This is a genomic window from Moraxella nasovis (assembly GCF_022701215.1).
Classification (GTDB): Bacteria; Pseudomonadota; Gammaproteobacteria; order Pseudomonadales; family Moraxellaceae; genus Moraxella; species Moraxella nasovis.
Genome location: NZ_CP089976.1, coordinates 1267768 through 1325438, shown reverse-complemented (window position 1 = coordinate 1325438; position 57671 = coordinate 1267768). Strand labels below are relative to the sequence as shown.

The following is a 57671-nucleotide window of genomic DNA, read 5'->3' as shown; positions in this document are numbered from 1 at the left end:
AGAAGATCAAAAGCACTTTCATTTTTTAACCAAAATATTAAACAAAAAATCTACTGGCGTCAAAGGACAATGTGTTGGTGCTCAGGGACTTCAGTCGATTATTGCCTTTGCTCAAAATCAGCTCATCAATCAAGGTTATGTTACTAGCCATACATTAATCGGACCACAGGATTTAAGTGCAGGTAGGCTTGTACTTAGCATTAAACCTGGGCGTGTGGCAAACATATATCGAACCCCCGATGATATTAATATCAATGTGCATAATGCTTTAACTCTTAAAAACGGAGATGTACTAAGCCTACGAGAGCTTGAGCATGGTGTCCAAAATCTACGCTTACCCCATAATGTCAAAGCTAAGATTGGCATTGAACCAAGCAACCATGGCAACTTACAGACTGTCGATGATGTTGGTTATAGTGATTTGGTGATCAGTCGCACACGCACCAATAAAATCGGTATTCAGGCAATAGTCAATAACTTTGGAAATCATAGTACAGGCACACATCAGGGTGGTATCGTGCTTAATATTGCAGAGCCTTTATGGAGCAATGATAATCTTTATTTGCAATACATGCACACGCTAGATGGCATTAATGATACTGCCACCAAATCCAATCATCAAAATTTTTACGCCAGTTATCGCTATCCTTTTAGGAATTGGCAGCTACAGCTAAGCTATCAATATGGTCGCCATACCCAACTACTAAATGGATTTAATCATAATCCGATTTATAAAGGTAAAACCGCTAGAAAGCAGGCACAAATCAGTCGCAATCTATACCGTAACAGCGACACCAAAATTACAGGCTATAGCATCATCAGTCATAAAGATAGTCAATATTATATTGATGATCTGGAAATTTTAGTGCAGCGACGCAAAAATAGCAGTTATGAGTTAGGTGTTGATATTGAAAAATTCTTTGATAATCAAGCAAAATTAAATCTCAACATTGGCTTTAATAAAGGTGTTGGCGCCTTTCATGCCATACCATCTCCTGAACGTTATTATCGTGATGTGGATAGTCGCCCGTTGATTTGGCAAGCATCAGGTAATTATCATTTGCCTATTAACACCAAGTACCATCAATGGGGTTTGAATACCCGTTTTGCCGCTCAATATAGCAGCGATAAACTACCTACCGCTGAGCAATTTACCATTGGTGATAGATATGCCGTGCGTGGTTTTGATGGTACGCGCCTACTATCAGGCGATAAGGGCATGGTGTTGGGTCAGGAGGTATATTATAGGTTGCCCACCAAGAATCCACACCAAATTTATTTTGCAATTGATAAGGGTTGGGTAAGTGCAGATGGTGTAAAAGACCGCAGTTATTATCAAGCCACAGGTTCTGTGCTGGGTTATCGCTTTGGCACCAAGCATTTAAACTTTGATGGCTATGCCGGCATACCCATCAGTGGCGAACACCTATCTAAAAACGCCAGTGTTGGTGTACAACTAGCATGGATGTATTAATTTAAATAAGGATATGACATGAATAGTCGTTTGTATAAGCTTATATTTAGCAAAGCCCAAGGCATGTATGTAGCAGTTTGTGAATTTGCAAAAAGCTGTGGTAGTACATCATCTAAACCCAACAGCCAAACAGAGAAAAAGTCTGACTATAAGCTCCTACCCATCAAAGAGCTTAGTGCATTAAGTCTTGGTGTTTACACAGCACTCGCCCCAAGCATTGCTTACGCCCAAAGTCATATTACACCATATACTGATGGCAATATCAATCATCGCCCCACCTTACTACAATCCGTGAATGGCATACCAATTGTCAATATTCGCACCATTAATGACAAAGGGGTCTCACGCAATGAATTTGGGCGATTTGACATTGATGATAAAGGCGTGGTATTAAACAATGCCCGCTTTGGTATCAATACCCAAATAGCAGGTGAAATCGATGGTAACTTCTGGCTGTTAAGTGGTGAGGCTGCCACCATCATCAATGAGGTTTACAGTCCAAATCCTACCCAATTGGACGGCAAGATAGAAGTGGCTGGCCGCACTGCCAATGTGATTATAGCCAATCCCAATGGCTTAAGCATCAATGGTGGCGGTTTTATCAATGCTGGCAATACTTTATTGGGTGCTGGAAGTTTGCAATATAATAATCAGGGTAATCCTGATAGTATCAACATTGATACAGGCAAAATAGAGGTTGGTAAAGCAGGCGTTCATTATGACTACAGCCATTCAAACAGCCCTTATTTTGCCCAGCTGTTTGCTAAAGCTGTAGAGGTTCAAGGTGCTATTACAGGTGCTAATGGACATTATGTGCAAGTGATTGCAGGCAGTAATGATATTGGACTAAATACAGCGGGCGTTGTTAATGCCATTAAGCCAGCTGATACACAAACAAAGATTGAAGGTAATAAAACCGCCATTGATATTGGCAGCTTGGGGCAGATTTATGCCAGTGGCATCCATCTTATCAGCACTGATAAGGGTGTAGGTGTGTCGACAGCTGGTCATTTAAAGGCCAATCAGTACATGACTCTATCTGCCGATGGTAAGATCAGTCAGGCGGGTCAATTAACCACAACCGACAAAGACTCACAGATCTATGTGCATAGTCATAGTAATTACATTGTAAATACAGGTGAAATACAATCTGCCCAGCAAGCAGTCTTGGCGGCAGGCGGTAGCATTGATAATCAAGGTGTCATTTTGGGAGATGGCAGCACCCAGCTTGTTGCCAAAGGTGATGTCAGTTTTGATAAACTGCATTATGAAAATACAGCCACCAACCTATCCATCAGTGCTGATGGTCGCATCACAAGCCAAGAACCTGTGCATATTAGCACCGCTGGTACGGTGGACATGAAGGCAGGCAAAAGCCTATCGCTCAATCAAGCATACATCCAAAGTGATAGCGATAAAGAAACTGGCATTCGTCTAGCCTCCAGTCAGCTTGAAATTACACAATCAAAGCTTGTCAGCACGGATAGCAAAGCGGTCATTGCTGGCACAACTACTGACATTGACAATAGCACCATCAACGCCAAAACCAATGAGATTATCGGCAGTAGTTTGGTACTTGGTAATAGCCACATCCAAGGCGTACAGCAAAACATCTTTACTGCCGACACAGCAGCACTTAGCAATAACAGGATTGACGGTGATAATACACTGATCACAGCAAGTAAAACCCTTGATTCTAAAAACAATCAAGTGACTGCCACAGACAGTGTTAATATCGTCTCGGGAGAAAAGACCGCCCTATCAGCTGATGACATTAAGACAAATCACCTCACTGCCATAAGTCAGGAGGGTGAGCTGCAAATCGCCAATAGCACCATCAACGCCAGTGGCACCATTTATGCGCAAAGTAAAAAACTTACCACCGAAAGTAGTGAGCTACAAGGTGATAATATCAGCTTGCATAGCGTAGATGCTAACCATATCAGCAAAACCATCATCAATGCAAATACACACCTTGCCATCAGCAGTCGTGAAAATCAGGTCATACTCGAAGATGCTGACATCAAGGCACAAGGCTTAGCTTCTGTCTATGCCAATCAGGATGTTCGTCTTGGCACAAGCACGCTACAAGCTGGCAGCATTGCTCTACACAGTCAGGCAGGCGGTGTAGATTGGCAAAATGCTACTTTAACCACTCATAAAAGTGATGTTCTTGCTCATAATCCACAATTAGCAGCAGCCAATGGTGTGCTTGCCATTAAAAGCCATGATGACATCACAGTCGAGGCAGGCAAAACCATTACTGCCATTGGCGGTGTAGAGCTTGCAAGTCAGGGTGGTTTAACTTTAGCATCACAATCAGGTGATAAAGGACGCGGGACTGAAAGCAAAGTAACCATCACCACTGAGGGTGTGGTGCATCTTAAGGGTGCTGGTGTTGATATTGGCGGCAGTCAAATTCAAGCTGGTAGTGGTATTAAAGCCACTGCGACCCAAGGCAATCTATATATTGGTGCTATTAGCAATTCGGTATCAGGCATTAAAGATGATGACCGTATTAAATTACTTGAGGGTGAGATCGAAACACTTCAAAATCAAATTGACACACTAAATCGTGATATGGTCTATCAACAGGCATTGGCAAGTCACAAAGAGGCAACTGACAAACTGGGTGATTTGGAAGATAAAAATGCACAAAGCCCTGTCGCTGACTATGAAGAGCAAAAAGAAGCGCTGAATCAGCAGCTTGCTAAGAGCATACAAGACGAACTGGTTCGCCGTCAAGAGCTGAATATCAAATTCAAGCCTGATGAACTGGCTCAAGAAATTACCAAGCTTAATAAATCTCTTAAGATTGCCAATACCGAATTTACAGGTGTAGAAAATGCAGGGGCAAGCCTTACCACTAGCGATGGCGACATTCGCCTAATCAGTGCTGGTGGTATTGCTGTGCAAATGGCAAATTTACAAGCGGATAATGGCAAAGTACAGATGGCAGCCCTTGGCTCCCAAGGGCAAACACGGCAAGTGATCGATGAGGCAAGTCGCACCGCCCTATTTCTTCCGCTACTTGGCAAGAAAACTGACAATACAGATACACAAACAGCCAACGCCATCATTGACAAGCTTGTCTTTGATGAGGCTGCTTTTGATAGCGATACCAAACTTGACGAGCATAAAGCCAAGCTCAAAAGCACCTATGCAGCCGCCTTAGGTGGTGACACTGATAAATTGACGGGGTTTAAGCGGTTATTGTCACAAATACCACCTGTCCAAAACATCGATATTGCTATTAGCATTGAGGGTTTGCACGATGTCTATGAGCGTGGTGAATTTGAAGATGATGCTTATGCATTGCATAAAAATTATCAGCCAAGCACCATCACGGCCAAAGATGGTATTGTCATCCAAGCCATTAGCAATCCCCAAGCAGGCACTGTTTCGGCACAGCCAGCATCAGACAGTAACATCTTACTGATAGGCGGCACTTATCAAGCAGGCGATGCTGGCATTACCATCCAAAGTGCTGGCAGTACCATTCTACAAGCTGGTCAAGACAGTATCTATGATAGAGAAACCAACACTTTCAAGAAAAAAAGCTGGGGTGGTGCCAAAAAGAAAATTACTGTCACAACTACCACAGAGCAAATCGCCGATAGCGAGGCAGTCAAGCTAAACGCCAATGCCATCTCAGTGCAGGCGAATGATAATCTATATGCCTATGCTACTGAATTTAATGCACCAGCAGGTCAAATTCAGCTTAAGGCTGGCGAAGCTTTGGGTCTTTATGCTGTACAGGAAGTGGATGTCAAAGAAGTGGAGTCTAAAACGACTTCTAGCTTTGCTGGCATCAAATATAGAAAAGTCAATACCAAAGACAGCAAGCAAATCATCAGCGAGCTGCCAACCAGCCTGATTGCTAACTATAGTCAAAGTGAGTCAGGAGGCAATACCCAGCTACAAGGCACTCGCTTTGCCAATCTACAAGGGGCGAGCGTCACGGCGGGTGTGGGTGATAAAGCAGTGGCTGATGCTAGGATCATCCTAGACACCATCAGCACAACCGTCAGCGTCAGTCAATCTCGCCAATTTGAAAACCTAGTCTGGCAGTCCATTTCAGAGTCGGGTTATATCAATGAAGATGCCAAGCTACCCTCATTCATTGGCGTTACCCCCACTCTCAATGCCACAGGCGGTCTGGCTGTACAAGTACCCATCAACAAAGATGACCTAGCCGATAAAGATCATCTGGTCAATGTCCTGACACGACTAAGCCACAACCCAGGCTTTGACTACCTAAGTGACATCATCCAGCGTGATGATGTGGATTTCACCGCCATCAGACTTGCCCAGGAAGAATGGGATTACAAACAAGAAGGACTCTCCCCAGCAGGAGCAGCGCTACTGGCGATTGCTTTATCGATGGCAACGGCTGGTGGCGGTGTGTCTGTGCTAAGCTCGATGGGCGTATCTGTCACAGCAGGTTCTGCGACAGCAGCAATGGCAAATGCTGCCTTCACCTCCTTAGTCACCCAAGCAGGTACCACCCTAGTCAATAACAAAGGCGATGTCAATAAAACACTCAAAGACCTAGGTAAATCACAAACTGCCAAAAACATGGCAAGAGCCGTGCTGACAGCTGGGGCAACTGCCAGTCTGGACAAATTCTTAGCTCAGACTCTGCAAGTAGATACCTCGACCACTGCCACCATCGGTGATAAATTCACTCGTGCCTTTGTACAAGGTGCAGGTCATGCTCTGACGGATAGCTTAATCTATGGCGAAAGCCTAGAAGAGTCCCTAAAAAGACATCTGACCAATCAACTGGTGGATGCCGCAGCAGCTGGTATTTATACTCATGGTGTCAAACCACTGGACTTCAATGATACAGAGTTTATCACTAATGTCGCTCATAAACTTGCCGCAGGCTTAACAGGCTGCCTCTCCGCCAAAGCCAAAGACCAGTCTTGCGAGGCGGCGGCTGTCGGTGCTATCATAGGCGAGATGGTGGGTGATTGGATGACTAATAAACATGAAGTTACCCTACCTGATGGTGAAAAAGCCCTTATCCTAAGTGATGAAGATAAACAAAAAATCCTAAACACCGCAAAACTTGCCGCAGGTGGCTTCGCCCTACTGTATGACTTTGATGTGGATACCGCAGCAAATGAAGCTGGGGTGGCGGCGAGGTGGAATGCTCTGTCTGAAAGTTTATTGTCGGATTTTGTTGATAAGTTTAAGAAATGCAAGAGCAATAGTAGTTGTGAACAATCTATTGTTAATCAATATATTAAGCATTCCCAAAAATATGATGATCTTATGATCAAAGAGTGCTCATTAAATGCCAATGGTAGTGCATGTGCTAATTTAATTAGATTGTCATTAAATTATAATGGGGATTCTTCTCCTTTAAAGTCATTGATAAGTGAGACTTATAACAATGAAATAATAAAAAACAATCTAAGTAACGACATGATAAGAAGCAGAAATGTGGTTTTACAACAAATATTTAGCAATCAAAATGTGTTCAATAATATCAACACTATAGAAAGCAGAGCTGATTTTTTTGATGTTATGTCAAAACATTTTCCGCAAACTAGATGGTTTGCTGGTGCTAGCGATGTATCAAGAAGATGTTTAACTGGCTTAGGTGCTTCAGGGTGTTATATTTTTGGAACAATTCCCTTGCATTCAAATATCACATTTTTAACAGGCTCCTCTTTTTCTTGGCGTACCAGCGGGACTGACTGGCGACGAGAGGCTGGGCAAGCATTGATGGCTGATGGATATAATGATTTTAAAAAGCTATGGGATGGCAAAGTAACCAATTATAGACAATGGGATATTAACCGCTTAGTTCAAGAACAAACAATACTACAACCTATACACGAGAAACATATTGGTGGCTCAGTAATATTTACATTGCCACCCAGTCTGATAGGAACTGGATCTGGCAAAGTGGATATGCTAAATCTACAAGACAGGATACGCTATGGTTGTTCAATGATGGGCTATAGTTATATCAATGGGGTATGCCGATGAGTACGAGAGATGGAGAAGTTTTAGATACCAAATTGTCTCATTTGGGCAATAAACTGCTACATTGTTCAAAAGATTTTGGCGGATATTTTGTCAGCACAGCCATTGTATTTTTATTTTCATGGCTAATCTTTGTTATCAATATTGTTATTTTTCCAAGCTATTTTGAAGAGCATCGATATGCTTTGATATTTCTTGGTTTCTTTTTGGTATTTGTATGTTCTGCAATTACAATTGATTTTATTATTCAAATAAAACTCAATCTAGTTTTTATATTATTTTTGACGATACTTTTTTTCTCTAGAAAATTTATTTTTTATGACCTATCACATGGCAAGCAATTCTATGAATTTTCTAGAGGTTTTATTGTAGGCAATTTGTTTCATTCTTTAATACCGATTGTACTTTTCCCATTTTTTGTAGGCTACTTGGGAAAATATTTAAATGATTGTAAAAGAATTTTTTACTGTTTTGTCGCAATAACCCTCTTGTTCATCTTGGAATATACACTTGATTATCTAAATATAGAACTTAAAGCCACTCATCAAAGTAGGTATCAATACTTATTAAACTTTGCATCATACATATTGGCAATGTTGATGTTTTTGTTTTATAAAAATAATATAAAAGGTAAAAATAATAATTTTGTACATCCTGTGCTCAGAAAATATATAAAATTATTATTGTTTATTTGTGGGTGTGTTATATTTGTATTGTTTATATTGTTTGCATAATAGCCCATAGGCTGGGTTAGCGATAGCGTAACCCAGCATTTTGAGATAACTATTGAATTTTCAGGTATTTCAAGAAAGCCTAACGATCTCTATTGCAATCTTGCTACCGCCCTCACAGGATGACTACCTCATCATCGCCCCTTATCTTGGTTGTGATTAACCAGTTCTTTAACGGCATTTTTGACCGTACCAGCTGGCAGTTTTTTGGCGTATTGCTCATACGCTTTCATGGTTTCTTTGTTCATGTTCTCAAGCTGTGCTTTAGACTTGGGTGTTGGTGGCTTTGGCTTGTAGGGCTTACCATCACGGCTACCCTTGTGGATTTTCCACTGCTTTTTGTTGCTTTTTGATTTAAAGCGGCTAACATTACGGCTGGCGGTGGCTTCAATGCCTTTTCCGCTACTTGGCAAGAAAACTGACAATACAGATACACAAACAGCCAACGCCATCATTGACAAGCTTGTCTTTGATGAGGCTGCTTTTGATAGCGATACCAAACTTGACGAGCATAAAGCCAAGCTCAAAAGCACCTATGCAGCCGCCTTAGGTGGTGACACTGATAAATTGACGGGGTTTAAGCGGTTATTGTCACAAATACCACCTGTCCAAAACATCGATATTGCTATTAGCATTGAGGGTTTGCACGATGTCTATGAGCGTGGTGAATTTGAAGATGATGCTTATGCATTGCATAAAAATTATCAGCCAAGCACCATCACGGCCAAAGATGGTATTGTCATCCAAGCCATTAGCAATCCCCAAGCAGGCACTGTTTCGGCACAGCCAGCATCAGACAGTAACATCTTACTGATAGGCGGCACTTATCAAGCAGGCGATGCTGGCATTACCATCCAAAGTGCTGGCAGTACCATTCTACAAGCTGGTCAAGACAGTATCTATGATAGAGAAACCAACACTTTCAAGAAAAAAAGCTGGGGTGGTGCCAAAAAGAAAATTACTGTCACAACTACCACAGAGCAAATCGCCGATAGCGAGGCAGTCAAGCTAAACGCCAATGCCATCTCAGTGCAGGCGAATGATAATCTATATGCCTATGCTACTGAATTTAATGCACCAGCAGGTCAAATTCAGCTTAAGGCTGGCGAAGCTTTGGGTCTTTATGCTGTACAGGAAGTGGATGTCAAAGAAGTGGAGTCTAAAACGACTTCTAGCTTTGCTGGCATCAAATATAGAAAAGTCAATACCAAAGACAGCAAGCAAATCATCAGCGAGCTGCCAACCAGCCTGATTGCTAACTATAGTCAAAGTGAGTCAGGAGGCAATACCCAGCTACAAGGCACTCGCTTTGCCAATCTACAAGGGGCGAGCGTCACGGCGGGTGTGGGTGATAAAGCAGTGGCTGATGCTAGGATCATCCTAGACACCATCAGCACAACCGTCAGCGTCAGTCAATCTCGCCAATTTGAAAACCTAGTCTGGCAGTCCATTTCAGAGTCGGGTTATATCAATGAAGATGCCAAGCTACCCTCATTCATTGGCGTTACCCCCACTCTCAATGCCACAGGCGGTCTGGCTGTACAAGTACCCATCAACAAAGATGACCTAGCCGATAAAGATCATCTGGTCAATGTCCTGACACGACTAAGCCACAACCCAGGCTTTGACTACCTAAGTGACATCATCCAGCGTGATGATGTGGATTTCACCGCCATCAGACTTGCCCAGGAAGAATGGGATTACAAACAAGAAGGACTCTCCCCAGCAGGAGCAGCGCTACTGGCGATTGCTTTATCGATGGCAACGGCTGGTGGCGGTGTGTCTGTGCTAAGCTCGATGGGCGTATCTGTCACAGCAGGTTCTGCGACAGCAGCAATGGCAAATGCTGCCTTCACCTCCTTAGTCACCCAAGCAGGTACCACCCTAGTCAATAACAAAGGCGATGTCAATAAAACACTCAAAGACCTAGGTAAATCACAAACTGCCAAAAACATGGCAAGAGCCGTGCTGACAGCTGGGGCAACTGCCAGTCTGGACAAATTCTTAGCTCAGACTCTGCAAGTAGATACCTCGACCACTGCCACCATCGGTGATAAATTCACTCGTGCCTTTGTACAAGGTGCAGGTCATGCTCTGACGGATAGCTTAATCTATGGCGAAAGCCTAGAAGAGTCCCTAAAAAGACATCTGACCAATCAACTGGTGGATGCCGCAGCAGCTGGTATTTATACTCATGGTGTTAAACCACTGGACTTCAATGATACAGAGTTTATCACTAATGTCGCTCATAAACTTGCCGCAGGCTTAACAGGCTGCCTCTCCGCCAAAGCAAAAGACGAATCTTGCGAATCTGCCGCCATCGGTGCTATCATCGGTGAAATGGTGGGTGATTGGATGATTGATGATGACATCCAAGCTAAAATCAACTCAGGAGACATCAGCCCAGGCACACCAGATTATAATAAAATCCTAAACACCGCCAAACTTGCCGCAGGCAGCTTCGCCCTACTCTATGATTTTGATGTGGATACCGCAGCGAATGAAGCTGGGGTGGCGGTGGAGAATAATAGCATTGTGGGTCTAGCACCAGGAGAGATTGGAGAGCTAGTCAGAGAGTTTGAAAAAGCAAAGAGTAGTGTAGATATTAGACCGCAAGAACGAAACCTGCTGGAGTTAATGCAAGATGCGTACAGTAAAGGCAATATAGAACTTACTCAAAGATATTTGGATAATCTTGATAATTCTTTAGCAACCTGGGCAAATCAAGCCACTGATACTGAAATGCAAAAGGTGCGCAAATCAGTCGCAGCTGTTGTATATGCCATCAATATGATGGTCGTTCCAACCCATGTTGTTGAAATTATACCCGTTGGAAAAATCACTAAAGTTAATAGAATTTTGCCAAAAACATCTAGCAAAGTTGGAGATATAGAGGTAGGAAAACCAACATCTCAAGTCAAAATGATTGACTACTCTTTAATATCAACAGGAAGAACTACGCCTAGAAATTTGACTGAGCAATTAGCAATGGAGGAGGTGAGGGGCAATCCAAAGGGTAGAAAGTTACCTATCAAAATGTCAGACGCAAAAAATGGTTTATATGCCAAAGATGGATGGGTCAAAAAAGCCCAGAATGTTAATGGTGTAGAAATACATTACGTCGAAAATGTTAATACTGGTCTAAAAATAGATTTTAAGTTTAAGGATTAAGAATATGAGTTTTTTCAAAAATCTTGATAATTTGCTAAAAGATGTTAAAAATAACAATATTGTTGATGAGTGGTATTTGTGTGACTTTATAGATAAAAACATAAAAATATTAAATCCTCAACAGTCATTCGATATTTTAAAATTGTATGTGCCTTACATAATAAATATGCATTCTTTTGATTATGAAATTTTAAATATATTGTTTGCATTAAAAAATCAAGCAAATACCAATGAAAAATTTTATACAGAAGATCAAAAAAATATCATTTTAGACATCTATCGTCAAGATGTTGAAGTAGACAGAATTAGAGAGATTTTTTACTAAATCAACCAAGACAAAATAGCTCGTAGGCTGAGTTGAGGAAGTGAAACCTAGCATTTTTATCGCCAATCTTTGAATTTGCTAGTTTCTTAGGTAAATACCAACAACCTCTCTCACAAACTTGCCGCAGGCTTAACAGGCTGCCTCTCCGCCAAAGCCAAAGACCAGTCTTGCGAGGCGGCGGCTGTCGGTGCTATCATCGGTGAGATGGTGGGTGATTGGATGATTGATGATGACATCCAAGATAAAATCAACTCAGGAGAAATCAGCCCAGGATCTGATGAATACAACAAAATCCTAAACACCGCCCGCCTCACCGCAGGCTCTGTAGCTCTGCTGTATGGGTTTGATGTGGATACGGCAGTAGGCAGTGCCGGGGAGGCGGTGGAGAATAATGCTTTATTAAAACCTGTTGACATAGAAAGCTTTCACCTACAATACACTAAATTTTGCTCCCCTGAACCTTCTGCGGCTTGTAATTCAATCATACATCAATGGAAATATATCAGCTATGAACATGCTGGCATGACTTCTCAAGAAATAGCCGAGTGGGAAAAAGGCGTTACAAAAATTATTGAGCATTATAATCGCCAGTGTAAAGATAATGCCTGTCGTAATCATTTGAGATCTCAAAAATATCGGTATATGATTGAATATGCGGGTACTCCTGAGTATTTATATCAATTGGAAAGCTCGCTTATTACTTATACTCATGGAGCAATGGCTGCTGTAACTGTTGCAGGTCATCAAATTGCAGGTTCTGCTGTAGAAGCTTATAATGCGGTTTCGAGACAGTCGGTTAGGGGTGGTAATCACGCAAGTGTTAAAACCACTGGGCACGCTACAACTGCGAAATCAAATAATGCAAGCTCTCCAAAATTATCATCACCAAACCCGATTCATATAAAAGGTTTAAGGTCTGCATATGAGGATGTGATATCTGGTAAAGGAACTCCTAATCTTGATAGAAATGGCATACAAAAAATTTATCAAGGAAGGGAGAATCCAAATTGGAAAGGTGCAACTGAATGGTTGGTTCCAAACTCTGAGGGTAGGCATCATAGAATATTAAAAATGCCCAATGGAAGGATGGGATATGTTATTGATCATAACTACAATAATATACGACCTTTCCCTGCTCCTTGGTATCCTGATGGTGGAGTGTTGACCAAACCAGTGAGATAGATATGTACTTAAAATTACTTAGTAATAAATCTGAATTTAAAACTCCTATCAGAAACATACAAATTAATGGCAACACACTATTAATAGAAATTGAAAAAACTACAGTTAATATTGATTACTTAAACAGTGATTTTTATAAACTTGAAATCGTTGGTAGTGTTAGTTATTTCTCACTATTTATTTATGATTATTATTTTAATAATAATTGCTTTTATATTACCGATTATAGTTTCCAAGATGAGTTCACTTGGCTTGAGATACTCTGGATAAAAAACATTATTAATAGTAATATTAACAAACTCCATTGGGTATACATGTCTAATGCATATAAGCAAAAATGGCTCAGATTTTCCTATCTTTATTCCTTGAATAAAGATATTCCACTCCAAAAGAGTATTGTTGTAGATTGTCAATATATAAATAATCAATGGGATTTTTTATGTTCATTAAGTGAGGCCTTTTTGGGGGTTGGTGGTTATCTGGGTTCTGATTTAGATGGGTTTTTTGATATTATTTCAGGGGGTTATTATAAGCATATAGATTTTTCCAAAATAGAATTACAATGGTTAAATTTTAACAAGATCAACATTGATAGAGATTTGATTATTGATATAATATTGCATATGGAGAACTATGGCGTGAAAAATATATTTAGTCCAATCGACCAGGCTAGTGATAGTGGTGCAAGTCATTGAATATATTATTTTCCAATCGCAACCTGAGAAGCCCGTAGGCTGGGTTAGCGACAGCGTAACCCAGCATTTATGGCATAACCCATTGAATTGTTTGATTTTGATTTGCTAAACCCTTAAAGGCTAACCCTACCTCCAAACCCAAAAAAGAGATACGCCATGACTCACACCAACCACGCATCTTACAGCATTGCATCCTTACCAACACGATTGGCACTAGCCGTCTCTTTGACTTTATGCTGTTCAGCTTATGCCAATACCCCTGAACAGATCGCCCATCAGTACAGTAGGGTGTGCACAGCGCACCACCAATCTAAACCATTTCACTGGCGTATTGCACCCCTACCCACTTCAAACTCTCATTACCCCTGATGGATATCCACATTCTAGTTAATGCAATAGCCGATGACAGACATACTCATATGTGTCAGCATAAAGCACATGTCACACCCATGCACCAGCAAAGCAAGGGTCTGTAGTTTGTGCTAAGACATAAACCTACCCAACCAATCCCAACCCCGCCACCATCTTTTTTGATGGTGGTTTTTTATTCTTGATCAAGCGGTTTAGGGATACATGTCTCTTAGCTTGGGATCTTCATTGATATATGCCTGCACTCTAAAGCAGACATCCCGATAGCCGTGCCAGTAGTAATTTGCATCTTGTTTTTCATACATGTACCGATCCCAGATGTCATCCATCCAGGGAGTAAAGGCTGCTCGTGCAGTCAGCTTAAGTGGATGCTCTATACCTTGTTTTAGCTGTTCACAGACAGCTGCGTCAAATAAGTAGCTCATGGTTTGGTGTTTATACTCACCGTGTTTACAAATATCTTTGAGTGCCAACACAAACAAAGCTTGTATTCTAGCACCTGTAGCACCAACCACATTGCTAAGATGAATATTGGTAGTGTACACCTGGGCATGCTTGTGACTAAACTGCTTGATGATCAATACATCACCAGCAGTACTGTCATTTCGAATAAAAAATACCTTTTGAACTGCATCAAACCCCGCTTCCGGCTCAAAACAAAACTCCACAATAGACTGGACGGTATCAAAACGGCTCATGTCTTGGTTTTTGATTGGATAAGGCTGTTTTTCATCAAACATTAGCCATTCGGCATCACATCCTAGATAGTCCGCCAGTTGTTTAAGCTGTATAAAAGTTGGCTCAAGATCACCATCAAACCAACGAATCACTTCATCAGCTCTTTCATAACCCAAATCATAAGCGATACGCGCAGGCGATAGCTGTCGTACCATTGGCACCTTGCTCAATTCAAATAAGGCTGTGTTTAATCGTTCTTGAACCGCACTCAATCGCCTGGTTTTATGATGGCGAGCAACAATCTCATCTAGCTTTTGCATGATGTCTGCATAGCTGTCATTGGGTGTGGAGAATGAGTTGACCAAGCGATAGTTCATTTCAAGATTTAAAGAACGACCATGAAACTGTGCTTGCTCCAGCAGCTTTTGTTTAAGGTCAGGCGGGATGCGCAAATTAACTTGGATATCTCCAGCCATAATGAGTAACTCCGTGGGTAATGCGATTTGGTTGTTATTCGGTATTATATAGAAAAATCATGGGTTTTTTAATTGGCAAGGGATACATTGTGCACTTTTTGGTCGATTATTTGGTATAATATGGTATATTTAACATTTATAATAGTATATAATGGTACATAAAGTATTTGGCTTTAAATTTATTTGTGATTATTTTAATGCTAAACTTAATTTTATTTTATAAGGATGGTGTAAAATGCCTGCTCAACACAGAAATCATATTTCTCAAACCAATGTGAAACTACCCAACGATCTTAAAGAATGGGCTAGACAGCAAGCGTCACAGGATTTTCAGTCGCTCTCAGGCTTTATCTCCAAACTTATCAATGAAGAGAAAAAACGTCGCGAGACCACAAAAACAGTTTGTGACACCCAGCTGGGTGCATCAATACAACACTTGTCTTTATAAACCAAGACACGCTTTTTTGCGTGTCTTTTTTACTGATTTTACCAACTAAAACAATATTAAGGAGTGGATAATGCACTGGCCTTAGCTAATACAGATGCCAATAATAATACGATTGCAATGAAAAAGCACTATCAACGCCAATTGATAGTGCTTCGATAAAGATGTCGTTAACCAAACCCGACATCTTATTATCCCTGCTGGTACTTGATTTGTCAAGTGCTATAGGGCTTTGCAATCCTCAAAAAAGAATTTTAATTATAAAATATATTGAGGATTTCTCATGAACATAGATAATAAAACCATCCGTGCTGCACTAAAGCAAATCGATCAGGGCGTAAGCAACCGAGCCATCGCTCGCCATCTAAGCATCTCACCCACCACAGTCGCCAAAATACGCAAGCTCAATCAAAACTGCATGCTTGGTATTGATGAAATACTAGCAACAAACGATGTTGAAATGCGAAGGCTTTTGGGCTTGGTCAAGGTATATAACCCACACAAAATCAAATCCATCAAAACACATCCTGATTGGGCATACATTGATAAAGAGATGTCGCGCCCTGACATGACACTTGAATTGCTTTGGCAAGAGTTCAGGGAGACACATCCTGACGGCATTGGCTATTCACAGTTTTGTGAACAATATCGTAAATACAAGAAAACCTCCCGCCCGAGTAAGCGACAGATCTATAAGGCTGGCGAAATGGTGCAAGTGGACTTCTGTGGTCGCAAAGTGCCTATTTATAATGAGCGCACAGGCACAGTAATTGTTGAAGCTGAGATTTTTGTTGCCATACTGCCTGCATCTGGGTATATCTATTGTACCGCCGTCTCATCTCAAAAGGCACAAGACTGGCAGCTATGCCATATCCGTATGTTTGAGTATTTTGGTGGTGTGCCACTCAAGCTGGTCACAGACAACTTAAAATCTGCAGTGATTAGCCACAATTCAACAGATATTCAAATCAATCCCTCATATAGCGAACTTGCAGATCACTATGACATTATTATTACACCCTCACGACCTCGCAAGCCAAAAGACAAATCAATGGCAGAACTGGCGGTGCGAATTGTTCAGATGGGTATTTTGGCTAAATTAAGAAATCATCGGTTTTTTAGTTTGGATGAACTAAACCATACACTCTCACAAGAGCTTTGCAAATTAAATACCAAAACAACAAAACGCTACCCAGAGAGTCGATATGTTTGTTTTAGCAAGACTGATGAGCAGTTTTTAAATCCGTTGCCTGCCAAGGCGTATGAAATATGCCAATGGTTCTATAATCTTAAAGTTACCGAGTTTTATATGATTACTTTAGAACATGCCAGCTATTCTGTCCCATATCAGTTTATAGGTCAGCGTGTAGATGTCAAACTCACAGATAACAAAGTATTGGTGTATCTACACCGCGAACTCATCGCTGAACATCAACACATTACCACAGGTAATAGCATTTTACATGAGCATATGCCAAGAAATCATCAGCTGCAAGATGAAATGCAGCCAGATAAATTACTGGCTTGGGCACAAAATATTGGCAAACAAACCGCTCATATGGTTCAAAAGATTATGCAAAACAAATCCGGCTATGCCAATAATCTTAAAAAGCTCAATCAGTTAAAGCGATATTTGCTTGAGCATAAAGTGCCGAATATGCAGATAGAGCAAGGTTTTGACTATGCGCAAAGACTCAATATCTGTGCAGTTGACCGCATCATTTCGGTATTTAAAAATAAAATTTACCAAAAGACAGAGCATCTAATCATGCCAAGCATGGAAGATTTGGATGTTGTATTCACCTCAAACCAACCGCACGAAAACATTCGTGGCTCAAATTATTACGCCAATGAAATCAACCAAATTGCAAGCTAGGAGATTAAACATGACAATTAATACCATTATCCTAAAACTCAAACAACTAAAACTTAGCCATGCTGCCAACTATTATGAGGTGCATTATCTGGCACCAAGCAATCCACAGATAAGCACAACAAAGCTGATTGAAGGTATGCTTGAACATGAAATCAATGGTCGGCACAATAATCACATCAATAAATTGATTAAAAACGCCAAGTTTCGCTATAGCAAAGCTAGAGTTGAAGATATAGATTATAATAGTAGGCGTCTCAGTCCAGACAGTCTCTCGCCAGTTTTAGAATGCGAATGGATAGATAGGCATCGAAGTGTCATTATTACGGGTGCGACAGGAACTGGTAAGACTTGGCTGGCTTGTGCGCTCGGCAATTACGCTTGTCGCAACTTAAGAAAAGTGATGTTTGTTCAAGCTGCTGATTTATACGAAGATATTATCTTATCAATAGCCGATGGCAGTATCGCCAAGGTTAAGCAAAAATACTGCAAGGTGGATTTGTTAATCATTGATGACTTTGGCATTGGTGAATTACTACCGCAGATATGTCCTGTGTTGCTTGATATTATTGATAAGCAATCCAGCGTTGGCGGTTTGCTGATTACTAGCCAATACCCTGTCGCAGCTTGGCATGGACTATTTCCTGAAGCAACCATTGCTGACGCTGTGCTTGATCGCATCATTCACCGAGCATACCCGCTTGCACTGGCAGGCGAATCTATGCGGAAGAAATTAGCGCACACAATAAATTAACACTACAATAATCATCGAGACTCAGCTAAAATGACCAGCATTCACCGGAATGACTGGTCATTTTAAATTGGAATTGGTGTCCATTTTAGACTGGAATAGGTGGTCAGGAGGGTATGGATTTTGCAGGTTTTTAACGTAAAATTCTTTGCAAATGCTAAAGCCTACTGTTACAAACATCAAATTCATGGCATAATATTACACTAAACTTAACACAAATCATTCATCAAATGCATAAGGCAAGATATGGCAACTGGCATCATCATGGCGGACGTCGAAGGATGCACACTAAATTCCAAAGACGTACAATTCTTGCAAAACGACGAACTTGGTGGCATCATTTTATTTGCACGCAATGTCGATACGCCAAACAGTGTCCGAGCACTCACAGATAGTATTCGTGCTATCAATCCAAACTTAGTTATCGCCGCTGATCAAGAAGGCGGAAGAGTGGCACGTTTTCGCCGTGGTTTTTCGCCCTTACCAGCAATGGGGGAGCTTGGTAAACGATATGACCAAAACCCCAAATCTGCCCTAAGTCTGGCTTATGATGTTGGCTATCTAATGGCATGCGAAGTGCTTGCAGTTGGTGTCGATTTTAGCTTTGCACCTGTGCTAGACATTGATGGCGTAAGTGCTGTGATTGGCGATAGAGCATTTCATAAGCAAACAGACATAATTATCGCGTTATCAGCACAGCTTATGGCAGGCATGCATAAAGCGGGCATGGCAACCACAGGCAAACACTTTCCAGGTCATGGCTCAGTTGCACCAGATTCTCATGTTGCTTGTGCTGTAGATGACAGAAGTTTTGATGAGATTTGGGCAGTTGATGGTGTGCCTTTTATGAAAAACCTTGCCATGCTTGACGCTATTATGCCTGCTCACGTGATTTTTAGTAAAGTAGATGACAAACCTGCAGGGTTCTCATCAGTATGGCTACAAGACATCTTAAGACAAAAACTAGGTTTTAATGGCGTCATTTTCTCAGATGATTTATCTATGAAAGCTGCTCATGTGGCAGGGGGCGTGGAGCAACGTGTTCAAGCTGCCATTCATGCTGGCTGCGACATGGCTCTTGTGTGTAACAGTCGAGATGACGCCCTAAAAGCTATCGCATTTGCCAAAACCCTGCCAAGCCTATCACAGTCACGCTTTAGTCGCATGAAAGCAAAAATCCCGAAGTGGCGTGGCGACTTACACAGCACCTGCTTACAGTTTGATGGCTGGCTTGATGCCAAAAACCGTGTCGCGGCGGCATTTTTTGATAATTACCCTATTACCAAAAAAGACCCCACCGAGTATCGCCTTTTAACCTAACAATTTTTTTGGAATTATCATGAATCAAATCAGCGAATGGGTGCTTATCACCATGGATAAGCTTGGGCTTTTTGGTGTAGCTTTGATGATGTTTTTGGAAAATGTCTTTCCGCCTATTCCAAGCGAATTGATTATGCCAGCTGCAGGTTTTGCTGCCGCCATGGGGAGAATGGACCTTATCGCTGTTATCATTGCAGGTACATTAGGCTCTTTAATCGGAGCATTGCCTTTATATTATCTAGGTACGATTTTTAACGAAAAACGCCTATTGATATTAACCGAACGCTACGGCAAATATCTACTTATCACCCCAAATGACGTCATCAACGCTCAATCTTGGTTTAATAAATACGGCAAAGCAGTGGTTTTTTTTGGTCGTATGATTCCTGCCATTCGCTCGTTAATCTCCATTCCTGCTGGTATGAATCGCATGCCTATGTTGCCATTTTTGGTACTGACCGCCATCGGGTCGGCAATTTGGACCACCATTTTAGCCTATTCAGGCTATGTCCTTGGAGCAAATTACGAAGCAGTTGAAGCTTTTATCGCACCCATCAGTAAAGCGGTCGTATTAATCGTACTAAGCATTGCAGCCATCATCATTGCATTAAGAATTAAAAGCGTCTTTTTTGACCAAAAAGGCAAACATTAGTCATTAACAACTGCATAGACCGCCAAATTCCAAGCGTCTTTGATGCTTATAATCATTGCAGACACAGTACTAATCTAAGGCAAGTGCAAAAGTGTGGTTTGACTTATCGCTTTTTGCTTTTTTCTATGCAAAAAAAACACCCTAAAGCAGATTTAGGGTGTTTTTTTATTGATTGGCATGATGATTATCGCATGGTAACAAACTCTTCTGAACCTGTGGGGTGAATGGCGACTGTATCATCAAAATCACGCTTGGTTGCCCCCATCTTCATTGCCACGGCAAAACCTTGAATCATCTCGTCCACACCAAAACCAATGCCATGCAGACCGATGACTTTTTCATCATCACCCACACACACCAATTTCATATGGCATTTTTTTCTGTGGCTAGTAATACCACTATACATTGGCGTAAAAGTTGATGAATAAATCTTCACATCTTGCTTACCATATTGCTTTATCGCCTGCTCTTCACTTAGTCCAATCGTACCAATTGGTGGGTGGCTAAACATCACCGTTGGAATCAGCTGATAATCCAAATGCTCATTAGGCTTGTTATTAAACAATCTTTCAGACAATCGACGACCTGCTGCCACTGCCACAGGGGTCAGCTCAACACCACCTTCAATGATATCACCCACCGCATAAATGCCCTCTATATTGGTATTTTGGAATTTATCAACAATAACTTGTCCTTTATTGTTTAATTTAACGCCTGATTTTTCAATATCAATCTTATCGGTGGCAGGCACTCGTCCTGTCGCCCAAATCAGACATTCTACCTCCAATGTCTTGCCATCTTTAAAAGTAACAGTCAAATCATTTGATGATTTTGTAATTTGGACAGGCTCGCTATTTGTGTGCAGTGTGATATTCTGCTCTTGCATGGCATCTAGCAGTACATCAACAATGCCATTGTCAAAGTTTTTGAGTGGTCGCTCGCCTCGCACACAAAGATGAGTCTGCACACCAAAGGCATTCATCACGCCTGCCAATTCCACACCAATATAACCGCCACCGACAATAGCGACAGATTTTGGCAAGGTGGTGAGTTCAAAAAACCCATCAGAATCAATCCCAAGCTCCGCTCCGTCTATGTCTGGGCGATGTGGTCTGCCACCTGTGGCTATCAAAATGTGGTCTGCGGTAATAATCTGTGTCTTACCATCTTCATCAGTAACTTCTACCGAATTTTTATCAAGGAATTTACCAAAACCATGAATGACCTCCACGCCATTTTTATCAAAACCTTGATAATACCGTGAATGAATAAACTTGATATACGCTTCACGATTTTCAACCAATTTTTTGAAATCAAAGTGATTTAGCGTCAAATCAAAACCATAATCTTTTGCAAACTCATGGATTGTCTCAGCAATGCTCGCCCCATGCCACAGCACCTTTTTTGGCACACAACCCACATTGACACAAGTACCACCCACATGGCGTGCCTCAATGATGGCACATTTTTTGCCGTACATGGCAGCACGGTTAATAGATGCGATACCGCCACTACCGCCACCGATGGCGATATAATCAAAATGTCTGGTCATACTAACTCCAACAATAATTACTAATCAATAATAAAAAAACTAATACACATTGTACCACAAAAAACAAAACCGCCAAAATTAGGCAGTTTTGTTTTATTAAAGATAAAGATTGGGTTTTGCGATTTTTGTCAATCAGAACAGCACACGCACACGAAGTGTTTCGGGTACAGCACGCAGTCGCTTCATTGCCTGAGCAGAATCATTATCGTCCACGTCCATCATCAAATAACCCACATCATCACGAGTCATCAAAGATTGAGCCATGATGTTAATCCCTGCATCGGCAAATGATGCGTTAATTTGTGATAGCACACCAGGGACGTTGCGGTGAATATGTAGCAAGCGATGTGTGCCTTCGGTAAAAGGAATAGACACGTTCGGAAAATTCACCGCACTTGTGGTGTCGCCTTGGTCGGAATATTTGACGAATTTTTCAGCAACTTCTAGACCGATATTCGCTTGGGCTTCTTGGGTTGAGCCACCGACATGGGGGGTTAAAATCACATTATCAAAAGCTCTAAGCGGTGAGCTGAACTCTTCATCTGCCGATTTTGGCTCTTTGGGGAACACGTCTATCGCCGCACCTAAGAGCTTACCACTTGACAAAGCATCCGCCAAATCTTCAATCACCACACAGCCACCACGAGCCGCATTGATAAAAAACGCCCCATTTTTCATTTGATTAAATTCTTGCTTGGTCATCATGCCACGAGTGCTGGGCAAATCAGGCACGTGTAGGGTGACCACATCAGCTTTGGCGAGCAGTTCATCAAGACTACCAACCTGCATGGCATTACCCAAAGGCAATTTGGTCATCACGTCATGATAAATTACTTTCATACCCAGACTCTCAGCCAGCACCGACAACTGCGAACCGATAGAGCCATAACCTACGATACCCATCGTTTTGCCACGCACTTCATAGCTATTCTTGGCAGACTTATTCCAACCGCCCCGATGCACGACTGCATTTTTTTCAGGAATGCCACGCATGAGCATGATAGTCTCAGCGAGCACCAACTCCGCCACCGAGCGAGTATTAGAATAAGGGGCATTAAACACAGGAATACCCAGCCTTAATGCCGTCTGTAAATCCACTTGGTTTGTACCAATGCAAAAACAACCAATGGCGATGAGCTTGTCGGCAGATTCCAATACCTTGGCGGTCAGCTGAGTGCGTGAACGAATCCCCACAAAATGAGCATCTTTGATTTTTTCAATCAATTCATCTTCATCAAGGGCGGTTTTGATGTATTCTATGTTCGTATATCCTGCTTCGTTAAGCACTTTTAGGGCATTGTCATGCACCCCTTCTAATAATAAGAAGCGGATTTTGTCTTTATTTAATGATAAAGTCATACGGTTATCCTTATTGGGTTTGGCAATTAAACGTTATTTATACACTCTTTAGCAGTTTTTTGCAATGTTCCAGCCAGTGTTTTTACAAGAAATACTTTCATATTAATATGAATAAAATTCAAATACAAAAAAGCCCGCCATTAAGACGAGCTTTTTAGGTTAATCAAACACAATTATTTAGAGTCTTGGTTTAGCTCTTCAGCGAACGCTGCAGCAAAGTTATCCTCTACTGTTTGGGTGGCATTGTCATCACCTAAGTTTAAAATCTCATCTAATGCTACCACTTCTTCGTCGGCTTGCTGAGCTTTACGCTTACGGTTTTTGTGGTAAGCAAGACCTGTGCCTGCTGGAATCAGACGACCCACAACCACGTTTTCTTTAAGACCAGACAAATCGTCCACCTTGCCCATCGTAGCAGCAGCGGTAAGAACACGAGTGGTCTCTTGGAATGATGCTGCCGAAATGAAGCTTTCGGTTGCCAAAGACGCCTTAGTAATACCAAGCAATTGACGCTCATACTTCACTGGGAACTTATCATTTGCGGTCAGCTCTTCGTTTAGCATACGAACTTTGGTGTATTCTGCTTGATCGCCTGTAAAGTAGCTTGAATCACCACCATCGACAATCTCAACTTTACGCAACATTTGACGAACGATAACCTCAATGTGCTTATCGTTAATCTTAACGCCTTGCAAGCGATACACTTCTTGAACTTCGTTCACGATATAGTTTGCCAGTGCCGTCTCGCCTTTTAGACGTAAGATGTCATGCGGGTTAGCAGGACCGTCAGCGATAATCTCGCCACGCTCTACCGTCTCGCCTTCAAAGACGTTGATTTGACGCCATTTTGGAATCAACTCTTCATGCACATTGCCATCTTCATCGGTGATGATAAAGCGGTTTTTGCCCTTGGTTTCTTTACCAAATGACACAACGCCCGTTATCTCAGCCAAGATTGCGTGATCTTTTGGCTTACGTGCTTCAAACAAGTCAGCAACTCGTGGCAAACCACCTGTAATATCTTTAGTACCTGATGTGGCTTGCGGCACACGCCCTAATACCGAACCTGCTGCTACCTGCTCACCTTCTGATACACGAATGATGGTCTCAGCAGGTAGGAAATACACCACTTCTTTACCTTCTTCGGTATCTAAGATAATAGCAGGACGTAAGTCTTTTGATAGGCTTGGGCGGTCTTTACTTGCCAAAATTTCAAACGAACTCATACCTGTGGTTTCATCGACTTTCACTGTGGCGGTCATGCCATCGGTGATGTCGCTAAAACGTGCTGTACCTGCAAATTCAGTGATGATTGGGTGGGTATGCGGATCCCATTTAGCAATCACATCGCCTGCATTAACCTCTGCCCCATCGCGCACCAATACATTAGAACCATAAGGCACTTTATAGCGTTCACGCTCACGGCCTTGGGCATCTGCCACCCCAATCTCAGCTGAGCGAGAAACGATAACAAGATGCCCATCAACATGCTCTACTGTCTTCATGTTATGGAAACGAACTGTACCGGCATTACCCACAGAAACACTATTATCCACCGAAGTAGCACTTGCTGCACCACCAACGTGGAAAGTACGCATGGTCAGCTGTGTACCCGGTTCACCGATAGACTGAGCTGCCATGACACCAACTGATTCGCCAATATTCACCAAATGACCACGAGCCAAATCACGACCATAGCACTTAGCACACACACCATGAGATGCTTCGCAAGTGATCACAGAACGCACATACACTTCATCAATGGCATTTTTATCTAAAGCTTCAACCAAGCGTTCATCAATCAGATCGCCTTTAGCAACAACAATCTGACCATCAGCATTAATGACGTCTTTAGCTGCCACACGACCAAGTACACGATCGCCTAAACGCTCTACGATTTCACCACCATCAATCACAGGTGTGATCAGCTGTCCTGACTCTGTGCCACAGTCATCAATGGTAATTACCAAGTCCTGTGCGACATCAACAAGGCGACGAGTTAGGTAACCTGAGTTCGCCGTTTTTAGGGCGGTATCAGCAAGACCCTTACGGGCACCGTGCGTTGAGATAAAGTACTGCAGTACGCTTAGACCTTCACGGAAATTTGCCTTAATCGGTGTTTCAATGATAGAGCCGTCTGGTTTTGCCATCAAGCCACGCATACCAGCAAGCTGACGAATCTGAGTAGCACTACCACGAGCTCCAGAGTCTGCCATCATATAGATTGAATTAAACGATTTTTCAATCTCTTTTTCGCCATCAGCGTTAATGACGTCATCAGTTGATAGGTTCTCCATCATCGCATTGGCAATCTTATCAGACGTACGAGACCAAATATCAACTACTTTATTATAACGCTCACCCGCGGTAACAAAGCCTTGTTCAAATTGCTGTTCAATCTCACGCACTTCGGCATCGGCTGCATCCACGATTTGCTTTTTATTTGGTGGAATCACCATGTCTTCCATACCGATTGAGATGCCAGATAGGGTCGCTTGGGCGAAACCTAAATACATCAAATGGTCAGCAAACATCACCGAATCTTTCACACCAAGCTTACGATAGCAAGAGTTGAGCAGTTTTGAGATGTTTTTCTTAGTCATCTCAGTATTACACTCACTAAACGCCATACCCTCTGGCATAATGTCCCAGATGAGCAGACGGCCTGCGACAGTGTCTTTGATTTCAGTATGTGTGGTTTTTTCGCCTGTTTTTTCGTCCAAAATGGTCTCGGTCACACGCACTTTAATTTTGGCATTGACAGATAAATCATCAGAGCCAATCGCACGCAAGGCTTCATTAACCGTACTAAAGACCATGTTTTCGCCACGGGCTCCGACATGACTACGGCTGATGTAGTACAGCCCCAATACCACGTCTTGTGATGGTACGATAATCGGCTCACCGTTCGCAGGCGACAGAATGTTATTAGTTGACATCATCAAAGCACGAGCTTCAAGCTGAGCCTCTAGGGTCAATGGTACGTGTACCGCCATTTGGTCGCCATCAAAGTCTGCGTTAAACGCCGCACACACCAATGGGTGTAGCTGAATTGCCTTACCTTCAATCAATACTGGCTCAAAAGCTTGCAGACCTAGACGGTGAAGTGTTGGAGCACGGTTTAGTAGCACTGGGTGTTCACGAATTACGCTAGCAAGCATATCCCAAACCGCAGGCTCTTCACGCTCTACCATCTTCTTAGCCGCTTTAATCGTGCTTGCAATGTTGTTTTGTAGCAATTTAGCGTAAGTAAATGGCTTAAATAACTCTAATGCCATTTTCTTTGGCAGACCGCATTGGTGTAGACGCAGTGTAGGACCTACAACAATCACCGAACGACCCGAGTAGTCCACACGCTTACCCAGTAGGTTTTGGCGGAAACGACCCTGTTTACCCTTAATCATGTCTGCCAAGGATTTTAGGGGGCGTTTATTAGAGCCAGTAATCGCACGTCCACGGCGACCGTTATCAAGCAATGCGTCCACCGCTTCTTGGAGCATACGTTTTTCGTTACGCACAATGATGTCAGGAGCGTTTAATTCCAAAAGACGTTTTAGGCGGTTGTTACGGTTGATGACACGGCGATATAAATCGTTCAAATCAGACGTGGCAAAACGACCGCCTTCAAGTGGCACAAGCGGACGCAAATCAGGTGGCAATACAGGCAGAACCGTCATCACCATCCATTCAGGCTTGTTACCAGAATCACGGAACGCTTCTAATAATTGCAAGCGTTTTGCCATTTTCTTGAGCTTGGTTTCAGAGCCCGTTTGCGGAATTGCTTCACGCAACATATCAATCTCATTATCAACATCGATGTCTTTTAATAAATCTTGAACCGCTTCAGCACCCATTTTGGCGGTAAATTCATCACCATACTGTTCTAATGCGTTAAAATATTCTTCATCATCTAGTAATTGATATTTTTCAAGACCTGTTAAGCCTGCATCTGTTACGATGTAGCTTTCAAAATAAAGCACGCGCTCAATATCACGCAGCGTGATGTCAAGCAAAAGACCGATACGGCTTGGCAGTGATTTTAAGAACCAAATATGAGCTACAGGACTTGCCAGCTCAATATGCCCCATGCGTTCACGACGCACTTTAGCAGCGGTAACTTCCACGCCACATTTTTCGCAAATAATACCTTGAAATTTACGGCGTTTGTATTTGCCGCATAAGCACTCAAAATCTTTAACAGGGCCAAAGATTTTGGCACAAAATAAGCCATCACGTTCAGGCTTGAATGTGCGATAATTAATCGTCTCAGGCTTTTTAACCTCACCATAAGACCACGAACGTACCGTATCAGGTGACGCTAATGAAATCTGAATGCTGTCAAATTCCTTCATGCCGTTTTCGGCAGGGCCTCTTGTGATGTCTAATAAGTCTTTCAAAAGAATTCTCCGTTGTATTCGTCATAAGTTGTGCTTGGGCAGCTTTATCCACCCAAGCCGTAAGCCACAGCCTTACCGATTATTTTTTTTCTTTTAAATCGATGTTAATACCCAGCGAGCGAATTTCTTTGGTTAGTACATTAAACGATTCTGGCATACCAGGATTCATATACTGCTCACCGTCCACGATGTTCTTATACATACGAGTACGACCTTCCACATCATCCGACTTCACCGTCAGCATTTCTTGCAAGGTATAAGTTGCACCGTAAGCTTCTAATGCCCACACTTCCATCTCGCCAAAACGCTGACCACCAAACTGTGCTTTACCGCCAAGTGGTTGCTGGGTGACAAGGCTGTATGACCCTGTTGAACGAGCGTGCATCTTATCATCAACTAGGTGGTTTAATTTAAGCATATACATATAGCCGACAGTAACAGGGCGATCGAACTGCTTACCTGTGCGTCCATCATATAACGTCTGCTGACCTGATTTATCAAGCCCTGCCAATTCAAGCAATGCTTTGATTTGGGTTTCTTTGGCACCGTCAAATACAGCTGTACCCATTGGTACGCCTTGACGCAAGTTATTTGCAAGTGTGATTACATCGTCATCACTCAAGCTGTCTAAATCAACTTGCTCACCGCCTACTTGGTTGTAAATCTTATCCAAGAATTCACGCAATTCAGTCACTGCTGCTTGTGCACGGAGCATGGTATTAATCTTATCGCCCAGCCCTCGAGCTGCCATACCAAGGTGCGTCTCTAGAATCTGACCAATATTCATACGAGATGGTACACCTAGCGGGTTTAGCACCACATCAACTGGGTTGCCATTTTCGTCATAAGGCATATCCTCAACTGGCATAATGCGTGATACCACACCTTTGTTACCATGGCGACCTGCCATCTTATCACCTGGCTGGATACGACGTTTCACCGCCAAATATACTTTGACGATTTTTTGAACGCCATGTGCCAAGTCATCGCCTTGAGTAAGCTTGCGTTTCTTATCAGCAAACTTGTTGTCAATCTCTTTACGCTTTTCAGCCAAGTAATCAGCAATCTGACCTAGTAGCTCTGACACTTCTTCTTCTGCAGGCTGAATGTCAAGCAATGAATCAAGTGCAATATCTTGCATCTGTTCTGCTGTCAGCACAGTACCTGCCTTAAAGCCAGCACCGCCACTTACCTTCTTACCAACCAGCAAGCTGATAATACGGTCACGTGCAGCCGCTTCAAAGATATTTAAACCCTCTCTTAAGTCTTTACGGTAGTCATCTAGCATTGCTTGCTCGATAGCTTTGGCACGGCTATCTTTTTCAAGCCCATCACGGGTAAAGACCTGCACGTCAATAACTGTACCCTTTGTAGATGAAGGCACACGAAGTGACGTATCTTTTACATCAGCAGCTTTTTCACCAAAGATGGCACGAAGCAGCTTTTCTTCTGGAGTTAATTGGCTTTCGCCTTTTGGGGTAACTTTACCCACCAAAATATCCCCTGCGTCTACTTCTGCACCGATATAAACGATACCTGCTTCATCCAGGTTAGCAAGGGCAGCCTCACCGACGTTTGGAATATCGCCTGTGATTTCCTCAGGTCCAAGCTTGGTATCACGAGCCACACAAGTTAGCTCTTGAATGTGAATGGTGGTAAAGCGGTCTTCTTGCACCACACGTTCAGATAGCAAAATAGAGTCTTCAAAGTTATAACCATTCCACGGCATAAACGCCACACGCATATTTTGACCAAGTGCCAATTCACCCAAGTCAGTAGATGGGCCGTCTGCCAAGATATCGCCACGAGCAATTTTATCACCAGCATTCACGATAGCACGTTGGTTAATACAAGTATTTTGGTTTGAACGTGTATATTTGATAAGGTTATAAATATCAATACCCGCCTCACCTGCAACGACTTCACTTTCATCAACACGCACGATGATACGACTGGCGTCAACTTCTTCAATAACACCACCACGCTTGGCGACCACACACACCCCGCTATCTCTAGCAACGTGGCGTTCCATACCTGTACCAACAAGCGGCTTATCACTGCGTAACGTCGGCACAGCTTGTCGTTGCATGTTTGCACCCATCAAAGCACGGTTAGCATCGTCATGTTCCAAAAATGGAATTAAGCTTGCTGCCACAGACACAACTTGACGTGGTGATACGTCCATATGGGTGACTTTATCCACACCCATACGCACCGATTCGCCTTGGTAACGCACCATCACCATCTCTTCTGTCAGCTCACCTTGATCATTCATCGGGGAATCTGCCTGAGCGATTACCGCACCTACTTCCTCAATGGCTGACATATATTCGATATCGTCAGTTACCTTGCCATCAATCACGCGGCGATATGGCGTTTCTAAGAAGCCAAAATTATTGGTTTTAGCAAATACTGCCAATGAGTTAATCAAACCAATGTTTGGACCTTCTGGTGTCTCAATCGGACACACGCGACCATAGTGGGTGTTATGTACATCTCGCACCTCAAAGCCTGCACGCTCACGAGTCAAACCACCAGGGCCAAGTGCAGAAACACGACGTTTATGCGTAATTTCTGACAGTGGATTGTTCTGATCCATAAACTGTGAAAGCTGGCTTGAACCAAAGAATTCTTTGATTGCTGCTGCCACAGGTTTTGAGTTAATCAGATCTTGTGGAGATACACTGTCTGTTTCAGCTGTCGTTAGACGCTCTTTTACTGCACGCTCTACACGAGCTAGACCAATACGGAACTGGTTCTCGGTCATCTCGCCCACCGAACGGATACGACGGTTACCCAAATGGTCAATATCGTCAACTTCACCACGACCGTTACGAATCTCAAACAACTCTTTTACCACATCGATGATGTCTTGCTTAGATAAAACACCCTGCTCACGCTGTACATCAATATCATCTGTCTCAACGAACTCACGACCTAAGCGGCGATTAAACTTCATACGACCGACATTTGATAAATCATAACGCTCTTGGCTAAAGAACATGCTCTCAAATAGCTTTTCTGCCGTATCAAGCGTTGGCGGCTCACCTGGACGCATGACTTTATAAATTTCAATCAAAGCTTCTTCACGTGTTTTAACGGTGTCGGCACGCAAAGTATCTGCAATGTAGGCACCATGATCAATGTCATTGGTGAACAAAATTTTAAAGCTTTCGATGTTTTTATCTGCTAGTTTTACCAAAAGCTCATGGTCAATTAACGTATTGGCACGAGCAATCACTTCATCGTGGTATAAAATATCTTCTGCCAGAATATGTTCATATAAATACTCATCAGGCACTGCAAGTTTCGTCATACCAGATGCGACGATTTCTTTAATGCGGCGAGCATTAATACGCTTGCCTTGCTCAACCAATACTTTACCATCAGGCGATACGATGTCAAATTGAGCCATCTCACCTTGTAAACGCTCAGGCACAAGCTCTACTTCAAAAGAATCTGCACCTTTAAACACTTCAATACTATCAAAGAAAGTATCTAAAATCTCTTGGTCATCCATGCCGATGGCACGTAAAATAATGGTTGCAAGTAACTTACGGCGACGGTCAATACGTGCATATACCAAGTCTTTTACGTCAAACTCAAAATCAAGCCATGAACCACGATATGGGATAATGCGAGCGTTATACAGCACTTTACCACTTGAATGCGACTTGCCTTTGTCATGGTCAAAGAACACACCAGGTGAACGATGTAGCTGAGATACAATGACACGCTCAGTACCGTTAATAATAAACGTACCGTTGTCTGTCATTAATGGGATTTCACCCATATATACTCTTTGCTCACGCACATCCTTAATAGTTGCTTTATTATCTTTATCTTTAACCACTAAACGAATTTTTACACGAAGTGGTGCAGCGAATGTTGAGCCACGCATAATACATTCACGTTCATCAAATTCAGGCTCACCAAGCTGATACTCAACAAATTGAAGTTCAGCATGCCCAGAATGACTGGTGATTGGGAATATAGACGAGAATGCTGCTTGCAAACCGACATTAGCGCGAGCTTTAGGTTGTTTATGTTCTTGTAAAAACTGCTCGTAAGAATCTACTTGGATTGCCAATAAATATGGCACGTCCATGACGTCTGGTAATTTGGAAAAACTTTTACGAATACGTTTTTTTTCAGTATAAGAGTATGCCATTAAGATTCCTTACGTTAAATTGGAAAACAATTTGTCTGCTGATTTGCCAACAAATACTCATTTTTCCGACTGATTAAAACTTACAATATGCCATGCGAGCCGAATTGGAACCAATTCAGGCGGGAACTCGCCCCCTTTGCAGTGATACATCGATAAAATGGATAATTTTCAGCACGATGTCCCTATTACATCATGTAAAAAACCAATGCATGACAAAAGGCCAAACACCAAAGGTATCTAGCTTAGTGAGCATTGGCGAATATCAAGTCTGTCTGCATAGGGAAAATTTGTCCTTTTTGAAGTGTGTTTGTCCGCCCGTGCAGGCAAATCACAAAAGGTCAAGTAATTAATTATAACAAAAAAAACCAATAATGCAATAGCACTACTGGTTTTTTTATGATAATTTCTTTAAAACTATGCCAAGCTTAAAAAGCCTGCATAGCTATTAATAAGAAAATTATTTAAGCTCAACGCCTGCGCCAGCTTCTTCAAGCTTTTTCTTAAGCTCTTCAGCTTCAGCTTTTGATGCAGCTTCTTTAACAGTTTGTGGAGCACCTTCAACTAGGTCTTTGGCTTCTTTTAGACCTAGACCAGTTACTTCACGCACAACTTTAATTACTGCAACTTTCTTGTCGCCAGCACTGGTTAGAACTACGTCAAATTCGTCTTTCTCTTCAGCTGCTGCTGCTTCACCGCCAGCTGCTGGGGCTGCTGCTAGTGCTGCTGCAGATACACCGAATTTTTCTTCCATCGCAGAGATAAGCTCAACGATTTCCATTACTGATTTTTCCGCGATTGCGTCTAAGATTTGTTCGTTAGTTAGTGACATAGCAATTATTCCTATTAGTCAGATTAAATAAATGAGTTAAAGCGTAATTAAGCTGCTTCTGCTTCTAGCTTATCACGAAAGGCAGCAAGCGTACGGGCAAGTTTGCCAGCAGCAGCTTCTTTCATTGTACCCATCAAGCGTGCAATAGCTTCGTCGTAAGTCGGTAGCGTTGCAAGTCTATCGATAGATTTTGGATCAATGAATTCGCCTTCAAAAGCCGCACCTTTAATTTCAAACTTGTTGTTGGTTTTTGCAAACTCTTTGAACAAGCGTGCCGCAGCACCTGGGTGTTCGTTAGAAAATGCAATTAGAGTAGGACCAACAAATACATCGTTCATGCAAGCATAGTCAGTGTTTTCTAGGGCACGACGTAATAAAGTATTACGCACAATACGCACATCAACACCAGCTGCACGAGCTTGTTTACGAAGTTCAGTCATTTGACCTACTGTTACACCGCGAGAATCGGCAACAACAGCAGAAAGGGCAACTTTGGCAGCTTCACTCACTTCAGCAACAATTGCTTGTTTGTCTTGAAGATTTAGTGCCATGGGTTGTCTCCATATTTACCATTAACATGGTAAGCAAATTTTACAAATGTCTAAGACATTTGCACCAAATACGGCGACCAATAGTCTTACCGTCTGCGTAGGCTTATAATTTTACTTATAATTTATATCCATTCTTGAGAACAATAATGAATACCTACGGTCTTAGACAGCACAACCCGCTGTGCTGAACTAATAATTTTATCGTCAAGAGCCTTACAATCGGGCAAGCCTATGACGAAAATGCTATTATAAGCGAAAAATAATTTAAATCAACCTTTAAAGTCTATAAATCATTTAACGCTTATAAAATTACTAAAAATTACTTATTAGCACGGTGCGGTACTGGATCGATTGAAATACCAGGACCCATGGTGCTAGATAGTGTAATTTTCTTAATATAGATACCTTTAGATGTTGCAGGTTTTGCTTTTTTCAAGTCATTCAATAACGCAGTTGCGTTTTGTTCGATTTGCTCACCAGTAAAACCAATTTGACCGATTGAAGCATGAATGATACCTGCTTTATCTACACGGTACTGAGCCTGACCCGCTTTGGTATTTTTTACAGCAGTTGCTACGTCTGCAGTTACTGTACCAACTTTAGGGTTTGGCATAAGACCACGTGGACCTAAGATAGTACCTAGCTGACCAACCACACGCATAGCGTCTGGTGATGCAATAACCACATCAAAGTCCATGTTGCCAGCTTTAATGCTGTCAGCTAAGTCTTCAAAACCAACAACGTCAGCACCTGCTTCTTTAGCAGCTTCTGCAGTAGCACCTTGAGCAAATACCGCAACACGTTTAGTTTTACCAGTACCAGCTGGTAGATTGGTAGCACCACGAACAACTTGGTCTGATTTACGTGGATCAACACCTAGGTTGATAGCGATGTCAATTGATTCTTTGAATTTTGCCGCTGGCAAATCATTTAAGATTGCAACCGCTTCTTCAATGGTGTATAGTTTATCGCTGTCAATTTTTTCATTGATGAGCTTTTGACGCTTAGTTAGCTTAGCCATTATACACCCTCCACATTAAGACCCATTGAGCGTGCTGTACCTGCGATGGTACGTACTGCAGCTTCAAGATCAGCAGCGGTTAGGTCCGCTTCTTTAGTTTTTACAATTTCTTCAAGTTGGGCGCGTGTTACTGTACCAACTTTATCTTTATTCGGTACACTAGAGCCTTTGGCAATACCTGCTGCTTTACGCAGTAGCACAGCCGCAGGTGGCGACTTCATCACAAACGTGAATGATTTGTCATTAAATACCGTAATTACAACAGGAATTGGCAGGCCTGGTTCAATATTTGCTGATGCAGCATTAAACTCTTTACAAAATGCCATAATGTTCACACCTTTTTGACCTAGAGCAGGTCCAATCGGTGGTGAAGGGTTCGCTTTGCCAGCAGGCACTTGTAGCTTGATGTAGCCATCAATCTTCTTTGCCATGAGATTTCTCCAATAATGGGTGATAACGCTAATATCATTAGCTCCCCGTGATAGTGATAAATAAACAAAATCGTTTATTTCGTCAAAAAGCCCTAGATTAAACTAGAGCTAATTTTTAATTATACAATAATTAATTTAATTTTTCAACTTTTGTAAACTCTAATTCAACATCAGTTGGGCGATTAAAGACACTGACAGTCAGATAAAGCTTAGACTTATCATAGTCAACTTTCTTCACAACGCCTTTAAAGTCGGTAAACGGTCCATCAATCACAAGCACTTCTTCACCTGGCTCAAACATTGTCTTCGGACGCGGTGCCTCATTGCCTTTTTGGATGCGATTTAAAATGCGGTCAGCTTCTACTTTGGTGATTGGTGCAGGATTTTCTGGCGTACCACCGATAAATCCTGTAATATTGGGGCAGTCTTTAACAATGTGCCATGTATCTTCGGTCATGTCCATATTGATGAGTACATAACCAGGGAATAACTTATGCTCAACCGTGCGTTTTTTACCGTCACGCATTTCAATAACTTCTTCGGTTGGTACAAGTACATCACCAAATTGTTCTGCAAACTCACTACGTTTAATTCGTTCAACCAATGAACGTTGAACTTGCTTTTCATAGCCTGAAAATGCTTGGATAATATACCAACGCATAACCGAACCCCTAAATTAGTTTAAAACAAAACCCAATAGATAATTAAAGGCGTTATCTAAAAGCCATACGATAAAGCCAACAATAGCCATAGCCAAAAGCACCTGCCAGGTATAACGCACGGTCTCATTTTTTGTCGGCCATGTTACTCGTCGTAATTCAATACCAGCATCCTTTAACAACACTTTAAAAGCGTGACCTTGGTGAGTAAAGACAAGACAACAAATCGCAAATACAATCAAAGCTACTGTAATACCGATTTGCACCCAAACATCATTCGCTGCTACCCAATAACGTGGTAGGTACTGCGTGACTAATGTTGCACCAATTAATGCAACAATTGCCAAAATCCACAAGAGAACGTCTTTTGCCGAACGTGTTTTTGCCACCTCAACAACATTTTCTTTGGAGATGGTGGTTGGGCGCTTTGAATGATCAGCAGCTTGGGTGTTAAGATAATTCTTATTATCGCTCATGAAGGACTTGCCTTGGAGTGACCAATTTATAAATATAAAAGGATAACATAGAAGAAATGTGGCAGGCGATGAGGGACTCGAACCCCCAACCCTCGGTTTTGGAGACCGATGCTCTACCAATTGAGCCAATCGCCTAAGGTGTTAAGGTCTGCTATTATAGCAAAAATTTTTATAATTGCAAGCAATTTTATCCCAGATTAAACAAAAAAAAGCAGACCTAAGTCTGCTTTTTTTGACAATTTGCTAATTAGTTCTTAACATTAGCAACAACACCAGCACCTACAGTACGGCCACCTTCACGGATAGCGAAGCGTAGACCTTTGTCCATAGCGATTGGGTGGATAAGTTCAACACTCATCTCAACGTTATCACCAGGCATTACCATTTCAGTACCTTCTTGTAGAGTGATAGCACCAGTTACGTCAGTGGTACGGAAGTAGAACTGTGGACGATAGCCATTTAAAAATGGCGTGTGACGACCACCTTCTTCTTTTGATAGTACATACACTTCAGCGTCGAAGTTGGTGTGTGGAGTGATTGAACCAGGTTTTGCTAGTACTTGACCACGTTGTACGTCTTCACGCTTAGTACCACGAAGTAGCACGCCACAGTTTTCGCCTGCACGACCTTCGTCTAGTAGTTTACGGAACATTTCAACACCAGTACAAGTCGTTTTTGCGGTTGGTTTGATACCAACGATTTCAATCTCTTCACCAACTTTGATGACACCTGACTCTACACGGCCTGTTACAACGGTACCACGACCAGAGATTGAGAATACGTCTTCGATTGGCATTAAGAATGGCTTATCGATGTCACGCTCAGGCTCAGGGATATAAGTGTCTAGTGTGTCTAATAGTTCTAGAACTGCTGGCTCACCGTATTTGCCGTCAGAACCGTTTAGGGCTTCTAGAGCAGAACCTTTGATGATAGGCGTGTCATCACCTGGGAAGTCGTAGTCAGATAGAAGTTCACGCACTTCCATTTCAACTAGCTCAAGAAGTTCTTCGTCATCTACCATATCGCACTTGTTCATAAATACCATGATGTATGGTACACCAACCTGACGAGATAGCAAGATGTGCTCACGAGTTTGTGGCATTGGGCCGTCAGTTGCTGATACAACTAGAATAGCACCGTCCATTTGAGCTGCACCTGTGATCATGTTTTTAACATAGTCAGCGTGTCCTGGGCAGTCTACGTGTGCATAGTGACGATTGGCAGTGTCATATTCAATGTGAGATGTGTTAATGGTAATACCACGTGCTTTTTCTTCAGGAGCTGAGTCAATAGCAGCGTAGTCTTTTGCTTCACCGCCGTGGTGCTTAGCAGCAACAGTTGCGATAGCAGCAGTTAGAGTGGTTTTACCGTGGTCAACGTGACCGATGGTGCCTACGTTTACGTGCGGCTTGTTACGTTCAAACTTGGCTTTGGCCATGAGTGTATCCTCTTGTTGTGAAGCTCTCGCTTGACGAGAAGCTTGTGGGTGTTAAACTGACAGACAAGCGTCCATTTTGTCAAACGCTGAAATTTGCCATATCTAGCTAATTATAACACAAAAAAACATATTTAAAGAACACTATTTTACCTAATCATGATTTTTAGTCAATTTATTAAGGCTGTATTGATGCTACATTCTTTTAGGGGCTGTACTAGATTAACCTTAAATCCCACACCATTTCCTAAGCACTTTAAGCTGATTAAAGCTAAGCCATAGTTAAATCTAAACTTCCGTCTTTGATAAAAAGATGAATGTTTTTCTTATCAATGCCGTTGTATTTGCGTAGTGTACGCTTAGCTTGCGACCAGAAGTTTTCTTGTACCTTGATGTAATTATGAGCGTTTTCTTTGTCAGCAAACTCTTTTGAGTGGTTTATTCTAAAATGCTTAAAACACTGACATCTAAGGCATTATAGCTTTTATAACTATCTGTATAAACAATACTATCAGGCTTGATTTTACTACTGATAATGGGCATAAGTGTGTTTGTTTTAATATCTTTAACAACTACGGTATAAACTTTACCATTTGCCTTAAAAGACCAAAGACAGTGGTTTTACCGCCAGCACCACGACAGCGCTTGCCTTTACGAATACCACCAAAATAGCTTTCACTAGCTCTATTTTACCATCAAAGCGTGTTTGAGCTTCTAGGCTAAGATGATATTGTATCAAAGTTAAGATTTTATGATAAATAACGCTGCTTAAATTATGCTTAAATGCCAAGTAAATCTGCTGCACTTCTGGCAGTTATTTGAAGTACAAAAAATTCAAGTAACTAACTTGCTTTTTTTGCTGTGTTACAACGAGTTATCTTCATAATACTAGTAAACACAGGTGTTATTCTGGTGCAGTCCTTTCTTTTTTCTTATAGCTTCTTTTTTATGATTGGCTCATATAAAAAGATAATATACCACAGACAGCACAACCTATGCTGACAATCTTATAAATACATAAAGAGATTTTAATCGCAATCTTGGCGTAAATTTTACAGTTTTTGCGTATTTTATGCGAAAAATGCGTAAAACAACAAGTTTAATTTTAACAAGAATTTACTGCTAATAAATCAAAACCCCTTGAAACTAATGCATTTCAAGGGATTAAATATGGAGCTCTTACCGAGAGTTGAACTCGGGACCTCTCCCTTACCAAGGGAGTGCTCTACCTCTGAGCTATAAGAGCATATGGAGCGGGTGGCGGGAATCGAACCCGCACCATCAGCTTGGAAGGCTGAGGTTCTACCACTAAACCACACCCGCAGTGTGTCTGATAGAAAAATGGTGGTGGGGGAAGGATTCGAACCTTCGAAGCTTTCGCGACAGAGTTACAGTCTGTTGGGTTTGACCGCTCCCCAACCCCACCTGATTTGATACGGCATATCTTTTAATGGTCTTTTAAAAGATTAAGCCCAAGAGATGGGCTTTACCGAATGAGTTCTTAGGAATGGTGCCGGCTGCCGGAGTCGAACTGGCGACCTACTGATTACAAGTCAGTTGCTCTACCAACTGAGCTAAGCCGGCGGTGTGTTCCTAAGTGGTGCGTATAATAACATATTTTCTAAGCGGTGCAAGCACTTTTTTAATAAATTTTTAAATATTTATGTAACTTATTGTTTTTACTGGATTATTTTATTTGATGAAATATATCATTTCCAGCGATCATTCATCAACTAAAGCAGAGCAACTCTTTATATTCTGCTTTATCTTCTCGGCTATCACCCTAGTGAGCAGCCTCCCAGTTCTCACCCACACCGATTTCAGCGACCAATGGCACAGCAAAATCCACATTCCAACCTAAGTCCTTGGCAGTCTTTGATAAGGCAGTTTGCATGGCATTTTTAATTAGGTTGCCAATCTCGTCTGCCTTGTCTTCATCTACTTCAAACACAAGCTCATCATGCACTTGTAGTAGTAGCTTAGCATGTTCTTTTGGCAATACCTTATCAACTGCAATCATAGCAAGCTTAATAATCTCAGCTGCCGACCCTTGTAGTGGCGCATTAATAACCGCTCGCTCAGCACCTTGGCGAATCATTGCGTTTTTGGCATGAATGTCTGGTGCGTACAATTTTCTGCCCAAAATCGTCTGCACATAACCCAAAGATTTAGCTTGCTCTTTGGTCTTCTCCATATATTCACCGATCGCAGGATAGCGGGCAAAGTACTGCTTGATATAGTCATTGGCAACCTCTCGACCTACACCAAGCTGCTTGGCTAAGCCAAAAGCACTCATGCCATATAACAGCCCAAAATTCACCGCCTTCGCTGAACGTCTTGCGGTTGGTGTTACTTCTGCCAACTGCTTACCCATAATCTCAGCTGCAGTTGCTGTATGGATATCTAAATTGTGATTAAAGGCATAAATCAGCCCTTCGTCCTGACTAAAATGTGCCATCAGCCTAAGCTCAATCTGAGAATAATCTGCTGCTAAAATCACCCGACCTTTTGGAGCGATGAATGCCTCACGAATACGGCGACCTGTTGGAGTGCGGATAGGGATATTTTGTAAATTTGGCTCAGATGATGACAAGCGACCTGTACTCGTCAATGCCTGATGGTAGCTGGTATGCACACGCCCTTTTTTATCTGCAACCCTAGCTAAGGCATCTGTATAGGTGCTTTTTAGTTTCGATAGACTACGGTGTTCTAGCACCGTATCCACAAGCGGATGATCGATTTTAGACAACACGCTTTCAGAAGTAGAATATTGCCCTGTCTTGGTTTTTTTACCCCCCATGATGCCAAGCTTGTCAAATAAAATCTCTCCAAGCTGTTTAGGGCTTGCCACATTAAAGGCTTCATCTGCCAAGCTGTGTGCCTGTTTTTCAAGCTTAATAATTTGCTCATCAAATTCTGCAGACAACTTCTCTAAAAACGGCACATCAATCAGCACACCCTCACGCTCCATCTGTGCTAGAATCTGAGCGGTGGGAATTTCTAATCGGTGTAATAGCTCATACGCTGTATCGTCCTGTGCTAAATAGCGACTAAACACACTAAATAATCGGTGCGTGATATCAGCATCCTCGGCAGCGTAGTGACTTGCAACATTTAAAGACACCCGATCAAAGCTTACTTGCTTAGCCCCCTTGCCTGCAACCTCTTCAAATGTAGTGGTTTTTACACCCAAATAATAGCTTGCCAACTCGTCCATATTATGGCGAGTTGCGACAGTGTTAATCACGTAGCTTGCCAGCATGGTATCCATGTGCCAATTTTTAATATCAATACCATATTTAGCAAAAATATGAGCATCATACTTTATGTGCTGACCGATTTTACCAATCTGTGGGTTAGCCAAAATAGGCTGTAACAGTCGAAGTACTTCATCACGATCAAGCTGACCTTTTAATACAACACCAAAATCATCGGTATGCCCAACAGGAATGTAATACCCTGTAAAATCAGCCAAACTCACCGAGATACCGACAAGCTCTGCCACTTGCCAATTTACGCTGGTCGTCTCAGTATCGATGGCAAAATATGCGGCTTGATTTAGCTGTTGTAATAACGCCTTAAAATCAGACATGGTGGTGATGGTCTGATAATTCACAGGGCTATCTGGCAGTGATTGCACGATTGGGATATCGGTAGTGCTATTTTCTTTATGAGAACTATCATAAGAGCCATCAATAGACTGCCCTATAAAATCTTGGGTGGGCGACTTAGTAACTTCGTCGTTTGTCAACATCCGAGCCATTTGCTCTTTTTCTTTTTTAAATTCAAGTTCATCAAAAAGTTCATATAAAGCTTGAGCACGGCTTTTTTGGGCGGCTAATGAACAATCTAAACGAATATCATCAAAGCCAATCGGCAAGTTTAGGTTCGTTACGATGGTAGCAAGCGTTCTGTTGAGTGGAATGTCAGCTTGATGCTCAGTTAGATTCTTGCCAACCACGCCTTTGATTTGGTCTAAATTTGCTAAAATACCATCAATATCGCCATATTGTGTTAGTAATTTTGCTGCTGTTTTTGCTCCCACTTTTGGAATGCCTGCAATACCATCTGATGCATCACCCATCAGCGTTAAGTAGTCAATAATTTGGCTTGGCGATACACCAAACTTCTCTATCACGCCTGCTGTGTCTGTAACCACACTTTTAAAGCTATCTTCTAAAATAACGCAATCATTGACAAGCTGTGCCATGTCTTTATCGCCTGTGCTAATAACCACAGGGTGTCCCTGTTGGCAAGCTGTATAAGCAAGCGTACCAATAATATCATCTGCCTCAAAGCCATCAAGCACCACAAGTGCAATACCGCTTAACTCAATCATGCGGTGTATATATGGAATCTGCACACGCAAATCATCATCCATCGGTGGGCGGTGAGCTTTATAGTCGGTAGATAATTCATGACGAAAAGTCGGCGCTTTCGTGTCAAAAGCGACAGCAATGTGCGTGGGATTATAACGAGTCATTAGACGGTTTAGGGCATTTAACACGCCACGAATGGCATTGGTTGGCAAACCCTTAGAATTTGATAAAGGTGGCAATCCATGAAAGCAGCGAAATAGGTAATACGAACCATCAACCAGTACGACAGGCACACTTTGTTTATCAATGTGATCGGTGGGAAGTTTGGTGAGATTTGGAATTGGCTTATTCATGGTACTTACTATAAAGATAAATTTAACATGATTATAGCAAATATAGGGGGATTTATCTTATGATTTTTAACGACATTATATCGCAAATCATGCTAAAAGTTTCTTTAAAAATACAGCTTTATTAACAAAACATTACAAATAAACCACAAATAATTCTGAAATAATCAACTAATTAAGCTATAATTAACTGATTTTGCCTATTAATTGTGCCAATTAACAAATAATTGAGCAAATAACGCTCGATATTGGCACGTTTTTAAGCAGTTTAATAGTTCATAAGATAAAATTTAGGAGTTTGTATGGCAGTAATCTCTATGACCAGACCTTCATGGCGTGGCATTTTTGCCGGTCTTTTAATGGGTCTTGTTGTGATCATTGCGATGGCAGCATTGGCACTGGTTCTTGGTTCTTTCTTGTCGTTAGATCTACAAGGTGCAGGCATTACAGCAGGTATTTATACCATTATCACAGCATTATTAAGTGCTTTTGTGGCAGGTTATTTTGCCGTTAAAGCATCTGCCCCTGAATCCATCTTAGGTGATGGCACTGCCATTCACCCAAAAGATGCAACACTAACAGGTGTATTAACAGCAGCGGTTATCATCGTAGCAACGAGCTACTTTGCCATGAGTGGTGCGACTAGCATCGTGCGTGGTGCAGGTAATGCAGTAGGTAGCATAGCAAGCGGTGCAGGCAGTGCAGTAAGCAGCGTAACAGGTGCTGCGGCATCTGCTGCAGGTACAGGTGCTGCAGCCTCTGGCCTATTGGCAAACAGCGAAATTGCTAATAAAGCACGCACAGCTTACGAAAGCGTGAAAGGCGATGTTAGCCGTGAAGACATCGAAGCCATTCTAGCAAAAAACCTAGACGGTATCGACCAAGCTCAAATCAGTGCAACCGCTACTGTAGTTCAAAACCTACTAAAAGACACCAAAGAAGAAGTGCAATCACTTGATTTTACAAGCATTGACACTTGGAAAAACCTAGACGAACATGCAAAAGCACGCATGGCTCACATTGAAGGCGTACTAGCAAGCGATGAGTTCATCAACCGTCTACAAGCTCAAGGCTTAAGCCGTGCTCAAGCTGAACAAGTGCGTACCGAAGCCACTCAAACTTACCAAGAGTACAAAGCAAAAACTGAGAAAACCATCGAAGAAACTCGTCAAGACATCGAACAAGGTCTAGCACAAGCTGAAGATCATGCTCGTAAAGCAGCATTATACGGCGGTCTATTCTGGCTAATCAGTGCACTACTAACGTTCATCGCAAGTATTGCAGGTGCTCGTTCTGCTGCTGCTAACTACCGCAGACTGCGTTAATCTAGCTGAGCCAACTAAAATAAAAAGCACTCTTTTTTGAGTGCTTTTTTATGCCAAAAATTCGCCTTTTTCATCTCAAAGCCTTATAATATGTCAAATTTTAAACGTAATCACAACTATGACCGACCTACAAAACCAAATTAACAAACGCCGCACATTCGCCATCATTAGTCACCCTGATGCTGGTAAAACAACCATGACTGAAAAATTGCTACTGTGGGGGCAGGTAATCCAAACGGCAGGCGAAGTAAAATCTCGCAAAACCGACAAACACGCCACATCCGACTGGATGAGTATGGAGCAAGAACGTGGCATCTCCATTACTACATCCGTCATGCAGTTTCCATATGCCGACCATATGGTAAACTTACTTGACACCCCAGGTCATGCTGACTTCTCTGAAGATACTTATCGCACGCTGACTGCTGTGGATTCTGCCCTGATGGTAATTGATGGTGCTAAAGGCGTAGAAGAACGTACGATTAAACTGATGGAAGTGTGTCGTATGCGTGATACGCCCATCATCTCTTTTGTGAACAAACTAGACCGAGAGATTAAAGACCCCTTAGAGCTGTTAGACGAAATCGAGAAAGTGCTTAATATTCAATGCATTCCGTTTACTTTGCCGATTGGCATGGGTCAAGATTTTGCTGGTGTGTATCATCTAGTAGATAATAAAACCTACCTATATAAAAAAGGGCATGGTACAGAAATCGTCGAGATTGAGAGTCGTGACGGCTATGACTATCCAGACATTCGCCAAAAAATTGGTGAGCTTGCCTTTAAACAGTTTGAAGAAAGCCTAGAATTGGTACAAATGGCTCATGAAGACTGGGACGAAAGTGAGTTTTTAGCAGGCAGACAAACGCCTGTACTGTTTGGTACAGCACTTGGCAACTTTGGTGTTAATATGATTTTAGATATCTTAACCCAATACGCACCGCCACCCAAAGATCACACAGCAATAGAACGCACCGTCAAGGCAGACGAGCCTGAATTTTCAGGGTTTGTATTTAAGATCCAAGCCAACATGGATCCACGACACCGAGATCGCATTGCCTTTATGCGTGTATGCAGTGGTAAATACGAAAAAGGCATGAAAATGAACCACGTTCGTATCGGCAAAGAGGTGCGAATTTCAGATGCCTTAACCTTCTTAGCAGGTGATCGTGAAGCCCTAGAAGAGGCGTATGCAGGCGATATCATTGGCTTACATAACCATGGTACCATTCAGATTGGTGATAGTTTTACAAGTGGCGAAACCTTAAATTTTACAGGCATTCCCCACTTTGCCCCTGAATTATTTCGCCGTGTGGTGCTAAAAGATCCACTAAAATCTAAAGCACTACAAAAAGGTCTACAGCAACTGTCTGAAGAAGGGGCAACTCAAGTATTTATGCCCCAAATTAATAACGATTTAATCTTAGGAGCGGTAGGCGTGCTTCAGTTTGAAGTGGTGGCTCATCGCCTAAAAGAAGAATATAAAGTACAATGCACCTTTGAGCCTGTGAGTATTGCCACCGTACGATGGGTGCATTGTGATGATAAAGTGGCATTTGAGAAATTTAAGAAAAAAGCCCACGATCAGCTGTCAGTAGATGGCGGTGGCTATCTGACTTATCTTGCTCCAAGCCGTGTCAATTTACAGCTTATGCAAGAAAGATATCCTGAAGTAGAGTTTAGATCGACCCGAGAGCATTGATTTTAGATGATTTAAAATCAAGATAATCTACGCAAAACTTGATTATGCCAAGCACAATTCATCAAAAATAATGCGATGAATTTCGTCTTGTGTGTCGGCATTGGGGGTAATCACATCAATCCCAAAATCCGCCATATATGCCTGATAGAAGCCGTCCGACATGGTAAAACGTGTGCCAAGCAATCCTACTTTGGTGATGCCATGCGTGCTTAGTTGTAGGGCTGTGGCTTGCAATAAATGCAAAAATGGAATGCTGATGGCAGACTGTATCTTATGGGCGACTTTGTGCATGGTATTGGTGGCAAGTAGTATGCCGTCTGCCCCTGCCTGCTCTAAGGTTTTGGCATCGTAAGCAAGCAGCTGCCCATGGTCTGCCAATCGTCAAGTCGCTGCAAATTGGCAATCGTCTCAAAATCCACACTCAGTACAAGCAGGCGTGCTGAATGATTTGCCCCTAGGGATTGTGGACTAAGTCATTGATTTGGTTATAATAAATGGCGGTGCTTTGGTGGCTCATACCGCCTAGGATTGCTAGGGTTTTCATGGGCATTTATCAAGATAAAAATGCATTTTATCAATAAAAGCCCCAAAGGTAAATTTATTTATCCAGCAGTTGTCGTAGCAGAGTGATTTCTTTGTCTTTTTGAGCAAGCAGCTCGTCCTTGTGGGCGATGATGAGTTCTAGTTTTTCTATTTGTATGGTTGTCTCGCCATAATAGCGGTTGGCATAATTTGTATTATTATCACCCAATAAAAAATTTATGTCTTTATGCTCTTTTAATAATTCACTGGCATCTATGTTAAATTCTTGGGCAATTTTAAACAAATGTTCAATGGTAACCCTACTTTCACCACGCTCTAATTTGGCATAACCATTTTTAGACATTTGTAATTTTTCCGCCATTTGTTCTTGAGTAAGATGATGTTCTTTTCTAAGGTTGGCAAGATTTTTGGTGATGTCCATAAAGTCCCTTTTTTGTGGGTAGGATGATGAAAAAGTGGGTGTAAAAAGTCGGATTTGTTGGTGGATTCTACATAATAATCATTTATTATAAATGATGTATTTTAAAATTACAAACGTTAACATTTTTAATGTTTGGTGGTGTCTTATTGTTTTTGATTGGATTGCAAAATCTTTGCTTTCCTAAGCTAAAAAACAACCAAAGCAAATATTTATTTATAGGAGTGAGTATTATGGCAGTAAAATCAGTCGCTTATGGCGAATATCTTGTTTCGCAACATGAAAACGGCAGTATTAGTGTATTAAAAGAATATGACAATGTCATTGCAAGTTTGCGAGCCATTTCACAAGAAGTTGGTTTTGATTATGATGACAACTGGACGACAAGACAGTTTGGTAGCAAACTTATCAAAGAATATGGCGAAGACGGCATTGCACAATTTGGCGAATATTGCGTGCGTATATTAGATAATGGCAGTGTTGCTAGTTTTAGAGTGTATGCCAACACCAAAGAGGCATTAAGAGAAATTGCCGATAAAATCGGTCTTGATTATGATGAAAACTGGAATACCAGACAATTTGGCTCAAAATTAATCGCCACTTTGTCGTAATTTATTTGTAATAGAGAGCTTATAATGACAAGGCAAATTTCAACAGCAACAGTAACTGGAAAAAGTCAAAATCGTACCGCACTGGGCATGATGCACGCTTATCTAAAAAAGTACCCGAATACAACGCTTTCTGAACTAAGAGCAAAATTTTACAAACAAAATGTCTGCCCAGATACGGGTATGGATGAACTTTTTTTGACCCATCAAGAGATCGAACAAGGCAAAAATGGACCGAGAAGTAAATGGTATATTGCAGAAAGCGCTTGCTTTGTGGGAGATGGCGAATGGCTTGTTTTGGGTGATGGTCAAAAAGTTGGTTTTAATAAAATGTGGACAGGTGAAAGCTTAGCGATTTTACAACAAGAAATGTTGCAATATCAAATTTTTGGTCAAGTGGATAAATCCTGCAAAGGCAAGAATGGCTTTGATATTACTTACGAATACGAATCACAATCCAAAGTAGAAACGTCAGCAGGTATGCCAATTTGGGTGTGGATTATTGGGGCGGCTATCCTACTAGCCCTAGCTGCTTATTTTTTTATGAACTAATTTTTTAAACTAATCTAACGAGGTAAATATGGCACTAACAAGCAAAAATCTTGCCCCTTTTATTGCAACATCTGTGATTGCAGATGGTGGCGAATATGACGAAATTGCCAAAAGCTGTGTCGCACAATTAGCAACCGAACTAGGACTTGGCGATTTGGATGCAGTCGTTGCCGAAGAGATCAAACACATTGACATGCTAGACGATGATGCGTTTGATGAATATCTTGCCACATCTGCCGAAAATATTACCGACAAAGAAGCAGTATTGCTAGTTTGTCTTGATGTTTTGGCTTCTGATTTAGTCATTAGTATTGATGAAATGGCAAATTATTTTTCATTTGCCGACATTTTGGACGTATCAGAAGATAGAGCAAGTGAAATTTTTAATGATTTTGTTGATGAAGTTGACGATTTGGTCATTGAATACGAAGAAGACGAAAATTGATCTAAAATTTAGGAGAAAATTATGGCAACTTTGAAAAAAACTGCTGATGGCAAAGTAGATAAACGCACCAAAGAATACAAAGAATTGGTAGAGCGTGCCAAAAAAGCACGTCAAGCCAAAGCACGAGCCGCCAAAACAACTGCCAAAAAAACAACTACCAAGAGGACAACGACTAAAACAACCGCAAGTAACTCTACTACCAAAAAAACCACCGCATCAAGCATTAAAAGACGTGCTGACGGCAAAGTGGACTTGCGCACCAAAGAAGGTAGGGCGATGGCTGAGAAAATGGCAAAAGCTCGTGCTGCAAAAGAAAAGTCAACGGGCGGTATTGGTCGGCTGCTCAAAAAACTACTAAAATAATTTTTTTTGGTATGAGTAAGAAATTATTAAAAGGCACAGGTTTTTCTTTTTCATGGAAACGATTGGTTGGCTTAACAGGGTTGAGGCTAAAAATTGCCAATAAACTTGGCGTGCCAACCACTCGTGGCGGGTGGGAAAGAAAGCTTGGACGGGCTATTTTAAAATTGATTTTTGGTAGGTAATTTTTTTAATTTTTAGGGGCTGACGTAGATTAGCAACCATGCTATACGACAAAAATGAAGATAACTCGTTGTAAACTACTAAAAAAGTTCAGTTAAAGCTACTTGAATTTTTTATCGCCCAAGTTACTGCTAGAACAGCCAGTGATTTACTTGAAATTCACCCAAACTTAAGCAGCGTTATTTTACCATAAAATCTTAACTTTGATACAATACCATCTTAACCTAGAAGCTCAAACACGCTTTGATGGTAAAATAGAGCTTGATGAAAGTTATTTTGGTGGTGTTCGTAAAGGCAAGCGTTGTCGTGGAGTAAAACCGCTGTATTTGGTCTTTTAAAGAGAAATAGTAGGGTTTATACCATAGTTGTAAAAGATACCGAACAAACAACGCTCATACCCATCATCACTAATAAAATCAAGCCTGATAGTATTGTTTATACGGATAGTTATAAAAGCTATAATGCCTTAGATGTGAGTGTTTTAAGCATTTTAGAATAAACCATTCAAAAGAGTTTACAAACAAAAAAACAGAGCCAATCACATCAAAGTACAAGAAAACTTCTGGTCTCAAGCTAAGCGTATTTTGAGAAAATACAACGGTATTGGCAAGAAAAACATTCATCTTTTTATCAAAGACGGAAGTTTAGATTTAACTATGGTTTAGCTTTAATCAGCTTAAAGTGCTTAGGAAGTGGTGTGGGATTTAAGGTTAATCTAGTACAGCCCCTTTAATAATATAATTGGTTTGATAATTTGTAAAACCCTTAGTTAAATCTAAGGGTTTTTCGTAAATTAAATTACCCAAATACTTTATCTGCTGCTTGCTTAAAGCGGGTAGCCGTACCATCAACATCCGTCAGCTTGTCAAGCCCAAATAGCCCAATGCGAAAGCTCTGATAATCGCTTGGCTCACCCACTTGCAATGGTGTGCCTGCTGCAATTTGTAAACCCTGCTCGGCGAATGCTACTCCCTTATGTACTGCCTCACTGGGTGCATGGCACACCACCACACCAAAAGCCTGATAGTTTGGATCGGCGACGCTTTGTATACCCTTATCCTGAAGAATAGCTAAAATCTGCTGACCAAGCTGTTTTTGGGCAGATCTTAGGGCGTCATAACCAACCGCCTTAGCCTCAAATAACGCATCTCTTAGCTGCTTTAGCCCATCTGTAGGCATCGTAGCATAATAAGCATGCCCACCCTCTTCATAAGCACGCATAATGTTTAGCCACGCCTGTAAATCTAAAGCAAAACTTGATGGCTTACTGTCTGCCAGTCTTGTTACCGCCAAGTCATTCATCAGCACAAGAGCGGCACAAGGCGTGCTAGATAACCCTTTTTGGGGAGCACTAATCAGCACATCAATGCCAAGCTTTTTCATATCAAGCCACATACAGCCTGATGCAATACTATCAATCACCAATAACCCACCAACCTCATGCACCGCACAGGCAAGCTGCTCAATGTACTCATCGCTTAGCATCATGCCAGACGCTGTCTCGACGTGTGGAGCAAAGACCACCTTAGGGCGATGCTTTCTGATAAAGTCAGATACTTCTTTGATATCGGCAGGGGCAAACGTTGGTTCTTCGCTTGCATTTTGTGCTTGTTTAGCACAAAAAACTTGGCTTGATTTAGCCAAATCTATGGCATCTAAAATCTGCGTCCAGCGATAGCTAAACCACCCATTTCGCACAATGACGCAATCTTTGTCACGCCCAAAAGCCCGTGCGACCGCTTCCATGCCAGATGTGCCAGACCCTGGGATGATTGCCACTGCGTCAGCGTGATACAGTGATTTTAGCTCACTTGATAAATCTCGCATGACCTGACCAAATACCGCAGACATATGATTTAAGGCTCGATCAGTATACACCACCGAATACTCTAGCAATCCACCAGAATCAACATCACGTCTTAGGGCTGTCATCACTTACTCCTTGTTGTAGGCTTAATAAATTACATCACCAATCTACAAAACTTAAGCCAAAAAATCAACAAAAATATACGCTTCCACAAAAGTCTTATGTCATTTTTTCTTTTTTATCAACGTGTTAATTAATGTATTAACGTTTATATGCGTAAATTTCTCTCATTTTGCCTCTATTTTCATGCAAAAACGATAAATAAAAATCCGCTCAGACTCACCTACTGGACTTTTATTTATTATGCAATGAAAAACTCTAAATGCTAGGTTTATTGCGATATGCTTCATTTAAGGATGTGGTAACAAGCTCTAAGCTGTTAGGATCATTCTGTAATGCCAGATCACGAATCATCTTAGATGGTGCGTGCGTAAGAGCTTGCGTTAGTTCATGGGCAAACTGCTCTAATACGTCAGTTATATTCTCTCCACCATCAATCTTACTCATCGCTTTTGTGAGTAGGCGTGCTTGGTGAGCTTTCGCAATTTGGCGATAGGCAATAATCTGGTTACGAGCCAGTTGCACTTGTAACTGCTGTTCAATGCCTGCAACAAGCTGGCTGGCTAAAATTTCCGCCTCAACTGCAGCCTGCTTACGTTCTTGTAGATTACCTGCAATGACGTGTTGCAAATCATCGACAGAATACAGATACACATCATCTAGCGAACCGACAGCAGGTGCGATATCTCGTGGCACTGCCAAGTCCACCATCAACATTGGCTTATTACGCCGTACTTTTAGGGCATATTTTGCCATCTCAAGCGTAATCAGCGTATCCATACTGCCACTGCAGCTGCTGACCACATCCGCCTCGCACAAATGACTACCAAGCTCACTTAAGCCAATGACGCTAATCTCGCATGCTCGCCCCGCTTGGCTTGCCATTTTTAATAATTCTTCTGCCAAATTTTTGGCTCGCTGCTCACTACGGTTAGCAATGATAATGCGACCCATGCCAAGCGTGGCAACATTATGGGCAACCAAGCGATTCATCTCGCCTGCCGCGACCAGCATAAGCGTTAAGCTCTTTGGCTCATCAAAAATCTGTGTCACAAGCTTAGCAGTCGCAAAGCCAAGGGTTACCGCCTGCTGACCTACTTTCGTATCACGGCGAATCGTCCGTGCAGCGGCAAAGACTCGCTGAGTCAGCCAGCCAAAATCAGGGCTAATACCGCCATATTCTCGAGATAACGCTACTGCTTGGCGAATCTGACCAAGAATCTGCGGCTCACCTAGAATCATCGAATCTAATCCAGCAGCGACCCGAACCCAGTGGTTTAATGCTCTTACGCTCTCATAGATATACAGATATGGCTTGATGTCATCAAGATTAACACCTTTTGATTGGGCAAACCATACCAGCACTTGGTGAATCTGCGAAGCATAAATCAAATCATCACTTAACTTATCATTCTCGCTTGCTACATCAGAACCGATACCAAAATATAGCTCACTGCGGTTGCAAGTTGAGACAATAGCACATCCATCGCTAATGCTGCTTAGCTGCTTGATGGCTTTAGGCATATCCGCACCAAAAGACAGCTTCTCCCGTAATGACACAGGGGCTGTTTTATGATTGATGCCGATCACCGCTAATTTCATCAAAACCTAACCAAGTCTAAAATACGCAAAGTCAATCCATCAACAGCTTATTTACTGCTGCAAAATAGATCTGACCATAAACATACTATTCATAAACATACTATTCATAAACATACTATTCATAAACATACTATTCATAAACATACTATTCATAAACATACTATTATAGCAGTTTTTATGTGGCTATCATAGCCAATGCCAACATTCTTTAAAAAGTGAACATTAGCAAAATTAGATACAAGCACTAATTAGCATTTATAATCGAGATTTACAAATCAAACACGCAATAAAAAAACCCCAGTACATGGGGCTTTTTTATCATCAAAATTAAGCAACTTTTGCAGTTACATAATCGATGGCTTTTTGGACAGTAGTCAGCTCAGCTGAATCTTCGTCTGGGATGGTGATGCCAAAGCTAGATTCAAATGCCATAACAAGCTCAACTAAGTCTAGTGAGTCTGCACCTAGGTCGTCCATGAATGATGCTTCATTTTGGATTTCATCAGCATTTAAACCAAGTTGCTCAGCAACCGCACCTTTAACTTTTGCTTCAATATCGCTCATGTGATATTCCTTAAATTCAAATGAACAGTGCCAGCACCATGCCAGCCACCGCTTAGGATTGCCCTAAAAATTGCCCTTATCATAAAACAATTTGCCAAAAAGTGCAAGCTTTATGTACATATGTTCACAATAATAATTTATGTTAATCTGTATTGGCTTATCTGTCAATACAGATTACATATACATACCGCCATTTACTGCCAAGACAGCACCAGTAATATAGCTTGCCTCATCACTTGCCAAAAAAGTAACAGCGGCGGCGATTTCTTCTGGCTGAGCCATGCGCCCAAGCGGTACAGCATCTAGCATGGAATTAATCAGACGCTCGTCTAGCTCTTCGGTCATATCTGTTTCCACAAATCCAGGAGCGACACAGTTCACCGTAACGCCACGAGAACCGATTTCACGTGCTAATGCTCGGCTAAAGCCTTCCATACCTGCCTTGCTTGCTGCATAGTTAGACTGACCTGCGTTGCCCATTTGACCGACCACAGAACTGATGTTGATGATGCGACCATGGCGAGCTTTCATCATGCCACGCACAGCACGGCGACTGGTACGATAAACTGAGCTTAAATTAGTGTCCATCACTTCTGCCCAATCCTCATCTTTCATACGCATCAGTAGGCCGTCTTTGGTAATGCCTGCGTTATTTACAAGCACATTAAGTGCACCATAAACACTGTCAATCTCTTCAAACAGCTTATCTACAGATTCATTACTGCTGACATCAAGAACACGTCCCATACCGCCAAACTCGCCTAGATATTCGCTAATCGCTTCTGCCCCTTTTTCACTCGTGGCAGTTCCAATCACAAAACAGCCTTCATTAGCGAAACGTAAGGCGATCGCACGTCCGATACCACGACTTGCACCTGTCACTAAAACAATCTTTCTACTCATAACTCACCTTTTATTTTATTTAGGTTAAACTTATAATGCCTCAATCTTCTCCAAGCGATCAAGCTTATCGCTTGGCAGTGCTGCTATTGAGCTGGCTTGACGCTTAGCCAAATTAGATAGGACATTACCCGGTCCACATTCGATTACCAAATCAATCTCTGCGTTTGCTAATTTATCCATCGTCTTTGCCCATTGAACTGGCTTAGACAGCTGCTCAGCTAAGGCAGTTTTAATATCATCAAGGCTTGTATGAATCTTAGCATGGCGATTTTGAATTACTGGAATGGCTGGTATTGTAAATTTAGTCTTAGCTAATAAATCAGCCAAGGCTTCACTAGCAGAATCCATTAATTGGCAATGAGACGGTACAGATACCTTTAGGGGGACGGCTTTTTTGCCAAGGGCTTGTGCTGCTGTTATCACAGCTGACACACCAAGCTGCGTACCTGCTACAACCACCTGACCTGGGCTGTTAAAGTTAGCGGGATCAACACTACCTGTGTTATGGCTTGCTTCTTCGCACAGGCTTGCCACCTGCTCATCTTCTAACCCCAAAACCGCCGCCATCTGCGTATCCATACCGATAACCGCCTGACTCATCAGCTTACCACGTTCGTGTACAAGCACTACAGCATCGCCAAGACTTAGTACGCCACTTGCTGCTAATGCTGAATACTCGCCTAAACTATGACCTGCCAAATATAAAGGCTCAAGTCCTTTCTCGGCAAGCTTTGGGCTGATGATTCGCCAAATGGCAATACTTGCTGCAAGCAGTGCAGGCTGCGTAAACTCGGTCTTATGTAGGCGTGATTCGTCTTGGGTTACTTCCCATAAATCAAACCCTAAAGCCTCGCTTGCCTCATCAAAGGTCTGACGCACAACATCAAACTGCTCGGCAAGTTCATTCATCATCCCTACTGCCTGTGAGCCTTGACCTGGAAAAAGCACTGCGATACGCTTTGCATTTTCTACCAAATTTACCATAAATCACCCATTATCTTTAAAATTAATAAACCAAAGGTTACATTCTAGCATAATTTCATTCTAGCATAAAAAATAAACAATTGTTTACTCAAAAATTTAGCTTCACCACAAAAGCTTGCACAAAAAAACCAAACCTATTGAGAACAATCGGTTTGGCTTATGCTTTAATTCACGTCAAATTAGCTGTCTTGACTTACCTTGAACAGCTGACGACCACGGTAAAAACCGTCTTTAGTCGCGTGGTGGCGAATGTGTTTTTCACCAGTAGTAGAGTCAATGCTCAAAATATTTACCAACATACGATCGTGTGAACGACGCATGTCACGACGTGAGCGGCTTTTGCGGTTTTGTTGAACTGCCATGATAGCTCCTAATGTTCATGAAAAGACAGAAATAGCTGCCTGATTTACAAAAAACGGTTGCGTCAATAGTAGCGAGCGGATTGCATCTGGTTTGGGATTTGGGCGTCTCCCAATACGCAAGCAAGGCTTGAACGCAATAAACGTCATATTCTATCAAAATTTTTACTAAAGTGAAAGCTTAAACTAAAAAATTTACAAAATTAAGTGTTGATTTGGCATTATATTTCAGTTTAGCTTGCCTTTTAATGCAGATAACACTGCAAAAGGATTATCCTGCTCTTGATTCTCGTCATGATCAGATGCGTCTATAGGTGTTGTGCAGTCGTCGTGACGTGGCGATAAAGGCAAAGCCAATAACAGCTCATCTTCTAATAAGGCTTTAATTGGCAACATTTTACGACTCTCGCTTGGGCACACTTCATCAAGAAGTACAAACTCAGCACCACCAATGCGTGATGTCTCATGCTCATTTGCCAAAATTGCCAAACGGTATTCGCCCGTTACATCAAAGGCGATAGGCTCAAGACAACGCTGACAAGACAACAAGATATCGCCTTGTACATCATAAGTCAGCCATAACACGCCATCTTTCTTAGCAAGTTGAACATTAACACTTAGCTTAGGATTGGCATTTTCGCTAAAATAAACCTGTTTTGACAGTCGTTCAAATTCATGAATAAAAATCTCGCCCACCCAAGAAAAGCCGGCGTCTATCCATTTTTCTAGCAGGATATTAGTGGGTAATTCTTTGGCGGTTTGGTGATAATCTGTTGTATTTGACATCGCTAAAATCATCTAATCTATGATAAAATTACCCTATTATTCCATAATTTACAAAAAATTTCAGCTTTTTATTTGCCAATAGCCATGATTGACTTTAGCCAACTGTCACCAAATAGCACCAATAACGCCATCACTAAAGCATGGCAAAGCTTTCATCAAGACCCACAAATCACAGCGATAATACAGCCAATGCTAAGCTGTCTGATATCAAAAGCAGATTGGCAAACCTATGCAAAATCTTGGCAAAGCGTAAAAAACGCCCATCACGACGAAAGCGTGCTAACCGACTGGCTTATCACACTGTTCAATCAATTATATCATAATGCCACTATGACCAAAACTCCCACTGCACTAGTGCGTGGCGATGGCGAACCTGAGTATTTTGCACCATACGATGGTAAGCCAGCTCGTATTGAATTTGCTCACGGGTTTTTCCAAAGTGCCTTACATGAGATTAGCCACTGGTGCATAGCAGGGTTTGACAGACGACAAATTGATGATTTTGGCTACTGGTATCAGGCAGACGGTCGTAATAAAGACGCTCAGGCTTTATTTGAACAGGTAGAAATCAAACCTCAAGCTGTTGAATGCCTGCTTAGCTTAGCGTGTGGACGTTATTTTTATGTTTCCCAAGACAATCTAAATGCCGACTTTGACACATCAAACAGCACCTTTGCAGCTGATGTATTTACCCAAGCTCAGCATTTTTTAAGCCAACCAAACTTTCTTCCCAAAGACGCAAAGCGGCTACTTTGGGTATTACTAAGCCTATGCCAGCCAAATTTTTATACTTCAATTCACTAAGAAGATAGTTTATGCAAACACTTTATATTCACCCAAAAAACCCGCAAGCACGCCTTATCAGCCAAGCAGTGCAGGCATTGACAAACGATCAGTTAATCATTTATCCCACTGGGCTTGGCTATGCATTTGGGGTGTCAGTCACCGCCAAGACCGCACTGGATAAGCTTTGTCGACTTGCTGATGGCAACTACCCTTTTAGCCTACTTTGTGACAATTTAAGTCAAATTGCACATTATGCAGATGTCAGCAATGCCCAACATCGTCTGCTAAAGTCGCACGCATCAAGCCAGACAGCATTGACGCTAGTAGCAACTAAGGCTGTGCCAAAAAAGCTACTAGATAACCAAAAATCTATCAGCATACTGCTAGCAACCACACCCCTTACCCTTGCCTTGCTTGAAGGCTTAAATGCACCGATAGTAAGTTTGCCGATTGGCGTACTAGATGGCTCACTTGAGATGACCTATGAAATAGCGGAGCATTTTAATGGCATTGCCGATTTGCTGATTGACGATGGGTCGATGGGCTGTTACATTCCAAGTGTGGTAAGCATAGTAGATGACATCACTTTGACTTACCAAGGAACAAATAATCCAAACCACTTGCTTGATTAATCAAACATTGACTTTATAACTTGGGTAATTTAACACCTGCTTGTTTAACAGGCCATGTCATAATAAAGCGTGCCCCACCAAGCTCAGGGCTGTCATCTACTGTAACGGTCGCATTAAACCAAAATGCAATGCGACTAACAATTGCCAATCCCAATCCATAGCCACCTGAGGCTCTAGTGCGGCTATCATCAAGGCGAGCAAATGGCACAAAAACCTTCTCACGATCTGCCTTGGGTATGCCTTGCCCATCATCCTCAACACTCACAAACGCCATACCTGACTTCACTCCAGCACTAATAATGATAGTACTTTTAGCATATCGCATGGCATTACCAGCAAAATTTTGCACCACACGATGCAACAACTTAAGATCTGCCATTGCCGCAACTTTCACACTAGGTAAAACAGTTCTTACGGTAATCGACTTACCCAGTGCGTTAGTCTCTCGCTCGATCCGAGTCACCAAATCAGCAAGCTTTACCATTTGCCAGTCTAATGTTGGCACTCCCTCTTCAAGCTTGGCATGGGTTAATATTTCATCAATCAGTTTGTTTAGCGATTCGATATCTTCATCAATATAGGCTTTTTGAGATTGTCTCGACTCATAATCATCATCGTCAGCTAGCATCTCAACTGCAAAGCGAATGCGTGCCACAGGCGTTCTTAGTTCATGTGATACCGCTCGGGTCAGCTCTCTTTGCGATTCGATCAAGCGTTTAATACGGTAGGTCATGACATTAAATGTATATGCCAGCTTAGCTACATCATCTCGACCGATAACTTCAATCTTGGTGTCTAAGTCACCTTTTGTTACTCGATCAACCCCAGCCTGAAGCAGTCTTAAACGCTTTTCTAAGGGTAGGATCAGTCCATACACCCCAAGGCTAATTAGCATCATACTTAATAACACGATACTAATTAATAAATTCAATGGAAACCACTTAAACAGCGGTGCAGGTCCAATAACGATTGCCATGGTATCAAGCTGAGATGCCATCACCACAGAAAGAGTGGTATCACGAATACTGTCACCATCTCTAAAAAGCATGACTGGCTCATCTCTACGAAGCCTGCCAATTTGCTCTAAATCCAAGCCCAAATGCTTAATTGGGTAAATACCAAAAGGAATGCCAAATTTTTTCTCCAAAAATTTAAGTCGTGCTTGTTTTTGGTTCATGGTTGGAAAATATGACAAATCGTCTAACAAAAAAATTGTCATGGCACGCACTTGACGCTCACCCACTTGTGATAAGCTGACAGTCAGTAAATTACTCTCGCCCTCAATGCGGTGATAAAAAGT

47 protein-coding genes, 5 tRNA genes and 3 pseudogenes (2 of these 55 only partly in view) are annotated in these 57671 nt (G+C 41.9%); 24 read left to right on the top strand and 31 right to left on the bottom strand.

Features of this window, described 5'->3' with window-relative positions; translation table 11 throughout:
- The 4 genes and pseudogenes from LU293_RS09925 to LU293_RS06475 all read left to right on the top strand — a co-directional run.
- Window positions 1-199, top strand: a pseudogene (locus LU293_RS09925) (POTRA domain-containing protein); its annotated part reaches 77 nt to the left of the window's first position; the annotation flags it as partial.
- Window positions 200-214: 15 nt separating this feature from the next.
- On the top strand, window positions 215-1474 hold the full coding sequence (locus LU293_RS06485; protein ID WP_242746535.1) for a ShlB/FhaC/HecB family hemolysin secretion/activation protein: 1260 nt from the start codon (window positions 215-217) through the stop codon (window positions 1472-1474).
- Window positions 1475-1492: 18 nt separating this feature from the next.
- Window positions 1493-7477, top strand: a complete 5985-nt coding sequence (locus LU293_RS06480) for a two-partner secretion domain-containing protein (RefSeq protein ID WP_242746533.1) — start codon at window positions 1493-1495, stop codon at window positions 7475-7477.
- Entirely contained in the window at window positions 7474-8208 is a 735-nt protein-coding gene (locus LU293_RS06475; RefSeq protein ID WP_242746532.1) for a hypothetical protein, read from the top strand. Before LU293_RS06480 ends, LU293_RS06475 begins: the two co-directional genes overlap by 4 nt.
- A gap of 131 nt (window positions 8209-8339) precedes the next feature.
- Here the strand turns inward: LU293_RS06475 and LU293_RS06470 are convergent, their stop codons facing one another.
- Complete coding sequence (locus tag LU293_RS06470) at window positions 8340-8618, bottom strand: hypothetical protein (RefSeq protein WP_242746530.1); 279 nt, start codon at window positions 8616-8618, stop codon at window positions 8340-8342.
- On the opposite strand from LU293_RS06470, the gene LU293_RS06465 reads away from it, so the two are divergent.
- A complete protein-coding gene (locus LU293_RS06465) occupies window positions 8596-11376 on the top strand; it encodes a DUF637 domain-containing protein (protein ID WP_242746527.1) in 2781 nt (926 codons plus the stop codon). The two genes, LU293_RS06470 and LU293_RS06465, sit on opposite strands and share 23 nt — an antisense overlap.
- Before the next feature lie 4 nt (window positions 11377-11380).
- Complete coding sequence (locus tag LU293_RS06460) at window positions 11381-11701, top strand: hypothetical protein (protein ID WP_242746525.1); 321 nt, start codon at window positions 11381-11383, stop codon at window positions 11699-11701.
- 110 nt (window positions 11702-11811) lie between these two features.
- On the opposite strand, the gene LU293_RS09835 is transcribed toward LU293_RS06460, so the two are convergent.
- Window positions 11812-11937 (bottom strand): hypothetical protein, encoded by a 126-nt coding sequence (locus LU293_RS09835; protein ID WP_256462101.1) that lies wholly within the window; start codon window positions 11935-11937, stop codon window positions 11812-11814.
- On the opposite strand from LU293_RS09835, the gene LU293_RS06455 reads away from it, so the two are divergent.
- The 3 genes from LU293_RS06455 (at window position 11921) to LU293_RS06445 (ending at window position 13947) form a co-directional block, all read left to right on the top strand.
- Entirely contained in the window at window positions 11921-12883 is a 963-nt protein-coding gene (locus tag LU293_RS06455) for a VENN motif pre-toxin domain-containing protein (protein WP_242746524.1), read from the top strand. The genes LU293_RS09835 and LU293_RS06455 overlap by 17 nt on opposite strands.
- A 2-nt stretch (window positions 12884-12885) precedes the next feature.
- Window positions 12886-13578 carry a barstar family protein gene (locus tag LU293_RS06450; protein WP_078255055.1) on the top strand — a complete coding sequence of 231 codons (693 nt, stop codon included), beginning with the start codon at window positions 12886-12888 and terminating at the stop codon, window positions 13576-13578.
- Window positions 13579-13734: 156 nt separating this feature from the next.
- Window positions 13735-13947 carry a hypothetical protein gene (locus tag LU293_RS06445; RefSeq protein WP_242746522.1) on the top strand — a complete coding sequence of 71 codons (213 nt, stop codon included), beginning with the start codon at window positions 13735-13737 and terminating at the stop codon, window positions 13945-13947.
- Between the two features lie 194 nt (window positions 13948-14141).
- On the opposite strand, the gene LU293_RS06440 is transcribed toward LU293_RS06445, so the two are convergent.
- Window positions 14142-15101 (bottom strand): Arc family DNA-binding protein, encoded by a 960-nt coding sequence (locus tag LU293_RS06440; RefSeq protein WP_242746520.1) that lies wholly within the window; start codon window positions 15099-15101, stop codon window positions 14142-14144.
- Between the two features lie 235 nt (window positions 15102-15336).
- On the opposite strand from LU293_RS06440, the gene LU293_RS06435 reads away from it, so the two are divergent.
- The 5 genes from LU293_RS06435 (at window position 15337) to LU293_RS06415 (ending at window position 20142) form a co-directional block, all read left to right on the top strand.
- Window positions 15337-15549, top strand: coding sequence for a hypothetical protein (locus LU293_RS06435; RefSeq protein WP_242746518.1), 213 nt, complete (start codon window positions 15337-15339; stop codon window positions 15547-15549).
- A 280-nt stretch (window positions 15550-15829) separates the two neighbouring features.
- Window positions 15830-17422 carry an IS21 family transposase gene (istA, locus tag LU293_RS06430; RefSeq protein ID WP_242746516.1) on the top strand — a complete coding sequence of 531 codons (1593 nt, stop codon included), beginning with the start codon at window positions 15830-15832 and terminating at the stop codon, window positions 17420-17422.
- A gap of 10 nt (window positions 17423-17432) precedes the next feature.
- Complete coding sequence (locus tag LU293_RS06425; RefSeq protein ID WP_242746513.1) at window positions 17433-18173, top strand: ATP-binding protein; 741 nt, start codon at window positions 17433-17435, stop codon at window positions 18171-18173.
- A 243-nt stretch (window positions 18174-18416) separates the two neighbouring features.
- A complete protein-coding gene (gene nagZ / locus LU293_RS06420; protein ID WP_242746510.1) occupies window positions 18417-19490 on the top strand; it encodes a beta-N-acetylhexosaminidase in 1074 nt (357 codons plus the stop codon).
- A 19-nt stretch (window positions 19491-19509) separates the two neighbouring features.
- Window positions 19510-20142: a DedA family protein gene (locus LU293_RS06415; protein ID WP_242746507.1), complete on the top strand. Its 633-nt coding sequence runs from the start codon at window positions 19510-19512 to the stop codon at window positions 20140-20142.
- Window positions 20143-20326: 184 nt separating this feature from the next.
- Here LU293_RS06415 and gorA read toward each other — a convergent pair whose 3' ends face one another.
- The 18 genes and pseudogenes from gorA to polA form a co-directional block, all read right to left on the bottom strand.
- Window positions 20327-21694, bottom strand: coding sequence for a glutathione-disulfide reductase (gene gorA / locus LU293_RS06410; protein ID WP_242746504.1), 1368 nt, complete (start codon window positions 21692-21694; stop codon window positions 20327-20329).
- 132 nt (window positions 21695-21826) lie between these two features.
- On the bottom strand, window positions 21827-23053 hold the full coding sequence (gene serA / locus LU293_RS06405; RefSeq protein ID WP_242746500.1) for a phosphoglycerate dehydrogenase: 1227 nt from the start codon (window positions 23051-23053) through the stop codon (window positions 21827-21829).
- Window positions 23054-23226: 173 nt separating this feature from the next.
- Complete coding sequence (gene rpoC / locus LU293_RS06400; RefSeq protein WP_242746497.1) at window positions 23227-27450, bottom strand: DNA-directed RNA polymerase subunit beta'; 4224 nt, start codon at window positions 27448-27450, stop codon at window positions 23227-23229.
- Between the two features lie 79 nt (window positions 27451-27529).
- On the bottom strand, window positions 27530-31621 hold the full coding sequence (rpoB, locus tag LU293_RS06395; RefSeq protein ID WP_242746494.1) for a DNA-directed RNA polymerase subunit beta: 4092 nt from the start codon (window positions 31619-31621) through the stop codon (window positions 27530-27532).
- A gap of 457 nt (window positions 31622-32078) precedes the next feature.
- Complete coding sequence (gene rplL, locus LU293_RS06390; protein WP_242746492.1) at window positions 32079-32450, bottom strand: 50S ribosomal protein L7/L12; 372 nt, start codon at window positions 32448-32450, stop codon at window positions 32079-32081.
- 47 nt (window positions 32451-32497) lie between these two features.
- Entirely contained in the window at window positions 32498-33001 is a 504-nt protein-coding gene (gene rplJ / locus LU293_RS06385; RefSeq protein ID WP_242746488.1) for a 50S ribosomal protein L10, read from the bottom strand.
- Between the two features lie 319 nt (window positions 33002-33320).
- Window positions 33321-34022 (bottom strand): 50S ribosomal protein L1, encoded by a 702-nt coding sequence (rplA, locus tag LU293_RS06380; protein ID WP_242746485.1) that lies wholly within the window; start codon window positions 34020-34022, stop codon window positions 33321-33323.
- A complete protein-coding gene (rplK, locus tag LU293_RS06375) occupies window positions 34022-34453 on the bottom strand; it encodes a 50S ribosomal protein L11 (protein WP_242746483.1) in 432 nt (143 codons plus the stop codon). Before rplK ends, rplA begins: the two co-directional genes overlap by 1 nt.
- Before the next feature lie 130 nt (window positions 34454-34583).
- Window positions 34584-35114 carry a transcription termination/antitermination protein NusG gene (nusG, locus tag LU293_RS06370; protein ID WP_242746481.1) on the bottom strand — a complete coding sequence of 177 codons (531 nt, stop codon included), beginning with the start codon at window positions 35112-35114 and terminating at the stop codon, window positions 34584-34586.
- A gap of 15 nt (window positions 35115-35129) precedes the next feature.
- Entirely contained in the window at window positions 35130-35588 is a 459-nt protein-coding gene (gene secE / locus LU293_RS06365; protein WP_242746478.1) for a preprotein translocase subunit SecE, read from the bottom strand.
- A 59-nt stretch (window positions 35589-35647) separates the two neighbouring features.
- Window positions 35648-35723: transfer RNA gene (locus tag LU293_RS06360), tRNA-Trp, on the bottom strand.
- 112 nt (window positions 35724-35835) lie between these two features.
- Window positions 35836-37026: an elongation factor Tu gene (gene tuf, locus LU293_RS06355; protein WP_242746475.1), complete on the bottom strand. Its 1191-nt coding sequence runs from the start codon at window positions 37024-37026 to the stop codon at window positions 35836-35838.
- A gap of 225 nt (window positions 37027-37251) precedes the next feature.
- Window positions 37252-37907 (bottom strand): annotated as a pseudogene (locus LU293_RS06350) (IS1595 family transposase).
- 287 nt (window positions 37908-38194) lie between these two features.
- Window positions 38195-38269: transfer RNA gene (locus tag LU293_RS06345), tRNA-Thr, on the bottom strand.
- 3 nt (window positions 38270-38272) lie between these two features.
- Window positions 38273-38346 (bottom strand) — tRNA-Gly (locus LU293_RS06340).
- Between the two features lie 19 nt (window positions 38347-38365).
- Window positions 38366-38449 (bottom strand) — tRNA-Tyr (locus LU293_RS06335).
- Window positions 38450-38531: 82 nt separating this feature from the next.
- Window positions 38532-38607 (bottom strand) — tRNA-Thr (locus LU293_RS06330).
- Window positions 38608-38806: 199 nt separating this feature from the next.
- On the bottom strand, window positions 38807-41695 hold the full coding sequence (gene polA / locus LU293_RS06325; protein WP_242746472.1) for a DNA polymerase I: 2889 nt from the start codon (window positions 41693-41695) through the stop codon (window positions 38807-38809).
- Between the two features lie 299 nt (window positions 41696-41994).
- Between polA and LU293_RS06320 the strand changes: the two genes are divergently transcribed.
- Both LU293_RS06320 and LU293_RS06315 read left to right on the top strand, forming a co-directional pair.
- The gene (locus LU293_RS06320; protein ID WP_242746469.1) at window positions 41995-43017 is read left to right on the top strand and encodes a hypothetical protein; all 1023 of its coding nucleotides are present in this window, start codon (window positions 41995-41997) and stop codon (window positions 43015-43017) included.
- A gap of 118 nt (window positions 43018-43135) precedes the next feature.
- Entirely contained in the window at window positions 43136-44719 is a 1584-nt protein-coding gene (locus LU293_RS06315) for a peptide chain release factor 3 (protein ID WP_242746466.1), read from the top strand.
- 42 nt (window positions 44720-44761) lie between these two features.
- Here LU293_RS06315 and LU293_RS06310 read toward each other — a convergent pair whose 3' ends face one another.
- Both LU293_RS06310 and LU293_RS06305 read right to left on the bottom strand, forming a co-directional pair.
- Complete coding sequence (locus LU293_RS06310) at window positions 44762-45097, bottom strand: aspartate/glutamate racemase family protein (protein ID WP_242746464.1); 336 nt, start codon at window positions 45095-45097, stop codon at window positions 44762-44764.
- A gap of 220 nt (window positions 45098-45317) precedes the next feature.
- Complete coding sequence (locus LU293_RS06305) at window positions 45318-45683, bottom strand: helix-turn-helix domain-containing protein (protein WP_242746461.1); 366 nt, start codon at window positions 45681-45683, stop codon at window positions 45318-45320.
- A 230-nt stretch (window positions 45684-45913) separates the two neighbouring features.
- Between LU293_RS06305 and LU293_RS06300 the strand changes: the two genes are divergently transcribed.
- From LU293_RS06300 to LU293_RS06275, 6 genes and pseudogenes are all read left to right on the top strand, one after another.
- Window positions 45914-46291 carry a hypothetical protein gene (locus tag LU293_RS06300; protein WP_242746459.1) on the top strand — a complete coding sequence of 126 codons (378 nt, stop codon included), beginning with the start codon at window positions 45914-45916 and terminating at the stop codon, window positions 46289-46291.
- A 24-nt stretch (window positions 46292-46315) separates the two neighbouring features.
- Window positions 46316-46840: a hypothetical protein gene (locus tag LU293_RS06295; protein WP_242746457.1), complete on the top strand. Its 525-nt coding sequence runs from the start codon at window positions 46316-46318 to the stop codon at window positions 46838-46840.
- A gap of 28 nt (window positions 46841-46868) precedes the next feature.
- Entirely contained in the window at window positions 46869-47285 is a 417-nt protein-coding gene (locus LU293_RS06290; protein ID WP_242746454.1) for a hypothetical protein, read from the top strand.
- A gap of 21 nt (window positions 47286-47306) precedes the next feature.
- Window positions 47307-47648 carry a hypothetical protein gene (locus LU293_RS06285; RefSeq protein ID WP_242746452.1) on the top strand — a complete coding sequence of 114 codons (342 nt, stop codon included), beginning with the start codon at window positions 47307-47309 and terminating at the stop codon, window positions 47646-47648.
- Window positions 47649-47659: 11 nt separating this feature from the next.
- The gene (locus tag LU293_RS06280; RefSeq protein ID WP_242746449.1) at window positions 47660-47830 is read left to right on the top strand and encodes a hypothetical protein; all 171 of its coding nucleotides are present in this window, start codon (window positions 47660-47662) and stop codon (window positions 47828-47830) included.
- Window positions 47831-47884: 54 nt separating this feature from the next.
- Window positions 47885-48536, top strand: a pseudogene (locus LU293_RS06275) (IS1595 family transposase).
- 90 nt (window positions 48537-48626) lie between these two features.
- On the opposite strand, the gene LU293_RS06270 reads toward LU293_RS06275, so the two are convergent.
- The 7 genes from LU293_RS06270 to LU293_RS06240 all read right to left on the bottom strand — a co-directional run bounded on the left by LU293_RS06270 (window position 48627) and on the right by LU293_RS06240 (window position 54953).
- The gene (locus tag LU293_RS06270) at window positions 48627-49760 is read right to left on the bottom strand and encodes an aminotransferase class V-fold PLP-dependent enzyme (RefSeq protein ID WP_242746446.1); all 1134 of its coding nucleotides are present in this window, start codon (window positions 49758-49760) and stop codon (window positions 48627-48629) included.
- Between the two features lie 253 nt (window positions 49761-50013).
- Window positions 50014-51357, bottom strand: coding sequence for a glutamyl-tRNA reductase (gene hemA, locus LU293_RS06265; RefSeq protein ID WP_242746444.1), 1344 nt, complete (start codon window positions 51355-51357; stop codon window positions 50014-50016).
- Window positions 51358-51684: 327 nt separating this feature from the next.
- The gene (gene acpP / locus LU293_RS06260; protein ID WP_242746442.1) at window positions 51685-51921 is read right to left on the bottom strand and encodes an acyl carrier protein; all 237 of its coding nucleotides are present in this window, start codon (window positions 51919-51921) and stop codon (window positions 51685-51687) included.
- Between the two features lie 174 nt (window positions 51922-52095).
- Window positions 52096-52824 (bottom strand): 3-oxoacyl-ACP reductase FabG, encoded by a 729-nt coding sequence (fabG, locus tag LU293_RS06255; RefSeq protein WP_242746440.1) that lies wholly within the window; start codon window positions 52822-52824, stop codon window positions 52096-52098.
- Between the two features lie 30 nt (window positions 52825-52854).
- Window positions 52855-53808 carry an ACP S-malonyltransferase gene (gene fabD, locus LU293_RS06250; RefSeq protein ID WP_242746437.1) on the bottom strand — a complete coding sequence of 318 codons (954 nt, stop codon included), beginning with the start codon at window positions 53806-53808 and terminating at the stop codon, window positions 52855-52857.
- Window positions 53809-53987: 179 nt separating this feature from the next.
- A complete protein-coding gene (gene rpmF, locus LU293_RS06245) occupies window positions 53988-54170 on the bottom strand; it encodes a 50S ribosomal protein L32 (RefSeq protein WP_242746434.1) in 183 nt (60 codons plus the stop codon).
- A 225-nt stretch (window positions 54171-54395) separates the two neighbouring features.
- Window positions 54396-54953, bottom strand: coding sequence for a YceD family protein (locus LU293_RS06240; RefSeq protein ID WP_242746432.1), 558 nt, complete (start codon window positions 54951-54953; stop codon window positions 54396-54398).
- A gap of 84 nt (window positions 54954-55037) precedes the next feature.
- On the opposite strand from LU293_RS06240, the gene LU293_RS06235 reads away from it, so the two are divergent.
- Both LU293_RS06235 and LU293_RS06230 read left to right on the top strand, forming a co-directional pair.
- Complete coding sequence (locus tag LU293_RS06235; RefSeq protein ID WP_242746430.1) at window positions 55038-55757, top strand: elongation factor P hydroxylase; 720 nt, start codon at window positions 55038-55040, stop codon at window positions 55755-55757.
- A gap of 11 nt (window positions 55758-55768) precedes the next feature.
- Complete coding sequence (locus LU293_RS06230; RefSeq protein ID WP_242746428.1) at window positions 55769-56371, top strand: Sua5/YciO/YrdC/YwlC family protein; 603 nt, start codon at window positions 55769-55771, stop codon at window positions 56369-56371.
- A gap of 13 nt (window positions 56372-56384) precedes the next feature.
- Here the strand turns inward: LU293_RS06230 and LU293_RS06225 are convergent, their stop codons facing one another.
- Window positions 56385-57671 carry the 3' portion of an ATP-binding protein gene (locus LU293_RS06225; protein WP_242746426.1) on the bottom strand. 357 nt of this gene lie beyond the right edge of the window, so 1287 of the gene's 1644 nt are visible here — the last part of the coding sequence; its start codon lies beyond the right edge, outside the window; its stop codon occupies window positions 56385-56387.

Bases quoted from the DNA above. Each gene is read 5' to 3' on its own strand.
- LU293_RS06305 (WP_242746461.1), bottom strand. From the start codon at position 45,683: ATGGACATCACCAAAAATCTTGCCAACCTTAGAAAAGAACATCATCTT.
- LU293_RS06315 (WP_242746466.1), top strand. From the start codon at position 43,136: ATGACCGACCTACAAAACCAAATTAACAAACGCCGCACATTCGCCATC.
- nagZ (WP_242746510.1), top strand. From the start codon at position 18,417: ATGGCAACTGGCATCATCATGGCGGACGTCGAAGGATGCACACTAAAT.
- LU293_RS09835 (WP_256462101.1), bottom strand. From the start codon at position 11,937: ATGTCATCATCAATCATCCAATCACCCACCATCTCACCGATGATAGCA.
- LU293_RS06450 (WP_078255055.1), top strand. From the start codon at position 12,886: ATGTACTTAAAATTACTTAGTAATAAATCTGAATTTAAAACTCCTATC.
- LU293_RS06290 (WP_242746454.1), top strand. From the start codon at position 46,869: ATGGCACTAACAAGCAAAAATCTTGCCCCTTTTATTGCAACATCTGTG.
- LU293_RS06300 (WP_242746459.1), top strand. From the start codon at position 45,914: ATGGCAGTAAAATCAGTCGCTTATGGCGAATATCTTGTTTCGCAACAT.
- LU293_RS06475 (WP_242746532.1), top strand. From the start codon at position 7,474: ATGAGTACGAGAGATGGAGAAGTTTTAGATACCAAATTGTCTCATTTG.
- LU293_RS06435 (WP_242746518.1), top strand. From the start codon at position 15,337: ATGCCTGCTCAACACAGAAATCATATTTCTCAAACCAATGTGAAACTA.
- secE (WP_242746478.1), bottom strand. From the start codon at position 35,588: ATGAGCGATAATAAGAATTATCTTAACACCCAAGCTGCTGATCATTCA.
- rplA (WP_242746485.1), bottom strand. From the start codon at position 34,022: ATGGCTAAGCTAACTAAGCGTCAAAAGCTCATCAATGAAAAAATTGAC.
- istA (WP_242746516.1), top strand. From the start codon at position 15,830: ATGAACATAGATAATAAAACCATCCGTGCTGCACTAAAGCAAATCGAT.
- LU293_RS06295 (WP_242746457.1), top strand. From the start codon at position 46,316: ATGACAAGGCAAATTTCAACAGCAACAGTAACTGGAAAAAGTCAAAAT.
- fabG (WP_242746440.1), bottom strand. From the start codon at position 52,824: ATGAGTAGAAAGATTGTTTTAGTGACAGGTGCAAGTCGTGGTATCGGA.
- LU293_RS06465 (WP_242746527.1), top strand. From the start codon at position 8,596: ATGCCTTTTCCGCTACTTGGCAAGAAAACTGACAATACAGATACACAA.
- nusG (WP_242746481.1), bottom strand. From the start codon at position 35,114: ATGCGTTGGTATATTATCCAAGCATTTTCAGGCTATGAAAAGCAAGTT.
- gorA (WP_242746504.1), bottom strand. From the start codon at position 21,694: ATGACCAGACATTTTGATTATATCGCCATCGGTGGCGGTAGTGGCGGT.
- rplL (WP_242746492.1), bottom strand. From the start codon at position 32,450: ATGTCACTAACTAACGAACAAATCTTAGACGCAATCGCGGAAAAATCA.
- hemA (WP_242746444.1), bottom strand. From the start codon at position 51,357: ATGAAATTAGCGGTGATCGGCATCAATCATAAAACAGCCCCTGTGTCA.
- LU293_RS06270 (WP_242746446.1), bottom strand. From the start codon at position 49,760: ATGACAGCCCTAAGACGTGATGTTGATTCTGGTGGATTGCTAGAGTAT.
- LU293_RS06240 (WP_242746432.1), bottom strand. From the start codon at position 54,953: ATGTCAAATACAACAGATTATCACCAAACCGCCAAAGAATTACCCACT.
- polA (WP_242746472.1), bottom strand. From the start codon at position 41,695: ATGAATAAGCCAATTCCAAATCTCACCAAACTTCCCACCGATCACATT.
- acpP (WP_242746442.1), bottom strand. From the start codon at position 51,921: ATGAGCGATATTGAAGCAAAAGTTAAAGGTGCGGTTGCTGAGCAACTT.
- LU293_RS06230 (WP_242746428.1), top strand. From the start codon at position 55,769: ATGCAAACACTTTATATTCACCCAAAAAACCCGCAAGCACGCCTTATC.
- serA (WP_242746500.1), bottom strand. From the start codon at position 23,053: ATGACTTTATCATTAAATAAAGACAAAATCCGCTTCTTATTATTAGAA.
- tuf (WP_242746475.1), bottom strand. From the start codon at position 37,026: ATGGCCAAAGCCAAGTTTGAACGTAACAAGCCGCACGTAAACGTAGGC.
- LU293_RS06460 (WP_242746525.1), top strand. From the start codon at position 11,381: ATGAGTTTTTTCAAAAATCTTGATAATTTGCTAAAAGATGTTAAAAAT.
- rpmF (WP_242746434.1), bottom strand. From the start codon at position 54,170: ATGGCAGTTCAACAAAACCGCAAAAGCCGCTCACGTCGTGACATGCGT.
- LU293_RS06415 (WP_242746507.1), top strand. From the start codon at position 19,510: ATGAATCAAATCAGCGAATGGGTGCTTATCACCATGGATAAGCTTGGG.
- LU293_RS06320 (WP_242746469.1), top strand. From the start codon at position 41,995: ATGGCAGTAATCTCTATGACCAGACCTTCATGGCGTGGCATTTTTGCC.
- LU293_RS06280 (WP_242746449.1), top strand. From the start codon at position 47,660: ATGAGTAAGAAATTATTAAAAGGCACAGGTTTTTCTTTTTCATGGAAA.
- fabD (WP_242746437.1), bottom strand. From the start codon at position 53,808: ATGGTAAATTTGGTAGAAAATGCAAAGCGTATCGCAGTGCTTTTTCCA.
- LU293_RS06235 (WP_242746430.1), top strand. From the start codon at position 55,038: ATGATTGACTTTAGCCAACTGTCACCAAATAGCACCAATAACGCCATC.
- LU293_RS06480 (WP_242746533.1), top strand. From the start codon at position 1,493: ATGAATAGTCGTTTGTATAAGCTTATATTTAGCAAAGCCCAAGGCATG.
- rpoB (WP_242746494.1), bottom strand. From the start codon at position 31,621: ATGGCATACTCTTATACTGAAAAAAAACGTATTCGTAAAAGTTTTTCC.
- rplK (WP_242746483.1), bottom strand. From the start codon at position 34,453: ATGGCAAAGAAGATTGATGGCTACATCAAGCTACAAGTGCCTGCTGGC.
- LU293_RS06285 (WP_242746452.1), top strand. From the start codon at position 47,307: ATGGCAACTTTGAAAAAAACTGCTGATGGCAAAGTAGATAAACGCACC.
- LU293_RS06455 (WP_242746524.1), top strand. From the start codon at position 11,921: ATGATTGATGATGACATCCAAGATAAAATCAACTCAGGAGAAATCAGC.
- rplJ (WP_242746488.1), bottom strand. From the start codon at position 33,001: ATGGCACTAAATCTTCAAGACAAACAAGCAATTGTTGCTGAAGTGAGT.
- LU293_RS06425 (WP_242746513.1), top strand. From the start codon at position 17,433: ATGACAATTAATACCATTATCCTAAAACTCAAACAACTAAAACTTAGC.
- LU293_RS06440 (WP_242746520.1), bottom strand. From the start codon at position 15,101: ATGGCTGGAGATATCCAAGTTAATTTGCGCATCCCGCCTGACCTTAAA.
- LU293_RS06445 (WP_242746522.1), top strand. From the start codon at position 13,735: ATGACTCACACCAACCACGCATCTTACAGCATTGCATCCTTACCAACA.